The 52,478-nt window shown below is 66.2% G+C and carries 38 protein-coding genes and 1 pseudogene; 23 read left to right on the forward strand and 16 right to left on the reverse strand.

Annotated elements, in window-relative coordinates; translation table 11 throughout:
* From VF649_RS01265 to VF649_RS01290, 6 genes are all read left to right on the forward strand, one after another.
* Positions 1–1,399: TonB-dependent receptor (locus VF649_RS01265; RefSeq protein WP_331010143.1), on the forward strand; the 1,399-nt coding region annotated here is incomplete at its 5' end.
* Between the two features lie 130 nt (positions 1,400–1,529).
* A complete protein-coding gene (locus VF649_RS01270) occupies positions 1,530–2,318 on the forward strand; it encodes an IclR family transcriptional regulator (RefSeq protein ID WP_331010144.1) in 789 nt (262 codons plus the stop codon).
* 104 nt (positions 2,319–2,422) lie between these two features.
* Positions 2,423–3,292, forward strand: a complete 870-nt coding sequence (locus VF649_RS01275; RefSeq protein ID WP_331010145.1) for an SGNH/GDSL hydrolase family protein — start codon at positions 2,423–2,425, stop codon at positions 3,290–3,292.
* Positions 3,293–3,541: 249 nt separating this feature from the next.
* Complete coding sequence (locus VF649_RS01280) at positions 3,542–4,990, forward strand: tryptophan halogenase family protein (protein WP_414713623.1); 1,449 nt, start codon at positions 3,542–3,544, stop codon at positions 4,988–4,990.
* Positions 4,991–5,110: 120 nt separating this feature from the next.
* Positions 5,111–7,633: a TonB-dependent receptor domain-containing protein gene (locus tag VF649_RS01285; protein ID WP_331010147.1), complete on the forward strand. Its 2,523-nt coding sequence runs from the start codon at positions 5,111–5,113 to the stop codon at positions 7,631–7,633.
* Positions 7,634–7,716: 83 nt separating this feature from the next.
* Positions 7,717–8,730, forward strand: a complete 1,014-nt coding sequence (locus tag VF649_RS01290) for a LacI family DNA-binding transcriptional regulator (protein WP_414713624.1) — start codon at positions 7,717–7,719, stop codon at positions 8,728–8,730.
* Positions 8,731–8,837: 107 nt separating this feature from the next.
* Here the strand turns inward: VF649_RS01290 and VF649_RS01295 are convergent, their stop codons facing one another.
* The 5 genes from VF649_RS01295 to purD form a co-directional block, all read right to left on the reverse strand.
* Positions 8,838–9,995 carry a glycoside hydrolase family 68 protein gene (locus tag VF649_RS01295; protein ID WP_331010149.1) on the reverse strand — a complete coding sequence of 386 codons (1,158 nt, stop codon included), beginning with the start codon at positions 9,993–9,995 and terminating at the stop codon, positions 8,838–8,840.
* The gene (locus tag VF649_RS01300; RefSeq protein ID WP_331010150.1) at positions 9,992–12,082 is read right to left on the reverse strand and encodes an alpha-galactosidase; all 2,091 of its coding nucleotides are present in this window, start codon (positions 12,080–12,082) and stop codon (positions 9,992–9,994) included. Before VF649_RS01300 ends, VF649_RS01295 begins: the two co-directional genes overlap by 4 nt.
* 17 nt (positions 12,083–12,099) lie before the next feature.
* The gene (locus VF649_RS01305) at positions 12,100–13,470 is read right to left on the reverse strand and encodes an MFS transporter (RefSeq protein WP_331010151.1); all 1,371 of its coding nucleotides are present in this window, start codon (positions 13,468–13,470) and stop codon (positions 12,100–12,102) included.
* 150 nt (positions 13,471–13,620) lie between these two features.
* Positions 13,621–14,097, reverse strand: a complete 477-nt coding sequence (locus tag VF649_RS01310; RefSeq protein ID WP_331010152.1) for a hypothetical protein — start codon at positions 14,095–14,097, stop codon at positions 13,621–13,623.
* 53 nt (positions 14,098–14,150) lie between these two features.
* Positions 14,151–15,428 carry a phosphoribosylamine--glycine ligase gene (gene purD / locus VF649_RS01315; protein WP_331010153.1) on the reverse strand — a complete coding sequence of 426 codons (1,278 nt, stop codon included), beginning with the start codon at positions 15,426–15,428 and terminating at the stop codon, positions 14,151–14,153.
* On the opposite strand from purD, the gene xseA reads away from it, so the two are divergent.
* The 3 genes from xseA to VF649_RS01330 are packed head-to-tail and all read left to right on the forward strand — an operon-like array spanning position 15,427 to position 17,976.
* Positions 15,427–16,863 carry an exodeoxyribonuclease VII large subunit gene (xseA, locus tag VF649_RS01320; RefSeq protein ID WP_331010154.1) on the forward strand — a complete coding sequence of 479 codons (1,437 nt, stop codon included), beginning with the start codon at positions 15,427–15,429 and terminating at the stop codon, positions 16,861–16,863. The genes purD and xseA overlap by 2 nt on opposite strands.
* 10 nt (positions 16,864–16,873) lie before the next feature.
* Positions 16,874–17,074, forward strand: a complete 201-nt coding sequence (locus VF649_RS01325; protein WP_331010155.1) for a DUF2093 domain-containing protein — start codon at positions 16,874–16,876, stop codon at positions 17,072–17,074.
* The gene (locus tag VF649_RS01330) at positions 17,071–17,976 is read left to right on the forward strand and encodes a M23 family metallopeptidase (protein WP_331010156.1); all 906 of its coding nucleotides are present in this window, start codon (positions 17,071–17,073) and stop codon (positions 17,974–17,976) included. The genes VF649_RS01325 and VF649_RS01330 overlap by 4 nt, the downstream gene beginning before the upstream one ends.
* Positions 17,977–17,979: 3 nt before the next feature.
* Here VF649_RS01330 and VF649_RS01335 read toward each other — a convergent pair whose 3' ends face one another.
* Complete coding sequence (locus tag VF649_RS01335) at positions 17,980–18,528, reverse strand: hypothetical protein (RefSeq protein ID WP_331010157.1); 549 nt, start codon at positions 18,526–18,528, stop codon at positions 17,980–17,982.
* A gap of 204 nt (positions 18,529–18,732) precedes the next feature.
* On the opposite strand from VF649_RS01335, the gene VF649_RS01340 reads away from it, so the two are divergent.
* Positions 18,733–21,771 carry a TonB-dependent receptor domain-containing protein gene (locus VF649_RS01340; RefSeq protein ID WP_331010158.1) on the forward strand — a complete coding sequence of 1,013 codons (3,039 nt, stop codon included), beginning with the start codon at positions 18,733–18,735 and terminating at the stop codon, positions 21,769–21,771.
* Positions 21,772–21,855: 84 nt separating this feature from the next.
* Here VF649_RS01340 and VF649_RS01345 read toward each other — a convergent pair whose 3' ends face one another.
* Positions 21,856–22,950 carry a hypothetical protein gene (locus VF649_RS01345; protein WP_331010159.1) on the reverse strand — a complete coding sequence of 365 codons (1,095 nt, stop codon included), beginning with the start codon at positions 22,948–22,950 and terminating at the stop codon, positions 21,856–21,858.
* A gap of 26 nt (positions 22,951–22,976) precedes the next feature.
* Positions 22,977–25,553, reverse strand: coding sequence for an ATP-dependent chaperone ClpB (gene clpB, locus VF649_RS01350; RefSeq protein ID WP_331010160.1), 2,577 nt, complete (start codon positions 25,551–25,553; stop codon positions 22,977–22,979).
* 165 nt (positions 25,554–25,718) lie between these two features.
* Between clpB and VF649_RS01355 the strand changes: the two genes are divergently transcribed.
* On the forward strand, positions 25,719–26,672 hold the full coding sequence (locus tag VF649_RS01355) for a PEPxxWA-CTERM sorting domain-containing protein (RefSeq protein WP_331010161.1): 954 nt from the start codon (positions 25,719–25,721) through the stop codon (positions 26,670–26,672).
* Positions 26,673–26,769: 97 nt separating this feature from the next.
* On the opposite strand, the gene VF649_RS01360 is transcribed toward VF649_RS01355, so the two are convergent.
* A complete protein-coding gene (locus VF649_RS01360) occupies positions 26,770–27,897 on the reverse strand; it encodes a hypothetical protein (protein WP_331010162.1) in 1,128 nt (375 codons plus the stop codon).
* Positions 27,898–28,260: 363 nt separating this feature from the next.
* Here VF649_RS01360 and VF649_RS01365 point away from each other — a divergent pair, with 363 nt between their 5' ends.
* Positions 28,261–31,074 carry a pitrilysin family protein gene (locus VF649_RS01365; protein ID WP_331010163.1) on the forward strand — a complete coding sequence of 938 codons (2,814 nt, stop codon included), beginning with the start codon at positions 28,261–28,263 and terminating at the stop codon, positions 31,072–31,074.
* A gap of 55 nt (positions 31,075–31,129) precedes the next feature.
* Here VF649_RS01365 and VF649_RS01370 read toward each other — a convergent pair whose 3' ends face one another.
* Positions 31,130–31,696, reverse strand: coding sequence for an HNH endonuclease (locus VF649_RS01370; RefSeq protein WP_331010180.1), 567 nt, complete (start codon positions 31,694–31,696; stop codon positions 31,130–31,132).
* Between the two features lie 396 nt (positions 31,697–32,092).
* Here VF649_RS01370 and gluQRS point away from each other — a divergent pair, with 396 nt between their 5' ends.
* The 5 genes from gluQRS (at position 32,093) to egtD (ending at position 36,085) form a co-directional block, all read left to right on the forward strand.
* Positions 32,093–32,950, forward strand: a complete 858-nt coding sequence (gene gluQRS, locus VF649_RS01375; RefSeq protein ID WP_331010164.1) for a tRNA glutamyl-Q(34) synthetase GluQRS — start codon at positions 32,093–32,095, stop codon at positions 32,948–32,950.
* Positions 32,950–33,177, forward strand: a complete 228-nt coding sequence (locus VF649_RS01380; protein WP_331010165.1) for a twin transmembrane helix small protein — start codon at positions 32,950–32,952, stop codon at positions 33,175–33,177. The genes gluQRS and VF649_RS01380 overlap by 1 nt, the downstream gene beginning before the upstream one ends.
* Positions 33,178–33,180: 3 nt before the next feature.
* Entirely contained in the window at positions 33,181–33,750 is a 570-nt protein-coding gene (locus VF649_RS01385) for a cob(I)yrinic acid a,c-diamide adenosyltransferase (RefSeq protein WP_331010166.1), read from the forward strand.
* An 80-nt stretch (positions 33,751–33,830) separates the two neighbouring features.
* On the forward strand, positions 33,831–35,096 hold the full coding sequence (gene egtB, locus VF649_RS01390) for an ergothioneine biosynthesis protein EgtB (RefSeq protein ID WP_331010167.1): 1,266 nt from the start codon (positions 33,831–33,833) through the stop codon (positions 35,094–35,096).
* On the forward strand, positions 35,096–36,085 hold the full coding sequence (gene egtD / locus VF649_RS01395) for an L-histidine N(alpha)-methyltransferase (RefSeq protein ID WP_331010168.1): 990 nt from the start codon (positions 35,096–35,098) through the stop codon (positions 36,083–36,085). Before egtB ends, egtD begins: the two co-directional genes overlap by 1 nt.
* Before the next feature lie 21 nt (positions 36,086–36,106).
* Here egtD and VF649_RS01400 read toward each other — a convergent pair whose 3' ends face one another.
* The 4 genes from VF649_RS01400 to crtY are packed head-to-tail and all read right to left on the reverse strand — an operon-like array spanning position 36,107 to position 40,379.
* Positions 36,107–37,045, reverse strand: coding sequence for a phytoene/squalene synthase family protein (locus VF649_RS01400; RefSeq protein WP_331010169.1), 939 nt, complete (start codon positions 37,043–37,045; stop codon positions 36,107–36,109).
* A complete protein-coding gene (locus VF649_RS01405; protein ID WP_331010170.1) occupies positions 37,042–37,623 on the reverse strand; it encodes a TIGR00730 family Rossman fold protein in 582 nt (193 codons plus the stop codon). The genes VF649_RS01400 and VF649_RS01405 overlap by 4 nt, the downstream gene beginning before the upstream one ends.
* A gap of 42 nt (positions 37,624–37,665) precedes the next feature.
* Positions 37,666–39,216, reverse strand: a complete 1,551-nt coding sequence (locus VF649_RS01410) for a phytoene desaturase (RefSeq protein WP_331010171.1) — start codon at positions 39,214–39,216, stop codon at positions 37,666–37,668.
* Positions 39,204–40,379 carry a lycopene beta-cyclase CrtY gene (gene crtY / locus VF649_RS01415; protein WP_331010172.1) on the reverse strand — a complete coding sequence of 392 codons (1,176 nt, stop codon included), beginning with the start codon at positions 40,377–40,379 and terminating at the stop codon, positions 39,204–39,206. Before crtY ends, VF649_RS01410 begins: the two co-directional genes overlap by 13 nt.
* Before the next feature lie 160 nt (positions 40,380–40,539).
* On the opposite strand from crtY, the gene VF649_RS01420 reads away from it, so the two are divergent.
* The 4 genes from VF649_RS01420 (at position 40,540) to VF649_RS01435 (ending at position 46,349) form a co-directional block, all read left to right on the forward strand.
* Entirely contained in the window at positions 40,540–42,573 is a 2,034-nt protein-coding gene (locus VF649_RS01420; protein WP_331010173.1) for a hypothetical protein, read from the forward strand.
* 344 nt (positions 42,574–42,917) lie between these two features.
* A complete protein-coding gene (locus tag VF649_RS01425; RefSeq protein ID WP_331010174.1) occupies positions 42,918–43,832 on the forward strand; it encodes a sulfite exporter TauE/SafE family protein in 915 nt (304 codons plus the stop codon).
* Complete coding sequence (locus VF649_RS01430; RefSeq protein WP_331010175.1) at positions 43,829–44,617, forward strand: TIGR02186 family protein; 789 nt, start codon at positions 43,829–43,831, stop codon at positions 44,615–44,617. Before VF649_RS01425 ends, VF649_RS01430 begins: the two co-directional genes overlap by 4 nt.
* A 70-nt stretch (positions 44,618–44,687) precedes the next feature.
* Positions 44,688–46,349 carry an ATP-binding protein gene (locus VF649_RS01435; RefSeq protein ID WP_331010176.1) on the forward strand — a complete coding sequence of 554 codons (1,662 nt, stop codon included), beginning with the start codon at positions 44,688–44,690 and terminating at the stop codon, positions 46,347–46,349.
* A gap of 3 nt (positions 46,350–46,352) precedes the next feature.
* Here VF649_RS01435 and VF649_RS01440 read toward each other — a convergent pair whose 3' ends face one another.
* Positions 46,353–46,835, reverse strand: coding sequence for an MmcB family DNA repair protein (locus VF649_RS01440; RefSeq protein ID WP_331010177.1), 483 nt, complete (start codon positions 46,833–46,835; stop codon positions 46,353–46,355).
* 85 nt (positions 46,836–46,920) lie between these two features.
* Here VF649_RS01440 and ppc point away from each other — a divergent pair, with 85 nt between their 5' ends.
* Entirely contained in the window at positions 46,921–49,596 is a 2,676-nt protein-coding gene (gene ppc, locus VF649_RS01445; protein WP_331010178.1) for a phosphoenolpyruvate carboxylase, read from the forward strand.
* A 48-nt stretch (positions 49,597–49,644) separates the two neighbouring features.
* Here ppc and VF649_RS01450 read toward each other — a convergent pair whose 3' ends face one another.
* Positions 49,645–51,909 carry an NADP-dependent malic enzyme gene (locus VF649_RS01450; protein ID WP_331010179.1) on the reverse strand — a complete coding sequence of 755 codons (2,265 nt, stop codon included), beginning with the start codon at positions 51,907–51,909 and terminating at the stop codon, positions 49,645–49,647.
* 108 nt (positions 51,910–52,017) lie between these two features.
* On the opposite strand from VF649_RS01450, the pseudogene VF649_RS01455 reads away from it, so the two are divergent.
* Positions 52,018–52,478, forward strand: a pseudogene (locus tag VF649_RS01455) (tetratricopeptide repeat protein); the annotation flags it as partial.

The raw sequence follows: 52,478 nt of genomic DNA on the forward strand, positions 1-52,478 counted from the left end.
TCCCACACCGCCGACCGGCGCCTTCAACTCGAACAACAACATTCCGACCCTGCGGTCGCTGGATGGCGGCGGCGTCAGCCTGCGCGCCGATCAGGAATTGGGCGCCGTCAACCTGGTCAGCATCACTGCCTTCCGGAAATCCGTCTTCACGTCGGCGTTCGATCTCGATCGCACCCCGGCCAATGTCGCGCGCATCGACAATGTCCAACGCGATCGGCAGTTCAGCCAGGAAGTGCAACTGTCCTCACGCGATCTCACGCCGCTTCGCTGGATCCTGGGCGGCTATTATTTCCACGCACGCAGTGCCTTCGATCCCAGCCTCGTCTACACGCCGCTCGTGACCCCCAACCGGGTCGGGCCGCCGACCGTCGTTCCATCGGGATTGCTCGCCACCAACGTCGGACGTCAGGTGACGGATTCGCTGGCCGCTTTCGGTCAGACGACCTACGCGCTGACGCCGCTGCTGAATGTCACCGCGGGCCTGCGCTACACCAGCGAGAAGCGCGACATCGATACCGCCACCGTACGGACCCGCGTGGCGACGGGGGCTTTGGTCAGTTCGGACGCGCTGGCGGATACGAAACGCTTCAACAAACTGACCTGGCGCATCGCGCTGGATTATCAGCTGACCCCCGACAGCCTGGCCTATCTGTCCTATAATCGCGGGTTCAAAAGCGGCGGCTACAACATCTCCACCCCGGACGTGAAATCCCCGTATCTGCCGGAAACGCTCGACGCGTATGAAGCGGGGCTCAAGATGCAGCTGCTGGACCGCCGGTTGCGGATCAACCCATCGTTCTTCTATTATGACTACCGGAACATCCAGGTCGGCTTTTTCCCGGGTGCGTTCGGTGGCACGATCGGCATCACGAACGGGCCCAAGGCGACCATCTATGGCGCGGATATCGACCTGGAGGTCGTGCTGGCCCGCGGGCTGAAGCTGTTCGGCGGTGCCAGCCTGATCCACGGCCGGTTCGGCGATTTCCCGAATGCCATCTACAGCGTTCCCCGCGCCGGTGGCGGCAACACGACAGGGACGGCGGCGTCGTTCGGCCTCAACGCCCAGGGCAATCAGCTGCCCTTCACATCGCCGTTCACCGGCAATCTCGGTCTTGATTATGGCGTCGAGGCATTCGGCGGCAAGGTCACCGCCAACACCAACCTGTTCTACAACGACGGCTATTATGCCGAAGTCGACAATCTTCGCCGTGTCGACGACTATGTGACGCTGTCGGCCTCCCTGGGATGGACCGGTCGATCCGGTCTGGGGCTCCGGCTCTGGGGCAAGAACCTGACCAACACCGATGTCGTGACCCAGCTCGGATCGACTGCGGGCGGCACCGGCATCAGCTTCGAACCGCCACGGACCTATGGTGCTACCCTGGAGTTCAAATTCTGACGCGGATCGCGGATCGCGGATCCGGCACGGGGGAAGTGATTGCCCGACGGCGTTCGTACCGTATGGTGGACCGACAGGCTGCCGATCATTCGGCACCGAACACGGACAAGCGGGCAGGAACGACGGACGCATGACAGAAGAGTCGATCGGTGTTGGGGTCATCGTGCGCGCGACGGCGGTCTTGCGGGCCCTGGGCGACGCACCGGAGGGACTCAGTCTCGGCAAGATCGCGCAGCGGGTCGGACTGGCCCGTTCGACCGTCCAGCGGCTGATCAGCGCGCTGGAAGCCGAGCGGCTGGTGGTGCGGGGCACGCAACCCGGCCGCATCGTGCTCGGGCCGGAGGTGTTGCGGCTCGCACGTCTGGCCTTTCCCACGATCATCCATCGGATCCGTCCCCTGATGCAGGCGCTGTCCGACGAACTGGCGGAGACGGTGGATTTCGCCACCATCTCCCGCAATCAGATGGTGTTCCTGGATCAGGTCGCCGGACGCCAGCGATTGATGGCCGTCAGCCATGTCGGCGACGCGTTTCCGCTCCACTGCAGCTCGGTCGGCAAATCCTATCTCGCGACGGCGACCGCGGCGCAGATCGAGAGCCTGATCGGCACGCGCTACGAACAACTGACGTCCAACACCATTACCGACCTTCCCGGCTTGCTCGCCAATCTGGAACCGACCAGGGAGACGGGGATCGGCATCGATGCCGAGGAACATTCGCTTGGAATCTGTGCGGTGGGTTTCTGCTTCAGCGACGAAGCGTATAACTGGTTCGGGCTTTCGGTTCCGGTCCCCACCCAACGCTTCGTCCAGAATCGTGACGAGATCGTTCATCGGCTGATCGCTGCCCGCACGACGCTGCGGGACATGTTTCACGATGGCCGGTCCGGGGGCGCAGGCCGCGGCCTGGCTGCTGGCTGACTGGGGCGCCGGCCGCGACGAACCGGACAGGCCGCCCTGCCGCGCGGCCCATGAACATCGCGGTCGCCGGCGTACATTTGGTTGGGACGCCTTCGGGAGATGGAATGATGATCAGTCTCGGCATCAGGACCGTGGCCGGACGACTGTGTTCGATCGCGCTGTCGGTCATGATCGGCGGGTGCGCGACGCTTCCCGGGCCGGTCGACACTGCACCGCCCGGCAGGACCTATGTCGCCATGGGCAGTTCGTTCGCCGCCGGTCCCGGCATTGCGCCCATGGCCCAGCCCGGCGATCGCTGCGGCCGGTCGACCGGGAATTATGCGCATCAACTCGCCCGGCTTCGTCGGCTCGAACTGATCGACGTCACCTGTAGTGGCGCCACGACGGAGCATATTCTTGGCCCTTGGCAGGACGTGCCGCCCCAGATCAACGCCGTCACGCGCGACACGGCGCTGGTCACGATCACGATCGGTGGCAACGATGTCGGCTATATCGGCGGGCTGTCGTGGGCGGCGTGCAGCCGGCTCCCCGCCGATCGTCGTGATCCCCGTTGCAAGGAGGCTCCCGCTGTCACCGAACAGGCGTGGCAATCGCTGGCGGTTTCCTTGCGGAGGGTCGTTTCGGAAACGCGGGCCCGTGCGCCATCGGCGCGGATCGTTCTCGTGGACTATCTCACCGTCCTTCCGCCCACCGGCACCTGTGCGCGGATCGCCATGCCCGCGGACGCTGCGGTCGCCAGCCGTGCCGTGGCGACGCGTCTTGCCGCTCTGACCGCGAGTGTGGCGCGGGCGGCACAGGTCGATGTGTTGCGGGCATCCCGCCTGTCCGCGGGCCATGGCGCGTGCGCGCCCGATCCCTGGACCAGCGGGTTTCCGTCCCCCGATGGCCCGCCCGTCATGGTGCCGTTCCATCCCAATCTTGCGGGCATGACCGCCGTTGCGCAGGCACTCGACCGGCTGCTGCAAGCCAGATGATCGGATCGGCGGCGGGTTTGCCGGCGCCGTTGGACATATCCGCCGCGGACGGTCGCGGATCGGGCCAACAGCGCCGCGCCGCACCCTCCCCGGCGTCCTTACAATCGATTGCCTTCGCTGATTTCGCTCAGTATCCAGGAGCACAGCGATGAAGCCTCTCGCTGCTATCTTCGAAGGACCAGGGCGTTGAACGGTTCAGACGATGCGATCCGGTCGGTGTTGATCGTCGGTGGTGGTACCGCCGGATGGATGACGGCGGCCGCCTTGGCGCATGCGCTCGGCACGCGATGCACGATCACGCTCATCGAATCGGACGAGATCGGAACGGTCGGCGTGGGGGAGGCGACCATCCCGCCGATCAAGCTGTTCAACGAGACGCTGGGCATCGCCGAAGCCGATTTCCTTCGCGAAACGAAGGGCACGTTCAAGCTGGGGATCGAATTCGTCGATTGGGCAAAGCGGGGCCATCGCTATTTCCACCCGTTCGGGACGTTCGGCAAACCATTTGATCTGGTGGCCGTGCATCAGCATTGGCTGGCGGCGCGGGCGGCGGGATCGCATGTGCCGCTGGACGATCTTTCGATGGCCTGGGGGGCGGCCAGCCGCGGGCGCTTCGCAGCGCCGATGGCCGATCCGCGCAGCGTCGCCTCCACCTTCGACTATGCCTATCATTTCGATGCCGGCCTCTATGCCCGCTACCTGCGCCGCTATGCGGAGGCACGCGGAGTCGTCCGGGTGGAGGGCAAGGTGGGCGATGTATCGCTCCACGGCGATAGCGGCCACGTCGCCGGCGTCACCTTGCTGGACGGGCGGCGGATCGATGCCGACCTGTTCGTCGATTGTTCGGGCTTCCGCGGCTTGCTGATCGAAGGCGCGCTTGCCACGGGCTACGAGGATTGGACCCATTGGCTGCCGTGCGACCGTGCCGTCGCGGTCCCGTGTCGCACCGGCGGAGACGGCATGACGCCGTTCACGCGGTCAACGGCGCGTGGGGCCGGGTGGCAATGGCGCATTCCGCTCCAGCACCGCACCGGCAACGGCTATGTCTATTGCAGCCGTCATATCTCGGATGACGAGGCCGCGGCCACGCTGATGGCCAATCTGGATGGCGAGGCGCTGGCCGAACCGCGCCTGTTGCAGTTCAAGACCGGTCGACGGCTCCAGTTCTGGAACCGCAACGTCGTCGCCGTGGGGTTGGCGAGCGGCTTCATGGAACCACTCGAATCGACCAGCATCCATCTGATCCAGACCGGTATCGCCAAGCTGCTCGCCTTCTTCCCGACGCGCGCCTTCGATCCGCTGGCGATCGCGGAATATAATCGCGTCGCGATCATCGAATATGAACGGATCCGCGATTTCCTGATCCTGCATTACATGCTGACAACGCGGGACGATGCGCCGCTCTGGCGGGAATGCGCGGCGATGCCGATCCCGGACACGCTCGCCCTCAAGATCGCCCATTTCCGCAACGGCGCCCGGCTCATCGCGCGCGACATGGATCTGTTCGGACCGGCAAGCTGGCTGGCGGTTCATATCGGCCAGGGTAACGCGCCGCTGTTCGGCGATCCGCTGCTGGATCGGTCCGCGGGTACCGCCGCCAGCACCGGGTTTGTCGATCGGCTGGCCAGCGCCATCGGCACGATGGCGCAATCAATGCCGTCGCATGCGGACTATCTGAAGCGCATCGGCGCTTGCTGATTCTAAAATCACGATGAAATCCCCCTGCAATCCTTTGCATTATCGCTTGCAAACGATTGTTGCGCTGGTATTAACCAAATCGTAGCCTCCGGAGCGGGGCAAGATCAGGAGAGGGTTGCTATGAAGATCAAGGTTATGCTCGCCTGCACGTCGCCGATCGCGCTATTCGCGGCGGCCCCGGCTTTTGCCCTGCAAGCGGGCCCGGCACAGCCGCAGGCGACCGCCGCGGCCGGCAGCATTCCCGACGCGGGCGCGCAGGGCGAGGACATCGTCGTCACCGCGACCACGGGTGTGCGCTCGCGCTTCCGCAGCTCGATCTCCGTGTCGCAGATCAGCCTGGAAGAGGTCCAGAACTTCACGCCGCGATCCGAAGCGGAGGTGCTGCGCAACATCCCCGGTCTCCAGCCGTCGGACACCGCCGGCCCCGGCGGCAACGCCAACATCGGCGTACGCGGCATTCCGGTATCGACCGGCGGTTCCGAATATGTCGCCTTGCAGGAAGACGGCCTGCCGGTCGTCCTCTTCGGCGACATCAATTTCGGCAACAACGATTACTGGCTGCGATTCGATCAGAACGTCCAGCGAGTCGAGGCCGTCCGCGGCGGCTCCGCCTCGACCTTTTCCAGCCAGGCGCCGGGCGCGGTGGTCAATTACATCAGCAAGACCGGGGATCGGGCCGGCGGCCAGGTCGCCTACAGCAATGGTCTCGGCTATCGCGAACAGCGGGTCGACTTCGATTATGGCGCGCCGATCAACGATACGACGCGCTTCCACGTCGGTGGTTATGCCCGCAAGGGCGGCGGCCTGACCAACGAGAAGTTCAACATCCTGCGCGGCTATCAGGTCAAGGGCAACTTCACGAAGGACTTTGCCGACAACCGCGGTTTCATCCGGTTCAACTTCAAGCGGCTCGATGAACAGGCACCGACCAATACGACGACACCGTCGCTGGCCAAATATAATGGCACGAAGATCACCGGTTTCTCGCCGCTGCCGAACTTCGATGGGCGGGATGGATCGTCCTATTCGATCTACAACCGCAGCTTCCAATATCTCGATTATGATGGTGGCGGCGTCCGCACCGCCGAAGTGCAGGGCATCCACCCGCGCGTCACCGGGATCGGTGCGCAATTTCACTATGATCTCACTGACAATCTGACGATCGACAACAACATCCGCTATCAGTGGATCAGCGGCAATTTCACGACGCAGTTCATCAATGTCGGGACGCGCACCGGCCCTGGTGGCCTGATCGGATCGACGGTGAACGGCGCCACGGTCGGATCGGTGCGCTATGCCGCAGGCCCGAATCTGGGGCAGGAATATACCGGCACCTACGTCAACAACAATCCGAACATCAACACGTTGATGAAGAACATGAACAACTTCGTCAACAACCTGACGCTGAACGGCAAGTTCGAGGTCGGGCCGGGCAAGGCCACCGCCACGGCAGGCGTGTTCCTGATGAAGCAGAACATCGTGCAGGATTGGCACGTCAACCGGCAGTATAGCGAAATCAACGGCGAAAATGCCGCCCCGCTCGATCTCTTCTCCACCACCGGAACGCAACTGACGGCGGCGGGACAGGCGGGCTTCAACGACAATTGGGGAACCTGCTGTGCCCGTCGGGTCGACCTGACCTACACCGACGTCGCGCCGTTCCTGCAGGTCGGCTATGAGGTCGGCGGCCTCAATCTCGACGCCAGCGTCCGCTATGACAGCGTGCACGGCGAAGGTACCGCGCAGGGCGGCGTCACCGGTCCTATCACGCGGGTGACCGACGCGCTCGGATCCGCGCTGATTCCCTCGCTGGTGCTCAGTTCGGTCGTCGAAAATATCGACTACACCGACGATTATGTCAGCTGGTCGTTCGGCGCGCTCTACGCCTTCGACAACCGCACCAGCGTGTTCGCCCGCGCCAGCCGCGGTGGACGCTTCAACGCCGATCGCCGCGTTCTCTCAAATAACTTTAACGCTGATGGCTCGCTCAACGCACAGGGCAAATCGACGTCGATCAACTTCCTCAATCAGCAGGAAATCGGCATCAAGCAGCGCGGCGACGTGTTCGGTGGTTCCTACTCGCTGGAAATCACGGGCTTCCGCTCGACGCTGACCGAAAACAACTATGACTTCACGCGGATCAGCCTGCCGCCGCCCAACAACAATCCGAACATCTCGAACGGATATCGCTCCTACGGCATCGAATTCACCAGCCGGGTGAACGCCGGAAACTTCCACCTTGCCGCCGATGCGACCTATTCCAATTCGAAGATCACGAGCAGCGGGACCGCCGCCCTGGTCGGCAACCGTCCGGGCGGGCTGCCGGAGTTCCTCTATGTCGTCTCGCCCTCCTACGATGCCGGCATCGTCGCGTTCGGTGTCAGCATCAACGGCCAGAGCAGCACCAAGTCGGACGACTTCAATCTCTACACCATCAAGGGGTCGACCTTCGTCAACGGCTTCTTGACGGTACGCCCGATCGACCGGGTCGAACTGGGGCTCAACGTCAACAACCTGTTCGACAAGCTCGGCTTCCGGGGTGGCGGAACCCTGAACCCGATCCTCTCGTCCAGCAGCGCGGTGTTCAGCAACGTCGCCCTGTACGGACGCACCGTGACCGGATCGGTCCGTTACCGCTTCTGAGCCCTGCCCTGCGGAGGAAGCGCACGGTCCGCGCTTCCTCCTTTTGTTCGATCGGCCAACGGAATAGGGTTGCGGGCATGACCATGTCGAACCCGACCAGCATCGTTCGCACGCTTGCCGATCTCGCGCGATTGGCCGGCGTGTCGCCGGGAACGGTGTCGCGCGCGCTGGCGGGCAAGTCGATCGTCAACGATGCCACCCGCCAGCGGATCGAAGCGCTGGCCACGCAGCATAATTTTCAACCGAACCAGATGGCACGCCGGTTGCGGACTCAGCAGACCGGCGTGATCGGCATCGCGCTGCCGCTGGGTCACGAGCGGCGCCAGCATATCTCCGACCCGTTCTTCCTCACCTTGTTCGGGCATCTGGCGGATGCGCTGACCGAACGCAATTATGACGTGATGCTGTCGCGGATCATCCCCGATGCGGAGGACTGGCTCAGCCGCGTGGTACGTTCCGGCATGGTCGACGGCGTGCTGCTGATCGGCCAGTCGGACCAGTTCGACGTGATCGAGGCGGTTGCCCGGGATTACCGACCACTGGTCGTCTGGGGCAGTCACATACCCGGCCAGCATCATTGCGCGATCGGCGTCGACAATTTCACCGGTGGGCGCCTGCTGGGCGAACGGCTGATCGGGCACGGCGCGACGCGCATCGCCTTCATGGGCGAAATCAGGACGCTGGAAATTGCGGAGCGGTATCGCGGCCTGTGCGCGGCGGCGGGCGCGGCGGGGATCGCCACGCCGATCCAGCTCAACACGCATATGGCGTCGGACGTGATGGGCGCCGAAATCACGGCGAACCTCGACCATGTCGCCGGTGCGATCGATGCGATCGCCTGCGCGTCCGACGTCATCGCGCGCCAGACGGTCCGCATCCTGGCCGATCGCGGACTTTCCGTCCCCGGCGATCTGCGCGTGACCGGCTTCGACAATCTGCCGTTCACCGAACAGATGGTGCCGTCGTTGACGACGATCAGCCAGGACCTCGTCACCGGCAGCGCCGCGATGATCGATGCGCTGTTCGCGCGGATGGACGGCGTCGACGCCCCGTCTGTGGAGATGACACCCCGCCTGATCGTGCGCGACAGCGCCTGATCCCGCCCGACCCGGTTGCCGGCCATACACCGGGGGCATCCGGCACCAGGTGGCATGCCGCCGCCCACGGACGGACTGCCCGGGGCCCTGGCCCGGGCGTTCTCGCCTTATCGGTCCATGACCAGCGTCGCGCGGTCGTCCTGCAACGCCAGCCGGAACCAGGGCGCCGCCGTCCCGCCGAAATGCGCCCGTCGGGTCGCGGCATCGGCCGGTGCGACACCCTTCAGGCCCCAGAAATCGACGAAGCTGATGACGTCCAGTTCACCGGTGACCCACCAGCAATAGGCCTGATAGGGTTCTTCCGGCGGGTTGCCGGCCACCAGCCCGGACCCGTTCAGCGGGCGCCATGGGCCATTCATTCCGGGCGCCACCATGCCATACAGGCCGGTGGGTGCGCCGATCCCGTCGACGAACCGCTTTCCCTGCGTCGACCAGAACAGATAATAATGTCCGGCGTGCAGCACGATGTGCGGGCGTTCCAGCTCGCTGTTGACGCTGATCGCGTCCACCAGCGGCGGGGCCAGCGCCCAGGCGTCGTTCGGACCGGCGCGACGTGCGACCCCGACCACGCCGTCATGGATGTCGTCGATCCATCCTGCCGATCCACTGAACAACAGATATTCGGCGCCGTCCGCCGGATCGCGGAAATAGCCCGGATCGCGAAAGCCCTTGATGCGTCCGTCCACCGCATCCGGCTGGTCCGCGCGCAGATACATCGTGCCGTCCGCCGCGATCGACTCGACCGGCACGCTCCAGTCGCCGACGCGACCATCGACGAACCGGCCGCGCGTTTCGAACAGGCGTTGCTCGAAGGATCGCGGGCTGCCCCGCCGCCCCGACGCGGTGAAATACATCGTCAGCGTGCGATCGTCCGCCTCCAGGACGGCGGAGCCGGACCATTCGCGGCTGCCGGGTGCGAGATCCTGAGAAAACGCGTCGCCATGATCGCGCCAGCCATCGGCACCGTAGCTGGTCAGGCGGATGCGCGCCGCGTCATGCCGGTCGTCGGGGTCGGCAAAACGCGGCGTCGCGAGGAAGAACCACCAGCTCCGCCCGTCGATCATCGCGGTTCGGCCATCGGCATAGGCGATCTGCCACATATCCCACAGATCATGGTCGGCGATGATCGCGACGACGTCGGCCGCGGTGATCACGGGCAGCGCCGCGGCCGGCTGGTCGGCCGCCAGTCGGGCCTGTTCGGCGCTCCAATGCACGAGCGGCGCGACGGTGCCGATGTCGGCGGAGGAGGGGGTGGCAGCGGTCATGAGTCTCGTATCTCCATTGCGAAGAGCGCAACGCTCTCCGCCGTCATCGCCGGCATCGGCAGGCCGGCGCTCGCCAGCCAGTCGCCGTCGAATGATACCGCCTGCATGCGCATTGTCGCAAACAGGGGCGCATCGCGGCTGGGATGGTAATCCGCGCCGGCAAGATCGAGCAGGCGAACCCCGATCGGTCCGGCGCCCGCCAGGGGCGGCAACGTCACCGCCGGCGGGTGACGGACGGTCGGGGGATCGGTGCGCGTCACGCTGAGCACCCAGTCGCGCGGCCCGCCGTGCATCTGCCACACCAGGCCGTCGGGTCCCTCGCCCAGCCAGACGTTGCCGCGATGAAGACGGTCGCGCAGCTGCTTGTAGCGCACGATTGCGGCGGCCAGCATGTCGCCATCATGCGCGGGCAGCGTGGCGGGATCCAGCTCGATTCCGAAATGTCCCGGCAGCGCGACCGCGGCGCGAAACGCCATGCCCTGCCGCCGGCCGGTCGCATGTGCGGGACTGGCGCCGACATGGCTCCCCATCATCTCCGGCGGCATGAAATGCAGGAAGCCGCGCTGCATGCGAACCCGGCTGACCGCGTCGATGCAGTCGCTCGTCCAGAACCGGTGCGTGCGCTGCGCGATGCCGGCATCGATGCGGCCACCACCGCCGGCGCAGGCCTCGATTTCCAGCATCGGGTGCGCCGCGCGCAACCGATCGATCAGCGCATAGGCGCCGGCGATCTGGGCATGGTAGCCGGCGCGGCCGTCCGCACCGCCCGCCGGCGCAAGATCGCGGTTGTGATCCCATTTCAGATAGGCGATCGGCACATCGCGCAGCAACGCATCGATCGCCGCGAACAGATGATCGCGCACCGCACCGCGGCCAAGGTCCAGCACCAGCTGATGTCGCGCGGTCAGGTGCGGCACCCCGTCGACCTGCAGGATCCAATCCGGATGGGCGCGGGCCAGATCGCTGTCCGGATTGGCCATTTCGGGCTCGATCCACAATCCGAAGGACATGCCGAGGCCGACGACATGCCGCGCCAACGGACCGAGGCCGTTCGGATATTTGCGGCTGTCCGGCGCCCAGTCCCCCAGCGCGGCGGTATCGTCGTGCCGCCCGCTGAACCAGCCATCATCCAGCACGAAGCGTTCCACGCCCAACGCCGCCGACCGATCGGCCAGCGCCATCACCGCAGCCTCGTCATGGTCGAAGTAAAAGCCTTCCCAGCTGTTCACATGCACCGCACGCGGCGGCATGCCCGTTTCCGGCCAGGACGCACGCCCGCGGATCGCGGCGTGAAACCCCTGGATCGCGCCGTTCAGCCCGGTGCTCGAACAGGTGGCCAGCATCGCCGGGCTCTCGTACCGCTCCCCCGGGGCGAGACGCAGTTCGCCGGGCGCAAGCGCCTCGCCCATCTGCAACGTCCACGCGCCGTCGTCGTCCCGCTCGACGATCAGCCGGCAATTGCCCGACCAGGCGAGCTGCGCGGCATGGACGCGACCGCCATGCCAGCCCGCATCGGGACCCATGACGAACAGACCCGGCGGCCCGGCATGACCGGTCAGCCCGCGCCGGTTCTCGCGGACCCAGGCCTGCGTCGGCATCGGTTCCGCCTGCGGCACGAATTCGGCATTGTGCCGGCCCGTGAAGCTGCGGATCCCCGCGCAGTCGGGTGGCAGCGGCAGCGTGCCGGCCGCCAGCCACGCGATGTCGAGGCCGTCGTCGCCATCGTTCGTCACCGTCGCCGACAGGGTGAGGCCGTCGCCGTCGCGGGCGATCTGTTGGACCAGCGTGATCCGCGCCGCCCGGTCGATCAGCGTGACGATCACCGCATCGCCACGCTCCTCGATTGCCATGGTTTCGAACCAGTGCGCGAACGCGCGTCCGGCGCGGTGTGCCCGCAGCGCAGGCGACCCGAACCGGCCGGTGCCGAACGCCGGCGCGATCGTCAGCGGCTGATCAAGGTCGAGAGAAAATGTTCCCGGCGGCCGGATGGCGGCGATCGGCGGCAGGTCGACGGCATCGACACGCGGCCCCCACCAGCGCCAGGCCGGCGGCGCGCGCCCGCGTCGTTCGAGGATCAGGCTCGTCATAGGCCCGGTCAGGGCGATCATCCGGCGCTGACGCCAAGCGGCAGAGGCTGCGCCTCCCGTTCCCGGACGCTCCACACGGCCGCCGCCGCGGCGAACATCAGGATCCCGCACATGGTGAGCACGTTGCGCGGATCGCCGCCGAGCAGCCGGTCGTAGAACAACCACATCGTGCCCGAAAAGATCAGCATCGGGATCACGATCATCATGTTGAAGATGCCCATATAGACACCCGTCCGTTCGGGCGGGATGGCGCCGGCCAGGATCACATAGGGATTGCCCATGATGCTGGCCCAGCCGATGCCGATACCGGCAGCGGGCAGGAACAGCATCGCCTTGTCCGCGATATGCGGCAGCCACAGCATCCCCATGCCGGCCAGCACCAGGCATCCCGCATGCAGGCTCGCGGCTCCCATCCGCTTGGCCAGCGGGACCATCGCAAAGGCGGATACGAAGGCGATACCGTTGTAAAAGGCCGCCATCTCGCCGTTGGTCAGCACTGCCGAATGAAAACCCGACGATGTCGGCACGGTCGTGCCGTACACCGAACGCCCGACCGAATAGATCACATAGGCCCAATAGGCCGCCATCGCATACCATTGGAACAGGCTCATCAGCGCCAATTTGCGCATCGCCGGCGGCATGTCGCGGATGGCCGATCCGATTTCCCGCAGCATCGCGGCAAAGCCCTTGGGCTCGGCGGCGATCCGCGCCTTTTCGCCGATCGACAGCGGCAGTTCCGGCACGCGGCGGATCGACCACAGGATGGTCGTGAAACTCAGCACCGCGCCGACCATGAACGCGATCCGCGCGGTATAGGGTATGTTGTGCGGATCGACCCAGTCCTGATCCATTCCCGCCCACACCAGCAACGACGGCGTCAGGAACGCCAGCATCTGCGCCAGGCCGGTAAACGCGCTCTGCGTCAGGAATCCGATCTGGTGCTGGTCGGGGTTGAGCCGATCCGAGACATAGGCGCGGTACGGCTCCATCGTGATGTTGTTGCCGGCATCCAGGATCCACAGCATCGACACGGCCATCAGCAGCGACGAACTGAGCGGCATGAAGAACAGCCCGGCCGCACACAACACGGCGCCCACCAGGAAATAGGGCGTCCGCCGGCCCCAGCGGCTGTCGGTCCGGTCGCTCATCGCTCCGATCAGGGGCTGGACCAGCAATCCGGTCATTGGTCCTGCCAGCTGCAACAGCGGCAACGCCGCCTCCGACGCACCGAGATAGCTGTAGATCGGTGTCATATTCCCCTGCTGCAACCCGAACGAGAATTGCAGCCCGAGGAAGCCCAGGTTCATTTCCAGGATACGCGACAAGCTGAGGTGGGGCTTCAAACCGGAGGTCAGGTGCGGCTGCGGGCCGGAAACGGGCATCGACATCTTCGCTATCCGACCTCGCTTTTGGGAGCTCGACGCCGTCATACCATAGTTGGGAACAGGAGCAACAATCGATTGCAAAATGCCGCTGACGGCTGCCTGTCGTCTGGCCGCCACCGTGGCCGCGCTGCCGAACGACATTCCCGAAACGGCTTACCCCAGTTTGCCGAACTGCGTTTCGAAGCCCGCGCGGTCGCCCTGTGCAAGATAGCGGGCCTGATCGACCCAGCGATCCTTGTGGATGCGGCCCTTGAACGTGCCCATGCGATCGTCGATCGCGGCCTGCTGCGCCGCGTCGAGGCTGGCCAGCTGGTCGAAGCGGGTGATCCCGAGCAGGTTCAGCTGCGCCGCGGCCTTCGGGCCCAGTCCCTTCAGCGTGGTGAGGACATCCGGATCGCCGACCGCCTCGGGCAGGGGCGGGGGCACGTCCGGGTGCGCATCGACACCCAGCAGTTCGCCGATCGCGTCCTCGATGGCGGCCGCCGCGCCGTCCGCGACCCCATCCCCTTCCTGCCCTTGCGCCCGGCCCTTCCGCTTCGTCCCCAGCAGCAGCTTCAGCAGGATCAGGAGGACGATGGCGGCACCGACCACGATGCCGATGCTGTTGATGTCGAGGGTATGGCTGAACATGAGCGTGCCTTATGCGATCGGTGCGAAGGAGGGGATGTGCGGGGCGCCAGGGATCATCCGGTTTCGCGCGCCGCTTCGCGCCAACCGATGTCCCGGCGACAGAAGCCGGTGGAGAAACCGACCGCGTCGACCGCGGCATAGGCCATGGCGCGCGCGGCGGTGACGCTGGCGCCGGTCGCGGTGACCGCCAGCACCCGCCCACCCGCGGCGATCAGCTGCCCGTCGGCCTCCGCAGTGCCGGCCTGGAAGATCAGGGCGCCGGTCGCGGCCGCGACATCCAGCCCGGTGATCGCGCCGCCCCGCGCCGGAACGCCGGGATAGCCGTCGGCCGCCAGCACCACCGTCAACGCGACATCGTCCACCAGCCGCGGCGGATGCACATCGGCCAGTGTCCCGGTGGCGGTCGCCAGCAGCAGCGGCAGCAGGTCGCCTTCGATCCGCGGCATCAGCACCTGCGTTTCGGGATCGCCGAAGCGCGCATTATATTCGATCAGCTGCGGCCCGCTCTCGGTCAGCATCAACCCGGCATAGAGCACCCCCGAATAGGGCGTCCCCGCATCGGCCATCGCGCGCACGGTCGGCAGGATGATCTCCGCCATCGCGCGTGCCTCCAGCGCGGGGGTCAACACGCGCGCCGGGCTATATGCGCCCATGCCGCCGGTATTGGGACCGGTATCACCCTCCCCCACCCGCTTGTGATCCTGCGCCGATCCGATCGCGACCGTGGTCACGCCGTCGGTCAGCGCGAACAGGCTGGCTTCCTCCCCGGTCAGGAACGCCTCGATCACCACCGCCGCGCCCGCCGCGCCGAACCCGCCGTCGAACATCATGTCCAGCGCCGCCGCGGCCTCGGTCGCGCTGGTCGCGATGACCACGCCCTTGCCCGCGGCCAGCCCGTCCGCCTTGATGACCACGGGCAACGCGAACCCGGCCAGCGCCGCGTCCGCCGCCGCGCGGTCGGTGCAGCGGACATAGCCGGCGGTCGGGATGCCCGCCCGCGCGCACAGGTCCTTGGTGAATCCCTTCGATCCTTCCAGTTGGGCGGCGGCGCGCGACGGACCGAACACAGGAATGCCGGCGGCGCGCAGGGTATCGCCCAGCCCGTCGACCAGCGGCGCCTCCGGCCCGATCACGACCAGTCCGATCGCCTGGTCGGCGCAGAATGCCACCACTGCGGCGTGATCGGTCGCATCCAGCGCATGGCAGGTCGCATGGTCCGCGATGCCGGGGTTGCCAGGCGCCGCATGCAGCCTATCCAGCAGCGGCGATTGCGCCAGCTTCCACGCCAGCGCATGTTCCCGACCACCGGATCCCAGTAACAGGACGTTCATGGCTTCCCCCTTCGATCCAGCCGGGCTCCTAGCGGAGCCTGCCCCCGGCGACAACGCGCCTGCGCTGTCCGTGTCCGAACTGTCGGGCGCGCTCAAGCGCAGCGTGGAGGATGCGTTCGGCCATGTCCGCGTACGTGGGGAGATTTCGGGCTGGAAGCGGCACGGTTCCGGCCATTGCTATCTGACGCTGAAGGACGATCGCGCCTGCATCGACGGCGTCGTCTGGAAGGGGCAGGCGGCGACGATGCGCTTCCGACCGGAAGACGGGATGGAGGTGATCGCGACCGGCCGCCTCACCACCTATCCCGGCCGTTCCAAATATCAGATCGTGATCGACCGGATGGAGATTGCCGGCGCCGGCGCGCTGATGGCGCTCCTGGATCAACGCCGGCGCATGCTGGCGGCGGAAGGGCTGTTCGCGGAGGAGCGCAAGCGCGCCCTGCCGTTCCTGCCGCGCGTGATCGGGGTGGTGACGTCGCCTACCGGTGCGGTGATCCGCGATATCCTCCACCGGCTGCGTGATCGCTGCCCGACGCATGTGCTGGTCTGGCCGGTCGCGGTCCAGGGGGAGGCCGCAGCCGGTCAGGTCGCGCGCGCGGTCGCCGGCTTCGACGGCATCGCACCGGGCGGCGCGGTCCCGCGCCCCGATCTGCTGATCGTCGCGCGCGGCGGCGGGTCGATCGAGGATCTGTGGGCGTTCAACGAGGAAATCGTCGTCCGCGCGATCGCCGATTGCCGCATCCCCGTCATCTCCGCCGTCGGGCATGAGACGGACACCACGCTGGCGGATTTCGCCGCCGACCGCCGCGCGCCGACGCCGACCGCCGCGGCCGAAATCGCGGTGCCGGTTCGCGCCGAACTGGTGCAGGCGGTGCAGGATCTGTCGGCGCGCACCGGCCGCTGCGTCCGCCGGTATCGTGAACGCGCGGACGAACGGCTGGCCGCTACGGCGCGCCGCTTGCCCAGCCCCGATATGCTGCTCGCGCCGCAACGGCAGCGGCTGGACGATCTTGGCGATCGCCTGCCGCGCGCGCTCGGTAGACGGCTGGCGGTGGCGCGCGGCGATCTGGCGCATGCCGCCGGCGCGCTCCGCCCGTCCCTGCTTCGCCAGCGGGTGGACCGCGCGGGGGAACGGCTGCGCGCCGTGCGCTTCTCCGACGCGCTGGTGCGGCGCCCGATCGCGGATCGTACCACCCATGTCGGGCAGGTGGCACGCTTGCTGGAACAGCTCGATCCCAACCGCCCGCTGGCCAGGGGCTATGTCAAGGTCGAACGGCGGCCCGGTGGCGCGGTGCTGACCAGCGCGGAATCGGCGCGTGCCGCCGGGTTGCTGACACTGCATTTCGCCGATGGCGCGGTGGACGCGCGGGTTGAGAAAGCCGGGGGCGCTCCCTATCCCAAGACCCGGGCCAGCCAGCCCACCTTGTTCGAGTGAGACCGCAACGATGCTGATGACTCCCGGCGGTCGCCCCGCCAAGCTGCACTATATGGCCAATAATTTCCGCGTGCTGGTGCGCGGCGATCATGTCGTGTGCGGCGTCACGGGCGCGGCGATCCCGCTCGACCGCCTGAAATATTGGAGCGTCGATCGCCAGGAACCCTATGCCACCGCGCAGGCCGCGACCCAGGCGATGGCGCAGGGGTGACCGGCCTTGGCGGTGGCGCGTTTGCGATCCTGACGCTGCTTGCCGCGCCCGCCGCGACTACGCCGGGCCCGTTATCGCTGCCGCCCGCGATCCTGCGCGCCGCTGTCGCCGAAACCGGCGAAACCGGTGCGCAGCGTGACGGCTTCGCCCTGACCGGCCCGATCCGGCAGGGTGGATTGGTGCAGGGTGTCGCTCCGGCCGGCACGCGCGCGCTTGCGCTTGACGGGCAACCGGTCGCGATGGCGGCGGACCGGCATTTCCTGATCGGGTTCGATCGCGATGCGGGGCCGGCGGCGGACCTGGCGGCGACATTGAACGACGGTCGGGTGATCCTGCGCGCACTGACCGTCACGCCGCGCACCTGGTCGATCCAGTCGCTGCCGACCCTGCCCAAGGCGACGCCGAAGACGCCGGCCGACATCGCGCGCCGAACCGCGGAGGTCGCGCGGATCCAGGCGGCGCGCGCCCGGACCGTCGCCAGCGACGGCTGGCGGCAGGCGCCGCTCTGGCCCGCCATCGGCCGGATCAGCGGCGTGTTCGGGTCACAACGCATCTATGCCGGCGAACCCGGCGCCTATCATGCCGGGGTCGACATCGCCCGCCCGACCGGCACCCCGATCGTCGCGCCGCTCGACGGGGTCGTGGTCCTTGCCGCTGCGACCGATCCGTTCAGCCTGGAAGGGCATCTGCTGATGATCGATCACGGCTTCGGCCTGGTCAGCGCCTTCCTGCATCTGTCCCGCATCGACGTCGCCTCTGGCGACCGCGTCACCCGCGGGCAACCCGTCGGGGCGATCGGCATGACCGGCCGCGCCACCGGCCCGCATCTGCACTGGGCCATGACCTGGGCCGGCCGGCGCATCGACCCACAACCGCTGGCGGGCGCGATGGTGAACCCATAGGCGTCAGCCGACGCGCATCCCGCGGACGGCGCGTCCCCCTTCGACCTTCAGGAAATAGCTGCCCAACGTCGCGCGCCGGATCAGGATCTTGGCGCCTTTTGCCGGAAGCCGGGCGCCGGCCCACGCTTCCGTGGACTGCCAGGTGCCACCCTCGGTCAGAACCAGCTGATATTGCCCATTTCCCAGTTCCCGAACGCGATTGATGGTCGTCTGCAATTCGGTGATGTCCTCGCGCTTGATGTTTTCCTCGGCCTTGGTCCCACCGCCGCCGCCGAACAAAGCGATCCTTGGCAGCGAGAACCCGAACAGCGACCGCCGCGTCTCCTGAATGGCGGCACGATCCAGCACGACCACCTCGCGATTTTCCGTCGCGGTCGCCAACCGGGCCGCGGCGGCATCGTAACAGGCGAGCCGTTTCGCCGCGTCACTCTCCGTCCGGCACGCGGTCAACGCCGTCACGATCGCCGCCGGGCGGGGCGCGGGCTGCGCAGATACGGGCGACATCATGCCGATCAGCAGCAAGGCGACGATGCGGGAAAGCGGTAGATTCACGGGCAGTCCTTCAAAAATTGCGATCGGGCGGGTGCAGTGGGTGTGTCTCTAATGTTACATTCCGAAGGCAATGACGCGGCGCAGCGACAGGCGCGTTGCAGAGCATTCCCCACCATGCATACACCACGACATGTCGGATCTTTCAAAAAGTTCCGTCGAATCATGGCGAGTGTGAAAAACACCGTCAGTAAGGGGCAATATTCTATGAAGCTCGACATCCGAAACCGCCTTCTGGCGTCCACCTTGCTCGCTGGCGCCGCACTGGTCGCGCAGCCGGCGTTTGCGCAGGCAACTGACTCTGCTGTTCCGGCTGGCGTCCAGACGTCCGAATCCGCTGCGCAACAGGCGCCAGCCTCCGCAGCGACCGACGATACAGGCAACGAGATCGTCGTCACCGGCTCGCTGATCCGCAACCCGAACCTGGTCGCATCCGCGCCGGTGCAGGCTGTTGGCGAAAACGAGATCCAGTTGCGCCAGGTCAACGTGGCCGAAGATATTCTCCGCACCTTGCCTGGTGTGGTTCCCAGCATTGGTTCGGCTGTCAACAACGGCAATGGCGGCTCCAGCTACACGGATCTGCGCAACCTGGGCTTCAATCGCAATTTGGTGCTGCTGGATGGCCAGCGGCTGACCCCGGCGGGCCTGGCTGGCGTGGTCGATTTGAATAACATTCCGGTCGCGCTTGTGGAACGGGTTGATGTGCTCACAGGTGGTGCCGCAACCACTTACGGTGCCGACGCTGTGGCGGGCGTCGTCAACTTCATCACCAAGCGCAACTTCGCTGGTGTTGAAATTAGCGCCTCCAACCAGATCACCGAGCGCGGCGATGGCAACGTCTTCCGTACCGACGTCACGATCGGCGCGAATTTCGATGATGGCCGCGGAAATGCGGTGTTCTCGATCGGTTATCAGCAGGCTGATCCCGTATTCCAGGGTGACCGCCCATACTCCATCAGCAACATCGACTCATTTGGTGGCGGGGCATCGGGATCCGGCACCTCGGTACCATCGCGCTTCACGCGCCCTGGTTCGCCCACGCAGCAGATCGATCCTGCAACCGGAGCGCTGCGGACCACCTTCGCCCTGTTCAACTTCAATCCCTACAATATCTTCCAGACTCCGTTCGAACGCTTCAACATGTTCGGTCAGGCACACTATGAACTGAGTGATACGGTTGAGGTCTACACCCGCGGTCTGTTTTCCAAGAACACGGTCAACACGATTCTCGCACCCGGTGGGGCCTTCGGTGCACCGATCACCATCAACTACAGCAATCCTTACCTGCCCGCTGCAGCGCGGACGCAATTCTGCAACGCGAACGGATTGAGCGCGGCGCAGTGCGCGGCCGCGGCCGCGGCGACCAGCCCGACACTAGCCAACGGCTCGACCAACCCTAACTACCGCACCTTCAACACCACGGTTTCGCGGCGGACGACCGAACTCGGGCCTCGCCTGACCAGCTACACTACGCAGGTGTTCGATTACCGTGCTGGCGTGAAGCTGAATCTGACTGACAGCATTGGCCTCGACATTGGCGGGGCCTATGGCGAAAGCGAGAACAACTCGCGCGGCACCGGCAATCTCCGGGTTTCGCGTCTCCGCCAGGCAGCGTTGGCCAGCAGCACCACCGATTGCATCGGCGCGGCGGACTCGGGCTGCGTTCCGGTCAATCTGTTCGGTCCTGAAGGCAGCATCACAGCCGAGCAGGGCGCGTTTTTGACCGGCGAAACCAGCGTCGCCATCCGGACCAGCCTTGCCCAGTTCCGGGCTCTGTTGTCCGGCGACATTGGCGTATCCTCGCCGTTCGCCAGCGATCCGATCGGGTTTGCAGCGGGCGCCGAGTATCGGAAATATGGCGCGTCGCAGAACTCGGACATCCTGTCGCAGACGCCGGGCGAAATCAGCGGCAGCGGCGGAGCCGCACCGAACATCAACGGCGGCTACGACGTGTATGAAGCTTATGGCGAGTTGATTGCACCGCTGGTGTCGGACAAGCCGTTCTTCCACAGCCTGACCTTGGAAACCGGTGTTCGCTACTCGCGGTACAAGGTCGATACTGCCGGCTCGCCGACATTCACAGCAACGACCTACAAGGCAGGCGGCAGCTGGGAACCCGTCGACGGGATTAAGCTCCGTGGCAACTACCAGCGGGCCGTACGCGCGCCTAACATCGATGAACTCTTCTCGCCGATCCAGACCGCTCTCACCAACCTGGGCAACGATCCGTGCGCCACGCTTGATGCAAATGGTGTGCGCGTCGCCCCGGCGCCCACCGGCGAACTCCGCGCCGTCTGCTTGGCGCAGGGCGCAACCACGGCGACGGTGGACATCATCACGTCCGATCCGGGTGGCCAGGTCAACTACACCGGTGGCGGCAACCTTAATCTGAAGCCTGAGAAGTCCGACTCCTACACGCTGGGCGTCGTCCTGCAGCCAAACCAGTTCGTGCCGGGTCTGTCGATCACCGTCGATTACTTCAATATCAAGGTGAAGGACGCGATCTCCAGCCCGACCCCAGGCGATGCAATCGCGGCCTGTTTCGGTTCAGGCAACACGCCTGCAACCGGCGCTTCGGCAACCGACGCTTGTACGGTTATCCGTCGTGATCCGGTGACCGGTGCCCTGTTCGGCGATGCGGCGACTGTCCCCGGGCTGTTCCTTGCCTCATCCAATCTGGGCAAGCTCTCGACCGACGGTATCGATGTCGGCGTGAATTATCGCCGGGACATCGGGCCAGCCGTGCTGAACTTCGCCTTCACCGGCACCTGGACGCATTCGACCAAATTCCAGGCGACCTCGGTTTCACTCAATCGCGAATGCGTCGGGTACTTCTCGGTCAACTGCGGGTCGCTGCAGCCGGAATACTCCTGGAACGTCCGCACCACCGCGACTTTTGGTGCGGTCGATCTTTCGCTGCTCTGGCGGCACCTCAGCAAGTTCCAGCAGGAGCCGGACGACATCATCAACGGCAATGGTCCCGCTTTCCAGGGAACATCGACTGCGCTGAACAAGGAAGTGGATTTCCAGAAGATCGGTGCTTCGGACTATTTCGATCTGGCAGGCCGCTTTGGTGTCAGCGACAATCTGGATATCACGCTGACGGTCCGCAACTTGTTGGACAGGAAGCCTCCGATCGTCGGAACCAACGTGGGTTCGACCAGCTACAATAGCGGGAATACCTATCCATCAACGTTCGACGCGCTCGGTCGCACCTACGCCGTAAGTGCGCGGGTCAAATTCTAGACCGACCCACCACTCGAGCAGAAAAGGCGGGCCTCGTGCCCGCCTTTTTTGTGTCTGCGTCGCCGGATCTTGAAAGGATTGTCGTCAGCCGAGCAGAGGTGCTCCCAAGCGCATGGGAACACCTGCCTGCACGGCAACCGCTTCCGCCCACAACGCGACCTTGTCGATCTCCTCGGCGTGCGCTGCGCCGGCATCGCGATACTCGCCCGATCGCGCGCGACTGTTGAACGTTGTTCCGAATTTGGAATGTCGGTTAAAAGCCGGGCCAGCAACGATCTTCTCCACGCCTTCGGCATCGACCGTCATACCGAACAGCGTAATGAGCTGTTTCATCACCGCTGTTGGCGCAGCCATCAGCGCATCGCTGTCCAAGCTGCGGACCCGATCTCCGCCGTAAGTGGCAATCAGCCGCGCGAACAGTGCCTGCTGTGCCAGCCACCCCACCGCCGCCACTTGCAAATCGGTTTGACGGAAATACGCGTCACCATCAAATCCCAAGTCGACCATGCCGTCGCGTAGTTGCCCGGCCAGCAACTCCCGGACCCAAAGCCGCCCCCACATTCCCTTCTTGGCTACGGATGTCAGGAAGATGCGGAGCGGTGCATGAAGCAGCAATGCACGAGCCTCGGCGCGCATCGCCAACATTGCCGGCGCCAGGCAGTTCACAATGTTTGATGGCTTCACCACAACCGCCTCACCTACATTGAAGGGGCGTGCAAGCAGGGTCAACGCGCCGTCCAACGCACGCGCCACGGCACGCGGATCGCCGCCACGCCGTTTCCAACCTACCAGATCATTCAGGATGACCGGCTCCTTCAACCCCATCGCTGCACCCTCTACGTCCACCGCGCGGGCAAGCAGCGTTGAGCAGCAGAAGGCGGAGTGCAGGATGAAGTTCAGGGATGCAACCGAACCGGCTCCGGCCAGCGCGGTCGTGCGGGGCACGGGTACGATCCGGCCGACGGGAAGATATTCGTCGGTCAGGAATGTCGCCGCGCGATGTGCGTCGCGCGAGACATGCCGAAAATGCACCACATCCTGATCAGTATCGTACCGATCCGCCAACCACGCCGGATCGCGTACGATCGCGACAAGGTCGCTTGGTTCGACCGGCGAGCGGGGTGAGTTTGGTTGATCCATCAGCCGGCTATAGGCGGGGCAGCTCGCATGACGAAGCATGATCCTGTTTGGATAACGGATCCCGCTCACACCCCGATCACCAACGCCCCATCCCCCTCATCCACGCGCACCGTCGACCCATCCGGCACCGCGCCGCGCAGGATCGCGTCGGCCAGGGGGTCCTGCAGATGGCGTTGCACCGCGCGGCGCAGCGGTCGCGCGCCATAGACCGGGTCATACCCCACCCGGCCCAGCCATGCGCGCGCGGCGTCGGTCAGGGTCAGCGTTACCTTGCGATCGGCCAGCAGACGCTGGACATGCGCGACCTGGATATCGACGATCGGCGCCATATGCGCCTGCCCCAGCCGGTGGAACAGGATGATCTCGTCCAGCCGGTTCAGGAATTCCGGCCGAAAATGCCCGCGGACGATCTCCATCACCTGCGGCTCCACGCTCTCCACGGTCTGATCGTCGGTCAGATGCGCCAGATATTGGCTGCCGAGATTCGATGTCAGCACGATCAGCGTGTTGGAAAAATCGACCGTCCGCCCCTGCCCGTCGGTCAGCCGGCCGTCGTCCAGCACCTGCAACAGGATGTTGAACACGTCCGGATGCGCCTTCTCGACCTCATCGAACAGCACGACCTGATAGGGCCGCCGCCGCACCGCCTCGGTCAGAACGCCGCCCTCGTCATAGCCGACATAGCCGGGCGGGGCACCCACCAGCCGCGCGACCGCGTGCTTCTCCATATATTCGGACATGTCGATCCGCACCATCGCGGCATCGTCGTCGAACAGGAATCCGGCGAGTGCCTTGGTGAGTTCGGTCTTGCCGACGCCGGTCGGCCCCAGGAACAGGAACGAACCGAGCGGCCGCCCCGGGTCCTGCAACCCCGCGCGCGCGCGGCGGACGGCGCGCGACACCGCCTTCACCGCCTGATCCTGACCGATCACGCGCTTGCCGATGATCGATTCCATCGCGATCAGCTTGTCGCGCTCACCCTGCAGCATCCGATCGACCGGAATCCCGGTCCAGCGTGAAACCACGCCGGCGATATCGTCGGCGACCACCTCCTCGCGCAGCATCGCGCCCTCGGACGCCGCCTGCGCCTCCGCCACTTGCCGTTCCAGGCCCGGAATGACGCCATAGGACAGTTCACCCGCCCGGCCGAGATCGCCCTTGCGCTGCGCCTGGTCCAGTTCGATCCGCGCGGCGTCCAGCTGGCCTTTCAGCGTCGCTTCCGCATTGATCTTGTCCTTCTCGCCCAGCCAGCGGGTGGTAAGCGCGGCCGATTGCTCTTCCAGATCCGCCAGATCGGACTCCAGCGTCTCCAGCCGGTCGCGCGATGCGGCATCGGTTTCGCGGCGTAACGCCTCCCGCTCGATCTTCAACCGGATGATGCGGCGATCGAGCGCCTCGATCTCCTCCGGCTTCGATTCCACCTCCATGCGCAACCGCGACGCCGCCTCGTCCATCAGGTCGATCGCCTTGTCGGGCAGGAAACGGTCGGTGATATAGCGGTGCGACAGCGTCGCCGCCGCCACCAGCGCGCCGTCGGCGATCCGCACGCCGTGGTGCAGCTCATATTTCTCCTTCAACCCGCGCAGGATCGACACCGTGTCCTCCACGGTGGGCTCGCCGACGAACACCGGCTGGAACCGGCGCTGGAGCGCGGCGTCCTTCTCGACATATTTGCGATATTCGTCGAGCGTGGTCGCGCCGATGCAGTGCAGTTCCCCGCGGGCGAGCGCGGGTTTCAGCAGATTGCCGGCGTCCATCGCGCCCTCGGACTTGCCCGCGCCGATCAGCGTGTGCATCTCGTCGATGAACAGCACGACCTCGCCCTCGGCCTGCCGCACCTCGTCCAGCACGCCTTTCAACCGCTCCTCGAATTCGCCGCGATATTTCGCGCCGGCGATCAGCGACCCCATGTCGAGCGCCATCAGCCGGCGGTCCTTCAACCCGTCGGGTACGTCGCCATTGACGATCCGCAACGCCAGCCCTTCGGCGATCGCGGTCTTGCCGACCCCGGGTTCGCCGATCAGGACCGGGTTGTTCTTGGTCCGCCGCGCCAGGATCTGGATCGTGCGGCGGATCTCCTCGTCGCGGCCGATCACGGGGTCCAGCTTGCCATCGCGCGCCGCCTGCGTCAGGTCGCGCGCGAATTTCTTCAGCGCATCATACCGGTCCTCCGCGCCGGCGGTGTCGGCGGTGCGGCCCTTGCGCAGGGCGTTGATCGCGCCGTTCAGCGCATCCGCCTTCACCCCCGCCGCCGCCAGTGCCTTGCCCGCCACGGTCGCCGGGCTGAGCACCAGCGCCAGCAACAGCCGTTCGACCGTGACGAAACTGTCGCCGGCCTTGGTCGCCACCTGTTCGGCGGTGTCGAGCGCGCGGACCAGATCATTGTCGATCCCCGGTGACTGCTGCGCCCCGCCGCCCGACACCGCCGGAATCTTCGCCAGCGCCGCGTCGACGTCGCGCACCGCGACCTTCGCATCGCCACCCGCCGCCGCGATCAGCCCGGACGCCATGCCCTCCTGATCTTCCAGCAGCGCCTTCAACATATGTTCGGTGCCGATCCGCTGATGGCTGTTCCGGATCGCAACCGTCTGCGCAGACTGGAGAAAGCCCTTCGCGCGGTCGGTAAATCTGTCGAGGTTCATGAAAACTCCCCTGATGATGCCGGGAATATGGTGTGGCTGTTTTGCAACACAAGGGTCACAGCCTGCGAGAACCCGGCGACCATCAAAATCCGTCCCGTCATCCAAATGACGTATGCGCGTGATCGTGGGACGCCCTAAAAATGCAGAGAGGCAAAGGGGGTCGGGATGATCAGACAACGACGAATGCGCTTACAAGCCGCGATGTTGGCCGGATTCATGGTTTTTTGGTCCGGTGCGAGCGCGGCACAGATCGCTGGAACGCAGGCAAGCGCCACGGCTGGAGCGCTATGCTGCACGGTACAGGCGAGCGCGGACGTTCAGGGCAGCCCACACCCTACCACCGGGCCGACATTCAGTGCCGCCGCATCCTTCGCTAGCCAGGGCGTCGGTATCGCGCATCCGGTGCTCGCCAATGCCAGCGCCTACGCGGACCTCACCACTGGCGAGATCGGTGCGGCCGGTTTTTCGACCGATTATGGGTACACCTTGGCGTCGGCTGGTTTTCGCGACGTCTTGAGTTTCTTCGTGCCTGGTGCGACGGCAACTACTGTGACGCCCATCACGATCAACCTACTTTATCACGGAACGATCGAGCCGGGTTATGGAGGCGTCAACACCCAGTTCATTTTCTCGACTTTGCAATTTCTTTTCAATGGCGGCTCCAATCAAACTGCTATCGTCGTCAACCGTGACAAAGGAACCGGCAACGACCAGCAGAACTTCTATTCAAGGGTTCAAGACAGCGGGTGGCTGGAATTCTCCGCAACGCCCAACGCAGCGGCCGATACATACGCGATCAAGGCCGTGTTGGGAGCTTATGGTGCGAACCCGGTTGTCAGCATCAATCAATCGCTTGGTTTGACAACCAGCCAAGCCGCCAACGCTGATTTCTCGCATACCGCATCGCTCCGCTTGGATATGCCTAGCGGCGTCACCTACACCTCGGCGTCCGGGCTGTTCCTGAGCCAGATGGCCGCGGTCCCGGAAACCACCACCTGGATGATGATGATCGTCGGTTTCGGAGCGATCGGAGCAGCCGCGCGTCGATCGAAACCGCGCGATCGGGAAGCCTTGGCATCAGCGCGCATCTTGCGTTACGCGTCGTCAGGCTCGCGCTGATCCGAAGCGAAATCCTGCCGCACGCTTGGTCCGTCCCAGGACCGACGGGTCCCCCGCCCTCGGAGGTCGGGACATCACGGGGAATGACCGGATAGCGTCACACCATCGCAATGCGTTCGACGATCGCCGGCGCGGGGCAGAGCGTGGCGAGGAGCCAGCATCCGATGCGGGCCAGCAGCCGCACGAGCTGCATCTGACTGGCGACCCCGGCCTTGTCGAACAGGCTGGCGACCTGGCTGCGCGCCGTGTGATAGGTGATGCCAAGGGCGTCAGCGGTCTGGCGAAGATTGCCGTCGCCCGCCATCAGCGTAGCCGCCAGGCGGGATTCCGCGGGCGTGAACCCGAACAGCGCCCGCCAGTCGGCGCGCGGCGCGGGTGGCGGCGTCGCCGGATCGATCAGGCGGATCATGGCCGCCGGCCGCAAAGTCCCCAGCGGCGCGGCCGACGCCGGCAGCGGGAGTATGGTGGCCAGCAATGGCGGCCCCCCATGCCGCCGGAGCGCGGCCGAACCGCCATGCGTTCCCGCGACGAACGCCACTATGGCGGCACGGACGGCGGCGTCCAGCGCGCGCGCGGAGTGACGATCGGTCGCGCGCGGGCGGCCGTCCACGATCGCGATCCCCTCCCGCCGCGTGAGCAGTCGTTCCGCGGGTTCGTTTGCCAGCACGACATGCCCCGCCTGGTTCAGCAGGATCACGGGATCGCCATCGTCCAGCGCGGGCGGCTTGGACGCCAGCCGCACGGCGGCGTTCATGTGGCTGAACAACAGCTCCAGCAATCGCGCCTGTTCACCGTCCAGCGGCCCGTCTTCCGCCGTGCGATGCAGCGACAGGCCGAGTTGCACGCCGTGGCCCTCCGCCTGGTGGAACCGCCAGAATGCCGAGCCGAACCGGTCCTGGTTCCAGCGGACATAATCGTCGGTCAGATAGACGCCCGGATCGGCGATCGCGCGCGAATCGAACACGCCGCCGGCCGCGCGATTCGTGGCGAAGGCATTGACCGGATCGACACGGTAGAAATCCGCGGCATATTCCTCGACACCCATCGCGAACCGGCTGTCGGACGCCAGATAATAGCAGGAACCGGTTGGCGCCCGCCGTTCCCAATCGAATGCGGCGACCATCAGCCAGCTGGCGTCGAGCCGGGCACCGACCGCCTCCATCGTCCGGTCCCACATCGGCGCGTCATGCGCGCCCGCATAGATGTCGGCGATCAGCCGCGACACAGTCTCGTCCAGCCCCATCCTGACATCGCCCCCGCTCGATCCACACTACCCACGAAAGATCATGGCGACGAACGATGACTTCCGTGTCATCGTCATCTCCTGCGGCGATATTGCTACAGCATGAACTGCGGACGTCCAGCGATCAAAATATGGCGCACAGTCGCCGATGCCGATTGTCCGGGCCATCGAAAGTCCCGCGAACAATCAATCAGCCCCCCGGCTACGGCTCGGCCGTCCAGACCGCATTTTCATGACGGCGATCGGCCCGTTGGTCGAAAAGCATCGGCGCGGGCGGCGCGGCTCTTGGCAGCAGTGCGTGCGTCGGCATAGTGCGCGCCACCGTGTCCCTTTGAAGGAACCCGCATGCGCCGCTGGCTGTCTTCGTCTCTCCTCGCTCCGTTGCTGCTGTCGGCGGCGCCCGCCGCGTTGCTGGCGCAGGCGACGCCCGCCGCGCCGATCGCCAAGCCCGCGGATCTGGTGGCGCAGGTGCGGATCCCGCACGATCGCTTCACGCTACCCAACGGCCTGCGCGTCATCGTGCATACGGATCGCAAGGCGCCGGTGGTGGCGGTGTCCGTATGGTATCATGTCGGGTCGAAGAACGAACCGAAGGGCAAGACCGGGTTCGCGCATCTGTTCGAACATCTGATGTTCAACGGATCGGAAAATGCCCCGGGCGATTTCTTCGAGCCGCTGGAGCAGGTGGGCGCAACCGACTATAACGGCACCACTTATTATGATCGCACCAACTATTTCGAAACGGTGCCGACGCCGGCGCTGGCGCGCGCGCTGTGGCTGGAAAGCGACCGCATGGGCCATCTGCTGGGCGCGGTGACGCAGAAGAACCTGACCAACCAGATCGGCGTGGTGCAGAACGAGAAACGGTCGGGGGACAATCAGCCTTATGGCCTGGTCGACTACCGGATCGGGGAAACGCTGTACCCGGTCGGCCATCCCTATCATCACAACACGATCGGTTCGATGGCGGACCTGTCCGCCGCCAGCCTGGACGATGTGAAGAACTGGTTCCGCCAGAATTACGGCCCCAACAACGCGGTGCTGGTGCTGGCCGGCGACGTCGATGTCGCGACCGCGAAGCAGCTGGTGACCCGCTATTTCGGCGACATCCCGCGCGGCCCCACCCCGCCGGCGGTGGTGGCCCCGGTCCCGACGCTGCCCGCCCGCAAGGACGAGGTGATGCACGACCGTGTCGCAACCGCGCGCCTGCTGCGCAGCTGGGCGGTTCCGGGCATCCTCGATCCCGACGCCGCGGCGTTGCAGGTCGCCGGCGGCGTGCTCGGCGGGCTTGCCAGTTCGCGGCTCGACAACATCCTGGTGCGCGGCGAACGCCTGGCGGTGTCGGCATCGGCCAGCTATGACGGGCTGGAAAAGGCCGGGCAGTTTTCGGTCCAGGTCAACGTGCGGCCGGGGGTCGATCCCGTGGCTGCGGGCCGGCGGCTGGATGCGATCATCGCGGACTATATCCGCACCGGCCCGACCGCGGACGAAGTGTCGCGCTATGTGACCAGCACCGCGGCGGCGCAGATCAACGGCCTGGAATCCGTCGGCGGCTTCGGCGGCAAGGCCGTCGCGCTGGCCGAGGGGGAGGTCTATGCCGGCGACAGCGATTTCTATGCCAAGCAACTGCGTGCGCTGGCCGCAGTGACGCCGGATCAGGCGCGCGCTGCCGCCACGAAATGGCTGTCGCGCCCGGTCTATGCACTGGCGGTGATGCCCGGCCCGCGTGAAGCCTATGCCGAGGCACCGGCGGCACCGGTCAAGCCCGTGGCCGATGATCCGACGCCCGCCGGACCCGTCGGCCGTGGCGGGTTGCCGGCGGTCGGCACCGTCGCCGAACTCGCCTTCCCCGCGATCGAGCGGACGACCCTGTCGAACGGCGTGGCGGTGATCTATGCCCGGCGCCAGGCGGTGCCGGTCACGCGCGTCGCGGTCAGCTTCGATGCGGGCAACGCCGCCGATCCCAAGGCGCGGCTGGGGACGCAGTCGCTGATGCTGGCCTTGCTGGACGAAGGCACGAAGACCCGCGGTTCGATTGCGATCGCGGAGGCGCAGGAGCGGCTGGGCGCATCGATCGGCGCGGGCGCGTCGATGGACCGGACGACGGTGACGCTGGACGCACTGACCGCCAATCTCGCACCATCGCTGGACCTGCTGCAGGATATCGTCCGCAATCCCGCCTTCGCCCCGGCGGAGGTCGATCGCCTGCGCAACACGCAACTGGCGCGGATCGCATCGGAACTGACGCAACCGCGGGGAATCGCGCTCCGCGCCTTGCCCGCGCGGCTCTACGGCGCGGCGCATCCCTACGGCGTGCCGTTCACCGGCACCGGCGATCCCGATGTCGTGAAGACGCTCGCTCCGGCCGAACTGTCGGCGTTCCACGCGCGCTGGATCCGCCCCGATGCGGCCCGCATCTTCGTCGTCTCCTCCGCACCCCTGGCGGAAGTGAAGCCGCTGCTGGAAGCCAGTTTCGGGACATGGCGCGCGCCGGCATCGCCGAAGGGGGCCAAGGATCTCGCCGCGCCCACGCCGGCGCCGCGGTCACGGATCGTCCTGATCGATCGCCCGCAATCGCCGCAGTCGCAGATCCTGGGCGGCGTCGTGCTGCCCTATCGCGGAACCGACGATCTCGCGCCGCTGGAGGTGGCGAACGATGTCCTGGGTGGCTCGTTCCTGTCGCGGCTCAACACCGACCTGCGCGAAACCAAGGGCTGGTCCTACGGCGTCAGCGGCAGCGTCAGCCGCTTGCTGGGCGCGGTCCCCTATCTGGTGTCCGCGCCGGTGCAGACCGATCGCACCGGTGCATCGATCGTCGCGCTGAAAGCCGACATGGCGGCGTTCCTGGGGCCGAACGGGATCACGCCGGCCGAACTGGAACGGACCGTCAACGGCCGTGTTCGCGAACTGGCCGGCACGTTCGAGGAATCGAGCGCGGTGCTCGGCGGCCTGCAACAGATCGAGACGTTCGGCTGGGAAGACGATCACTACCAGAAACTGGCCGCCCGCTACCGCGGATTGACCGCGGCGCAGCTGGATGCCGAGGCCCGGAAGGCGATCGATCCGACGAAGATCCTGTGGATCGTGGTCGGCGATGCCGCGGCGGTGCAGCCGCAGCTGGCGGAAACCGGATTACCGGTGGAGGTGGTGAAACCATAGGCCGCACGCCGATCCCCGGCCCGCCGGCGCTGGCGGGGATCGGCCCGCCCGCGGTTCACGCCTCCAGCTCGATGTCCCAATAGAGCCAGTCGAGCCAGCTCTGGTGCAGATAGTTGGGCGGAAAGCTCCGGCCATGTTCCTGCAGCTGCCACGTCGTCGGGCGGATCGGCTGGACATACAGCGCCATCTTGGCCTGTTGCGGCGTCCGCCCGCCCTTGCGCAGGTTGCACGGCGCGCAGGCGGTGGCGACATTCTCCCAGGTCGTGCGTCCGCCCTGCGCGCGCGGAATGACATGATCGAACGTCAGATCGCTCTGCACCCCGCAATATTGGCACGCGAACCGATCGCGCAGGAACAGGTTGAACCGCGTGAATGCCGGATGCTGCGACGGCCGCACATATTGGCGCAGCGCGATCACCGACGGCAGCTTCATGACATGGTTCGGGCTGTGCACCTCGCGCTCATAATGATCGACGATGTCGACGCGCTCCAGGAACACCGCCTTGATCGCGGTCTGCCACGGCCACAGGCTGAGCGGATAATAGCTGAGCGGGGTATAATCGGCGTTCAGCACCAGCGCCGGGCAACTGTCCGGATGGCGCAACAGATCGGGATGCCGCAGGAGATCGGGATGGTACATCTGACGACGAATGCCTTCCACCAGGGGTAGAGACATGGATCCCACCGGTTCACCGGTCCCGTCGCACGCGGGGCGCAGTTGGCCATGGGCCCCACCGTCTCCGTCATCACGACCCTGACGATGGGCCGTGACAGACACATGACACACCGAATGCGATTCGACGTCAACCCTTCTTTGTTAACCTTTCCCGCCTTCTTCCAAACCCTCTCCCCCCGGGAGAGGGAGGGGCCCACGCGCCCTCGCGCGTGGGAGGGTGAGGCCAAGGACCTTAACCACAAACACCGCGCGAGAGAAAATCTCCATCCTAACCTTCCCTCTGCCCAGGCGCGCGCACGGGCCTCCCGCTCCCGAAAGGAGAAGGGTAAGAAGGGAAACGCCATGCCCATGACCACCCGCTTCGCCCCAAGCCCAACCGGCCGCCTCCACCTCGGCCATGCCGCATCCGCCATCCGCGCCCATGATGTCGCCCGCGCGGCCGGTGGCGCCTTCCTGGTCCGGATCGAGGATATCGATCCCGGCCGCAGCCGGCCCGAGCATGTCGACACCATCCTCGCCGACCTGCGCTGGCTTGGGCTCGACTGGGATGGTCCTGTCCTGCACCAATCGACCCGCCTGTCCGTCTATGCCGCCGCGCTCGATCGCCTCCGCGCCGCCGACCTCGTCTATCCCTGCACCTGCACCCGCGCGGAAATTGCCGCCGAAATCGCCGCCAGCGCCACCGCGCCGCATGGCATCGCCCCCATCTATCCCGGCACCTGCCGCATCCGCGCGCCCGATCCCGCCCGCGCCGCGGCGTGGCGGCTGCGCATGGACCGGGCGATCGCCGTCGCCGGGCCGCTCGATTGGCACGATATCACCGCTGGCCGCGTGATCGCCGCTCCCGGTCCGCAGGGCGACGTCGTGCTCGCCCGCCGCGATGCGCCGGCGTCGTATCACCTCGCCGTCACCATCGACGATGCGGATCAGGGCGTGACCGACGTCATCCGCGGCGTCGACCTGTTCGATGCCACGCATGTCCACCGCCTGCTCCAGGCGCTGCTCGGGTTGCCGACGCCGCGCTACCATCACCATCCGCTGCTGACCGGACCGGACGGCCGCCGCCTTGCCAAGCGCGACGGCGCGCCTGCGCTGGCCGACCTGCGGCTGGCGGGGGCCGACGGCACCGCGCTAGCGGCTGATCTACGTGCGACATTATGTCCATTGGCAGCACCCGGCGGAACGCCTAGCTTGCCCTGATGCAGACCTTCCTCATCATCCTGATCGTGGTCGCTGCGATCGCCGCGCTCGTCTCGCTGATCCGCGGCATCGTCATCTTCCTGAAGACCAGTCAGGCCGACCTCACCGGCTCCGGCCCCAACCTGTCGGGCCTGCGCCAGAACAAGATGATGTGGCGCCGGGTCCAGTTTCAGGCGCTGGCCGTCGTCCTGATCGTCCTGCTCCTGCTGCTCAACCGCCCGGACTGATCCATGGTACGGCTGACCAGGATCTACACCCGCACCGGCGACGGCGGGGAAACCGGGCTGGTCGACGGCTCGCGCATTCCGAAATCGGATGCCCGGCTGGAAGCGATGGGCGATGTCGACGAAGCGAACAGCGCGATCGGCGTTGCGTTGACGCATGCGCTAGGCGAAACCGAACGCGCCATGCTCGGCCGCATCCAGAACGAGCTATTCGATCTGGGCGCCGATCTGGCCACGCCGGGGCAGGATTTCGCACCCTCCGATACCACGCTGCGCATCATCCCGGACCAGGTCGCGCGGCTGGAACAGGAAATCGACACGATGAACCTGCGGCTGGAATCGCTGCGCAGCTTCATCCTGCCGGGGGGGCACCCCGCCGCCGCCGCGATCCATCTCGCGCGGGCGATCACGCGGCGGGCCGAACGCGCGTGCGTCGTCGCGGACGGCACGGTCGGGCTCAACCCGGTGGCGCTCGCCTACATCAACCGGCTTTCGGATCATCTCTTCGTGCTGGCGCGGCTCGTCAACGGCGCTGCCGGCGGCGACGTCCTGTGGGCACCGGGTGCAACGCGCTGACCACAATCTCCTTGATCCATGTTGGCAACCAATTCGCCTTTAGTCGGTTCTGCGGGGTGAGGTTGGCGGGGTAGAAGATCATGGCAGCACGCGTCGATCGCCTCGTTTCCGAACCGTTGCGGGACTCCTTTGCGCAATGCCGCGCGTTATCGGTCGCGCTGACGGCGCCGCTCTCCGACGCCGACGCCACCGTTCAGTCGATGGCCGACGCATCGCCCGCCAAATGGCATCTCGCCCATACCACCTGGTTCCTCGAAACCTTCATCCTGCGCGATCATGTCGCGGGCTATGCGGCGTTCGACCCCGCCTTCGCCTTTCTGTTCAACAGCTATTATGAAGCCGAAGGGGCCCGCCACAGCCGCACCGCGCGGGGCCTGATCTCCCGCCCGTCGCTTGACCGGATCCTCGCCTGGCGCGCTTATGTCGATGCCGCGATCCTGGATGCGCTCCCCGACCTGGACGGCGCAGGCCGCACGCTGGTCGCGCTCGGCATCCAGCATGAACAGCAGCATCAGGAACTGCTGCAGACCGACATCCTGCATCTGTTCGCCCAGAATCCGACCTTTCCCGCGCTATGGGCTCATCCGCGTACCAAGCCCGCGGCCATGCCCGGTCCGCTGCACTGGATCCCCGGCCGCACCGGCATCACCCACATCGGTCATGACGGCGACGGGTTCGCTTTCGATTGCGAAGGCCCGCGCCACGCCGTTCTGCTCGAGCCGCACGCGCTGGCGGATCGCACCATCACCAACGGCGAATGGCTGACCTTCATCGACGACGGCGGCTATGCGCGGCCGGATCACTGGCTGTCGGATGGCTGGGCCTGGGTGCAGTCGGAACGGATCGTCGCCCCGCTTCACTGGCATCAGGTCGACGGGCGCTGGCACGGTTTCGCGCTCGATGGCCTGCATCCGCTCCACCCCGCCGCTCCGGTCACGCATATCAGCCATTATGAAGCCGACGCCTATGCCCGCTGGGCCGGTGCCCGCCTGCCGACCGAACCCGAATGGGAGGCAGCGGCGGAGGCATTCGACCCCACCGGCGGCAATCAGCTCGACCGCGCCGGCCCGGTTCGGCCCCGCGCCACGTTGCCGGGAACCGGGCTGCGCGCGATGTTCGGCGATGTCTGGGAATGGACCAGTTCGGCCTATCTTCCCTATCCCGGTTTCCGCACCGCGCCCGGTGCGGTCGGCGAATATAATGGCAAGTTCATGTCGGGCCAGGCGGTGCTGAAAGGCGGCAGCTGTGCCACCCCGCGCGGGCATGTGCGCGCCTCCTATCGCAACTTCTTCTACCCCCACCAGCGGTGGCAGTTCACCGGCCTGCGCCTGGCGAAGGATCTCTGATGACCGACCTGGCCGAACCGATCGCCGCGACCCTTCATGACCGGGGGCAGGCGGATCCCGCCTTCCGTGCGGACGTGCTGGCTGGCCTCAACGCGCGCCCACGCGCCATTCCGGCCCGCTGGTTCTACGATCATGCCGGGTCGGAGCTGTTCGAACGCATCACCGAACTGCCTGAATATTACCCGACTCGGGTCGAAACCGCGTTGCTCAGCCGCCATGCCAACGACATCGCGAAGCTGGTGGGACCAGGCCGCGCCGTGGTCGAATTCGGCTCTGGCTCCTCAACCAAGACGCCCTATATCCTCGCCGCCGTCGAACCCGCCGCCTATGTTCCGATCGACATATCGGGCGATTTCCTGCGCGAATCCTCCGCCGCGCTGGCGCAGGATTTTCCGAAACTGCCGATCGTGCCGGTCGAGGCCGATTTCATGCATCCGATCGCAACCCCGCCGCGCATCGCCGGGCTGCCGCGCATGGGCTTCTTTCCCGGTTCGACCATCGGCAACATGGTCGCACGCACCGCGGTCAACCTGTTGCGCGCGATGGTCGAAACGCTGGGCGAAGGCGCGGTACTGCTGATCGGGATGGACCGGGTGAAATCACCCGATGTACTGGTCCCCGCCTATGACGACGCGCAAGGCGTGACGGCCGCGTTCAACCTCAACCTGCTCCACCGCATCAACCGCGATCTCGATGCCGACGTTCCGGTCGATGCGTTCCGGCACCGCGCAATCTGGAACGACGCCCATGCGCGGATCGAAATGCATCTGGAAGCGACACGCGACGTCACCTTCACGATCGTGGGCGAGACATTCATGATGGCCGCGGGCGAAACCATCCACACCGAGAACAGCCACAAATACGGCCCCCGAGACGCCCGCGTCCTCCTCCGCGCCGGCGCATGGGAACCCATCGCCGAATGGACCGACCCGCAGGACCAGTTCGCCCTCATCCTGGCCGAGGCACGCCCTGCAGGGGTGGCGCCGTAGGAGCGATCGCAACCGAAATGGTCAGTAGCGCGGCCGCTGCCACAAGCCCATTCTGGAGCCGGCTCCGTTCCAACGCCCGCGCCCCAGCGCCTGCACCCCCGCCTTCGCGACCCAGCCGAGCTTGTCCGCCTTGGTCGTGAACACCCGCACGTCCCATGCGGTCTCGCCCCGCCGCGCCACTTCGCGCGCGATGTCGCCATAGATGCCTGCCGCCGCCAACACCGCCCAGGCCGATCGCAGCGACAATGCCGGCGTCCCTGCCCGCGCGCTCGCCTCATAGGCCTGCGCCCGCTCCGCCAGACGGCGCCCCAGTACCGCGATCCGCGGGCGATAGACCGGCCGCATCGTCTCGCCCGGCGGCACGTCCATCTCGCCCAGCCAGTCCTGCGGCAGATAACAGCGCCCGGCGGCATCGTCCTCGCCGATGTCGCGCGCGATATTGGCCAGCTGGAACGCCAGCCCCAGGTCGCATGCGCGGTCCAGCGTCGCCCGGTCGTCGGGCGACACCCCCATCACCACCGCCATCATGCACCCGACCACGCCCGCGACATGATAACAATAGCGCAGCAGGTCGTCCTCGGTCCGCGGACTGAACCCGTCCGCGTCCAGGGCAAAGCCGGCGATCAGATCGTCGACGAACGCCCGCGGCAACGCGACCTCGGCCGCGACCATGCCCAGCGCGTCGAACGCCGGATCGCCGGTCGCCTCCCCCGCCAGCGCGCGCGCCGACAGGTCGCGGATCATCGCCAGCCGCGCCTGCGGATCGTCCACCACCGTGATCGCCGACCCCAGATCCTGCCCGTCCGCCAGATCGTCGCACCGCCGGCACCAGGCATAGAGCAGCCACGCCCGCTCCCGCGTCGGGCGATCGAACAGGCGCGACGCCGCCGCGAACGACTTCGATCCCTTCGCGATGCTGTCTCGCGCCTGCCGAACCAGCGCGGCGCGATCGGCGCTCACAGTTCGGCGCTGCGCATGCCGAAGATCGTGCGGTGCGGGACATAGGCCGCCATCCGGTCGACCAGCGCGTCGATCGCGGTATCGACGATCAGGATCGACCGGTGTTCGGCGCGCAGGAAGCCGACCTCGCCCATCTTCTCCACAAAGCCGATCAGCAGGTCATAATAGCCCGCCACGTTCAACAGCCCGACCGGCTTGCCATGATAGCCGAGCTGAGCCCAGCTCATCGCTTCCCACAGTTCGTCCATGGTCCCGGTCCCGCCCGGTATGGTGACGAACCCGTCCGACAGGTCGGTGAACAGCTGCTTGCGTTCGTGCATCGTGCTGACGGTATGCAGTTCGGTGCAGCCGAGATGCGCGACCTCTGCCGTTACCAGCGCTTCCGGGATCACGCCGATCACCTCGCCACCGGCGGCCAGCGCGCTATCGGCCACCGCTCCCATCAGGCCCAGCCGCCCCCCGCCATAGACCACCCCGATCCCGCGTTCCGCCAGCCGCCGCCCGATCGCGCGCGCGCTTTCGATATAGACCGGATCTGCCGGGGTGGCGGACCCGCAATAAATCGCCAGACGCTTCATGCTCGCTCCGTAAGCCCGTTACTCGTTACGCTGGCGGCGGACCTATGCGCGCAGCCCTTCCAGCATCAGCGCGGCGGTCGCCTTCGCACTCCCCACCACGCCGGGAATGCCCGCGCCGGGATGCGTGCCCGCGCCCACGAAATACAGGTTCGGGATCGCATCGTCGCGATTGTGTGTCCGGAACCAGGCCGATTGCGTCAACACCGGTTCCAGCGAGAAGGCGCTGCCCAGATGCGCGTTCAGGTCACGCCCGAAATCCTGCGGCGTATAATGGAATTGCGTCACGATCCGCCCGCGCAGGTCGGGGATCAGCCGCTTTTCGATCTCGTCCAGGATGCGCTCGGCATATTTCGGTCCTTCGACCGCCCAGTCGATCGGCAGCTTGCCCTGATGCGGCACCGGTGCCAGCGCGTAGAAGGTCGAACAGCCCTCCGGCGCCATCTCCGGATCGCTGACGGTCGGATGGTGCAGATAGAGCGAGAAATCCTCCGCCAGCACGCCATGATCATAGATGTCGGTCAGCAGCCCGCGATAGCGCGGACCGAACAGGATCATGTGGTGCGGGATGCCCGGCCACGTCCCCTTGATTCCGAAATGCACCACGAACAGCGACGGCGAGAAGCTCTTGCGCTTCAGCTTCGCGGTCGCGCGCTGCCCGCGCACCGAATGACCGAGCAGGTCGCGATAGGTGTGGACGATGTCGCCGTTGGACGCCACCGCATCCGCTGTGATCACCTCCCCGCCCGCCAGCCGCACACCCGTCACCCGGTCGCCCAGCGTCTCGATCCGGTCGACTGCCACGCCCAGCCGCATCGTGCCGCCCGCGCGTTCGAACTGCGTCACCATCGCCGCGATCAGCTTGTTGGTCCCACCCTTGGCGAACCAGACGCCGCCGTCCTTCTCCAGCTTGTGGATCAGGGCGTAGATCGCGCTGGTCGTCATCGGGTTGCCACCGACCAGCAGGGTATGGAACGACAGCGCCTCGCGCAGCTTCTCGTTCTTCACGAACCCAGACACGATCGAATAGACCGATCGCCACGCCTGATATTTGGCCAGCGCCGGCGCTGCCTTCAGCATCGATGCGAAATCCAGGAACGCGACATGGCCAAGCTTCAGATAGCCTTCGCGGTACACGCCGGCGGCATACTCCAGGAACCTGGCATAACCGGCGATGTCGTCGGGATCGAGCTTGCCGATCTCGGCCATCAACGACTGGTCGTCGTTGGAATAATCGAAATTGGTCCCGTCGGGCCAGTTCAGGCGATAGAAGGGCGTCACCGGCAGCAGTTCGATGTCGTCCGCCATCTGTCGCCCGGTCAGGCCCCACAATTCCTGCAAGCATGCGGGATCGGTGATCACGGTCGGCCCCGCGTCGAACGTGAAGCCTTCCTTTTCCCACACATAGGCCCGCCCGCCGGCCTTGTCGCGCGCCTCGACCAGCGTGGTGCGCACGCCCGCCGATTGCAGGCGGATGGCCAGCGCAAGCCCGCCGAAGCCGGCGCCGATCACGACCGCGGTCTGCGGCGCGGCGCCCGGCACCCCGGTGTCGGTCCGGCTCGCGGGCGCTGCGCCATGGGCTGTTATCGTCGCCATGATTGTCGTCTCTCCCCAAGGGCCGCGATCGCACGGCCGACCGGAACCGGCGGCTTGCCCGCCAATATCCGGAACTTGTCCATTCTCGTCGATTGCGCGGCGTAGAAGCGCCGCACCAGCGCCGCGTCCAGCGTATAGAAGCGTTCCAGGACGCGGTAGCGTTCCGCCGGCGTCGCCGCCTTGAACAGCATCCGGTCCAGCATGCGGTAAAATCCGCGCGCACGCCAGGCCGCGGACGCATGGGCGTAGAGCCGGTCGTGCAGCGCCGGACCCGACAGGTCGGTCATCCCGGCGATCAGCATCGCGGTGCGCACCGCATCGGGCAACGAATAACCGGTGGTGGGATGGTAGAGCGCGGCACGCGCGCCGATCTTGGCCACGCCGCCGCCGCCCGACTGCCAATAGGCATCGAAATCGCCGCCCATCACCACCGGCAACACGCCCGATTCCCGCCGCGCAATCTCCTGCACCTGCCAGCCCTGCGCCTCGGCATAGCGCGCGATCCGCGCCGCAATGCTGTCGACATGCAGATGCGCGAAATCGCTGTAATAGGTATCCTCGACAAACACGCGGTCCGGCGCGAACGGCAGGCAATAGACGAAGCGATACCCGTCATGCTGATCGACGGTCGCGTCCATCACGATCGGCCGATCCAGCCCGTGCGGCGCCGCCAGCACCAGTTCATGCCCGACGAACTTCTGCCACCCGCAATCCAGGTGGCGCAAGGTCGCGGCCCCCCGCGCATCGATCACGCCACCCGCGTCGATCCGTGTCCCGTCGTCCAGCACCGCCGCCTTCGGCGACGCCGCCAGCACGCGCCGCCCGGTCAGGATGCGTTCGGCCGGCATCGCGGCGCGCACGGTGGCGTCCAGCCGTTCCGACGCGATGGAATAATAAGGCGTGCCCAGCGTCCGGGCATGCGCCGGAAACCGCACGTCATGGCCGCGCCAGCCATGCACGATCAGCGGCGCGACCAGCGCGCGATCGTCGGCATCCAGATCACTGTCGAAAAAGGACCAGATATGGTTGCCGCCCAGGACATCCGTTTCCTCGACCAGCAACACGCAGAGTTCCGGCCGCCGCGCCGCAAGTGCCAGCGCGACGAGCCCCCCGGCCAGCCCCCCGCCCAGCACCGCTACGTCACATTTCAAACTGGCTGCCATTGCCCCGGTCTTAGAAGAAGGTTGGGCATGTGGATAGGGGACGTTCTGTCCCACCCGGCGCTCCCGATCGCGCCGAACGGCGGTGATCGGCCGGCACGCTTTATGGGTCGTTAACCATAGCGCGCTAGGTCTCCGGCCTGTCGGATAGGAGCCAGGATCGATGAAGATGGACGTACTCGTGGCGGGCGATGCCCTGCCGGCCGATGCGGATCGTATCGATCTGGCACGTCAGGCGCTTGCACATCATGATCCGATCGCATTTAACGCGCTATTGGCCGAAATTCGGGTCGGGCGTGAATTCTGGTCGGCCGAAGTCGGTCAGACGCTGGTGCTCGCCTTGCTGGAAACGGTTCTTGACGCCCTCGGCAACGGCAACGCGCCGCTGGCGATTAATCTCGTTGACGCTTGCACCCCGGCGCTTGCGGAGGAAAGCCACGGCCTGCTGCTGCTCGCGGTCTTCCCGGACGGGCATGTCGGCAATCTCGCGAAATTAGGCGACGCCGCCCTGCTGTGCCTGACGCTGCTGACCCACAAAATGGGCCACCGGACGCGCGCCGCCGAGCTTCTGGAAAAGATGTTCGATCGCGCTCCCGCCGTCGACATGCACGTCGACATGCACAGCGCCGCGCGGGACCTTGCCGATCATTTTGCCGCCAGCGCGGACACCCGCATGAAGGCGAAGCTGGTCATTTGGGGCTTGGACGATACGTTCCGGACCGGCGCTCTTGCCGATGGCGGTGATCGGAGCCTGCATATGGGCCGCGCGACCCTGGTCCGGGCGCTCAATCGGCACGGCATCGTCTCCGCTTTGTGCGGACCGGGCGACGCGGACGCCGCCCGACGAATCCTTGACCAACACGGGCTATGGGACGAATTCGTCTTCCCGCGTATCTCGCCGGACCCGATCGGCAAAGCAGTATGCCGGCTGATCGAAGACATGCTGCTTCAACCGGCCAATGTGCTGTTCATCGACGGCGACACGAGCCGCCTGGCGGAGGTTGCGGCCGCTGCACCGGGAATTCATGCCGTCGCGGCCGACGCATGTGACGCGCTGTTGCAGGGCATTCTCGACACTAGCCCCACAATCGGAAACCGCGTGGCGGAGTATCGCATACTGGAGGCCCGCGTCACCGACCGCCAATCCCTGAGCGACGCCGACTTTCTCCTGCAAAGCGGGATCCAGGCGACCTACACGCACCGGATGGACAATCTGGCCTTCGTGGGCCGCATCGAAGAGCTTATCAACCGCGCCGATCCCCTCAACTACACCGAAACCCGCGTCGTGCCGGGCACGTTGCGCGATGTCGTTATGAACGTGTCCGACTATGACGTGTTCAGTGCGTTCATCTGGGACAAATATGGTCATCACGGTCTGGATGGGCTGGTCGGGACGGTCGTGTATCACCGGCCGAGCCGTCGCCCCATACACCTCGCCTTCTCCTGTCGAATCATGCACATGGGCGTCGAAGATTTCCTGATGTCCGCTCTGGCCGAACGCTATGGGCAGATCGATCTCAGCGCCCTGGCAAAACCGCTGCCCAGCCAGTCCGCTGCCGCGATCACCTATGTACCGTTCGAACAGGTACGAGACCAGGTCCTCGCGACGCATGCGCCCCGGGACGGAGCGAACATCCGCATCCGCGTCATGTCGGATTGCATGTCCGGCGGCTTCCATCATTACAGCCGATTCAAGGACGAGATGGATTTCGACAATATCCCGCGCGTCTTCAGCCTTCCGGCCATGCTCACCGGCGCCTATCGGGAACAGATATTTCCCGAATTTCTGGTCTACAATCCGGCGATCGACTATATGGAACCGCGTTGGACGTCGGTGATGGATGTGATCGATCCCGCCATCTACGAAGCGGCGCATAGGGCGTTCTGCGGCATGGTGATCGACAGCGATCGAAAGCTGCTGCTGTTGCTGTCACCGGAAAACGCGTCGGATCGTTTCTACGCCATCCTGCCGCACATGACCGGCGCCGCGTTGAAGGCACGGGACACACGCTTCAACCAGCTGTGGCGCGACGCCGCGGCGCGCAATCCCGATCGGATCAGCGTCGTGGAACTGTCCGACTTCGTGACCGAGGCGGACATGCTGACGCACGCCTATCATTATTCTCCTTCGATCCTGAAACACATGACCGAGATCGTGGACGGTTGGTTCATGGCGGGCGGCCGTCTGCCGGCGTGAGGTCCGGCCGCCCAATCAAAGCACCTGCAACGGGTCGGGCAGATCACGACCGGCATCGAAGATCGGTTCGGTACAACACGGGACAGGACCTGTACGGCCCGGCATCCGCCGGCGTCCAACGGGGAATCTGACGATGTCGATGGACGCCCTGCCACCCTCCCCGCATTTTTAACGATACAAAAACAAGCACCTATGCATGTTCCATGTGGAACATAAGGCGGTTACCGGATCCAACTCTCCTGCTTTTTCCGTGACTTGTCTGTCCTGTCACCCCGCCGATACACCGCCGCCGCCCGCAATCCCGCTTTCACGGTCCCGCCAAACCCGCTAGCCCGTTGCCTGCCATGGATATCTATCTCCCGATCGCCGGTCTGTCGGTCAACGCGCTGGTCATCGTGGCGCTGGGGGGGCTGGTCGGAATCCTGTCGGGCATGTTCGGGGTGGGCGGCGGGTTCCTGACGACGCCGCTCCTGATCTTCTACGGCATTCCACCCGCGGTCGCGGTCGCCTCCTCCGCGACGCAGATCACGGGGGCCAGCGTATCGGGCGTGTTCGCGCACATGGGCCGCAAGGGTGTCGATTTCCACATGGGCGCCGTGCTGGTCGCGGGCGGCGCGGCCGGGTCGGTCGCGGGCGGTTTCCTGTTCCGTGCGCTTCAGCGATCCGGGCAGATCGATACCGTCGTCGCCCTGCTCTACGTCTTCCTCCTGGGCGGAATCGGGCTTCTGATGGCGAAGGAAGCGATCGGCAGCGTGGTTGCCAGCCGCACCGGCGGCGCACGTCCGGCCGGGCCGCGCCGTCATCATCCGCTGGTCGCCAGCCTGCCGGGCCGCTGGCGCTTCTACCGTTCCGGGCTCTACATCTCGCCGATGGCGCCACTGGTGCTCGGCTTCTTCACCGGCCTGCTCACCGTCCTGCTCGGCGTCGGCGGCGGCTTCGTGCTGGTGCCGGCGATGATCTACCTGCTGGGCATGTCGACCAAGGTCGTCGTCGGTACCTCGCTGTTCCAGATCCTGTTCGTCACCGCCGCCACCACCATGGTTCATGCGCTCACCACTCACGCCGTCGACATCGTGCTGGCGGTCCTGCTGCTGATCGGCAGCGTGTCGGGTGCGCAGGTCGGCGCGCGCTTCGCCAACCGGGTCAAGCCCGAATATCTGCGGCTGTTCCTGGCGTTCATCGTGCTTACGGTCGCGATCCGCGTCGGCCTCGGCCTCACCTGGCGCCCCGACGACATCTATACGGTGCAGGCGCTGTGAGCCGGGGGGCAAGCCGGAAATCGATCCGGATCAAGGGCGTCTTGCTGGCCCTGCTCGCCCCGCTTCTGCTTGCACAGGCCGCACCGCGACTGATTCCGGATGTCTCGCAACGCCGGATCGACATCATCTACAGCTTCACCGGGGCCGAACTGCTGCTGTTCGGGGCGATCCTCTATCCCGGTGGCCGGCTTCCGACCCGCGACGCCGATATCGCCATCGTCATCAAGGGGCCGGCCGAACCGATCGTGCTGCGGGAAAAGCAGAAGATGGCCGGCATGTGGGTCAATGCCGACAGCGCGCGCTTCCGATCGGTGCCCAGCTTCTATGCGGTCGCCGCGTCGCGCCCGCTGAAGACATTGGTCGATCGCCGCACCGCCGCCATCTACGAACTGGGGGTGGACAATATCCAGCTTTCGCCCGCCAGCGGCAAGGCGCCCGACGAACAACGCCGGTTGGAGGACGGCCTCGTCAACCTCAAACGCCGCGCCGGCCTCTATGTCGAGGAACAGGACGCGGTCGAGATCAGCGAAGGCGTACTCTACCGCGCGCGCATCCATCTGCCCGCGCGCGTGCCGGTCGGCACCTACACCGCCGAAACCTTCCTGCTGCAAAACGGCCGGGTGGTCGCTGGTGCCACGCGGGAAATCGCGATCGAAAAGACCGGGTTCGAACGCTATGTCGCCGCCGCGGCGCAGGATCGCGGTTTTCTCTACGGTCTGTTCGCGGTGCTCTTGTCGCTGGTGCTTGGCTGGGCCGGTGCGATCGCCTTCCGCCGGCTGCGCTGAAGAACACGCTTTTTTCCGAATCTTAACCGCCGCCGCCCTACACGCGTCGAAGGATAAGGGTCAGGGTGTCATGTCGATCGAGCAACGGCACGCGGAAAGTTTCGTGGGCGTCGCCTGCGCTGATCCGATCGGACTGCTGGAAATCGGCATTCTGCTGGAAGTCGCCGGCGCCGCGACCCGGATCGCGCTCGATCGCGTTCTGCTCGCCGATCTTGCGACCGCGTCCGATCCCGCCATCGCCGCGGCGGGTCAGGTCGGAAGCCTGGTCAAGCTCCGCGTCGCCGATCGCTGGCTGATCGCCTGCGTCCGATCGATGCGCCTGTCCGATACCCATGACGGACGGATCCTGGCCGATGTCGATTTTGTCGGCGAAGGCGACGCGGATCGTGAAACCGGCCGCATCCGCGGGTTCCGCCGCGGCATCACCCGCTATCCGGTACCCGGTGCGGTCGTCGTTCCGCTCTCCGCTGTCGATATGCAGCAGGTATTCGCGACCGACGAGCGCGCGCACATCGATATCGGCACGGTCCATCCCACCACAGACATTCGCGGTGCCCTGTTCATCGACGCGCTGCTCGGCAAGCATTTCGCGATTCTCGGATCGACCGGCACCGGCAAATCCACCGCCACCGCGCTGATCCTCCACCGGATCTGCGAACGCGCGCCGGAGGGTCATATTCTGATGATCGACCCGCACGGGGAATATGGCGCCGCCTTCCGGTCGACGGGCGAGATACTGGACGTCGGCAATCTGGCGATGCCCTACTGGCTGATGAATTTCGAAGAACATGCCGAGGTGTTCGTCACCGCGTCCGGTCCGGACCGGCAGGTCGATCTGGACATCCTCGCCAAATGCCTGCTTGCCGCCAGGGCGAAGAACCGGGTGGGCGAAACCGTCGCCAAGCTGACCGTCGACAGCCCGGTGCCCTATCTGCTCTCCGACCTTGCCAACCTGCTGCAGGCCGACATGGGCCGCATCGACAAGGCCAGCAGCATCGCACCCTATCTGCGCCTGAAATCGAAGATCGACGAGATCAAGGCCGATCCCCGCTACGCCTTCATGTTTTCCGGCATGCTGGTCGGCGATACCATGGCGACTTTCCTGGCCAAGCTGTTCCGCTTGCCCGGCGGCGGCCGACCCATCTCGATCATCGACGTCTCGGGTGTTCCTTCGGAAATCACCAGTGTCGTCGTCGCGGTGCTCAGCCGGATGGTGTTCGACTATGCGATCTGGTCGCGGGGCGAAGCACAACGCCCGCTGCTGCTGGTGTGCGAGGAAGCGCATCGCTACGTCCCGGCGGATCGCACGGGGGGTGGCCAGGCGGTGCGCAAGGTGCTGGAACGCATTGCGAAGGAGGGTCGCAAATATGGCGTCTCGCTGGGTCTTGTCACGCAACGACCGTCCGATCTGGCCGAAGGCGTGCTGTCGCAATGCGGCACGATCATCGCAATGCGGCTCAACAATGATCGTGATCAGGCCTATGTAAAGGCGGCGATGCCCGAAGGTGCGCGCGGTTTCCTGGATGCGATCCCGGCGCTTCGCAATCGTGAGGCGATCGTCTGCGGCGAAGGTGTCGCGATCCCCATCAGGGTTCAGTTCGATACGCTGGAACCCGGCAAATGCCCCGCCTCGGGCGATCCGGTCTTTTCCGTGCTGTGGCACCAATCGGGTGGCGAAACCGCGACGATCGACCGCGTCATCCGCCGCTGGCGCAACCAGGGCCGCGGCTGAGCGTCAGTCGAGCCCGCCCAGTCCAGGATCGAGCCCGCCCAGCAGGCGCCGTGCCGCGCGCCGGGCGAAACGCAGCGTCTCCACCTTCCGCCGTGGTGCGGCGATCGGCCGCACCGCCGCCTCGCGCATGATCTCGGCATCGTAACGGTCGGCGACGATCAGCCCGGCAAGCTCCGGCCGGAACCCTGCCTCGTCGAACGGCGCCAGATCGAACCCGCCTGGCACCGCCCAATAATATCGGTCGCAATAGTCCAGATATTCGGGCCATTTCGCATCGCCGCGCAGGTCCGCCTTGGATACCTTGATCTCGACGATCACGATCTGGCCCTTGGCGTCGATCGCCATCAGGTCCGCGCGCCGGCCATTGCCCAGCGGCACCTCGCACAGCGCCATCGCATCCTGCCGGAACAGCAGGCGCGCCACACCGCGCGCGACATCGCGCGCCACCAGGGGACTGTCATCGAAACAGGCGGCGACGATCGTCATCGCCCGGACGATAGAACAGGAGTGGAACGTCGGCAACCATGACGGAAGTCGTTGACCGCCACCGCACCGCATTGCAGCATGGGCCATGGCCACATCCCTCCCGATCACGCAAAATCCCGACATCCGCTTTCTCGGTCGCATCCTCGGCGATGTCATCCGCGCCTATGGCGGCGATGCGCTGTTCCGCCGGATCGAACATATCCGATCGGTGTCCGTCGATCGCGCGCGCGGTGTTGCGGGCGCCGACGCCATCGATCCGGGGCTCAGCACGCTGGGGCTGGACGATACGCTCGCCTTCGTGCGCGGGTTCATGCTGTTCTCGATGCTCGCCAATCTGGCCGAAGATCGCCAGGGTGTCGCGGCCGAACCCGGCGCAGACCTGGGCGCGGCGCTCGATCGCCTGGCGGCGGAGGGCGTGTCGCGGGCCGATGCCGCCGCCTTTCTCGATCAGGCGCTGATCGCGCCGGTCCTGACCGCGCATCCCACCGAGGTCCGCCGCAAGAGCATGATCGACCACCGCAATCGCATCGCTGCACTGATGGCGCTGCGGGATGCGGGCGAAACCGAGACTGCCGACGGCGACGTGATCGAAGCCGCGATCGCGCGCCAGATCGCGCTGCTGTGGCAGACCCGCCCGCTCCGGCGCGAACGGCTGTATGTCGCGGACGAGGTCGAGACCGCGCTAGCCTATCTGCGCGACGTGTTCCTGCCGGTGCTGCCCGTGCTCTACGCCCGCTGGGAACGCGCGCTGGGGCAACGTCCCAAAAGCTTCCTGCGCCCCGGCAGCTGGATCGGGGGGGACCGGGACGGCAATCCGAACGTCAACGCCGAAACGCTCGACGCGGCGCTGGGCCGCGCCTGCTCGGTCGTGCTTAGCGACTATCTCGATCGGCTGCACGCGCTTGGCGCGGAACTCTCGATCTCGACCGAGCTGGCGGAAACCACCCCGGCGGTCGCGGCACTCGCGGATCGCAGCCAGGACACCGCCCTCGCCCGCCGGGATGAACCCTATCGCCGTGCCGTGACGGGCATCTACGCACGGCTTGCCGCCACCCACCGCGCGATCCTGGGCCGTGATCCGGCGCGCGCCGCGACGGTGGTGGGGGAGCCTTATCCGGATCCGCAGACGTTTCGCGCCGATCTGGTCGAACTGGCGCGCGCGCTGGCCGCTTCGGGCGAAGGGTTGCTCGGCACCGGCGGTGCGCTCAGCCGGCTGATCCGCGCGGTCGAAACCTTCGGCTTCCACCTCGCCACGCTCGACCTGCGTCAGAATGCCGATGTCCATGAACGCGTCGTCGCCGAACTGCTGGCCAGGGCCGCGGTCGAACCCGACTATCTGGCGCTGGACGAAGCCGCGCGCGTCACCCTGCTCCGCCGCGAACTGGCCGGTGCACGGCTGCTCGCCTCTCCCTTTGCCGCCTATTCCGACGAAACCACGTCCGAACTCGCGATCGTGCACGCGGCCGCCACGGCGCACCGGCGCTACGGTATCCGCGCGATCACCACCTACATCATCTCCAAGGCGGCCACGGTTTCCGACCTGCTCGAAGTCTGCATCCTGCTGAAGGAAGCCGGCCTCTACCGCGCCGGCGACCCGCCATCATCCGACCTGATGGTGGTCCCGTTGTTCGAGACGATCGAGGATCTGGAGGCGGGCCCCGCGGTGATGCGCGACTGGTTCGCGCTTCCGGAAATCGCCGCGATCACCCGGGGCCGGGGGCATCAGGAGGTGATGGTCGGCTATTCCGATTCGAACAAGGATGGCGGATATCTGACCTCGGTCTGGAGCCTCAATCGCGCCAGTCGCGCGCTCGCCACCGTTTTCGCGGAGGCGGGCACGCGGATGCAGTTGTTCCATGGTCGCGGCGGCGCCGTCGGGCGTGGCGGCGGCTCCTCCTTCGCCGCAATCCGCGCGCAGGCGCCGGGCACCGTCCAGGGCCGCATCCGCATCACCGAACAGGGGGAGGTGATCGCCGCCAAGTTCGGAACCCGCGAAAGCGCGATCGCCAATCTTGAGGCGACGACCGCCGCCACGCTGCTCGCCTCGCTGGAAACGCCGTCGATCGACGCGCAGGACAGCGCACGGTTCGCGGCCGCGATGGACAGCCTGTCGGACAGCGCATTCCGCAGCTATCGGGATCTGGTCTACGGGACCGACGGGTTCCGCACCTTCTTCCGGCAATTCACCCCGATCGCGGAGATCGCCGATCTCAAGATCGGTTCACGCCCCGCCAGCCGCACCAAATCCGACCGGATCGAGGATCTGCGCGCCATCCCCTGGGTCTTCAGCTGGGCGCAGGCGCGCGTGATGCTGCCCGGCTGGTACGGCGTCGGCGCGGCGCTCGATGCCTTCACGGACAAGGGCCTGTTGCGCGACATGGTCGCCGGCTGGCCCTTTTTCCAGGCGACATTGGCCAATCTCGAAATGGTGCTCGCCAAATCCGACATGGCGGTGGCCGAACGCTACACCGTGCTGGTGGAGGATCGCACGCTGGCGGACACCATCTTCGGCCGCATCCGCGGCGCGTGGGAACAGACGCAGGCCGGGCTGCTCGGCATCACGCGTCAGACGCGCCTGCTGGAACGCAGTCCGACCCTCGATGCTTCGATACGGCTGCGCCTGCCCTATATCGAACCGCTCAACCTGCTCCAGATCGAATTGCTCAAGCGGCACCGCGCGGGCGAAACCGATCCCCGCGTCCGCGAAGGCATCCAGCTTTCGATCAACGCCATCGCCACCGCCCTGCGCAACAGCGGCTGATCTCCCTTCTTCTCTCCCTCTCCCTTCGGTAGAGGGAGAGAATGATCGTCAGCGCGTAATCCCGCCGGCCGCCAGCACCGCCAGCGTCACCAGTTCGCTCGCGGTCGCCGACATGGTCGCGATCTGCACCGGGTGCTTCAGCCCCACCAGCATCGGCCCGATCACCGAATCGCCGCCCAGTTCGCGCAGCAGCTTGGCCGAGATATTGGCGGACTGCAGCCCTGGCATCACCAGCACATTGGCCGGGCCGGACAGACGGCTGAACGGGTAATTCTTCATCACCGTCGGGTTCAGCGCCACGTCGGGCGCCATTTCACCTTCATATTCGAACCCCACCGCACGCCCGTCCAGGATCCTGACGGCATCGCGGATATTGTCGATCCACTTGCCGTCCGGATTGCCGAAGGTGGAATAGCTGAGGAATGCGACGCGCGGCTCCTGCCCCATGCGTCGCGCCACCTCCGCCGTCTGTTCCGCGATATCCGCCAGCGCCGGTCCATCCGGACGTTCGGTCACGGTGGTATCCGCCATGAACACGGTATGGCTGCGCCCGACCAGGACATGGATGCCGAACGGCCGCCGCCCCGAAACCGGATCGATCACGCGCATCACCTGGCGCAGCGTCTGTGCATAGGTGCGCGTCACGCCGGTGATCATCGCATCGGCTTCTCCCAGTTCCAGCAGCAGCGCACCGAAGATGTTGCGGTCCTGATTGACCATCGCCTCGACTTCGCGGCGCAGATAGCCCCGCCGCTGCAACCGCGCGTACAGCGTATCCACCATCCGCTCGATCAGCGGCGAATGGCGGCTGTTGTGCAGTTCGAACGTCGATGGATCATCAACCCCCAGGGCGCGCAACTTGTCCGGCACCTCGTCACGTCCCACCAGCACCGGAGTCCCCAGTCCGGCTTCGCGGAACGCGATGGCCGCGCGCAGCACCGTTTCCTCTTCCGCCTCCGCGAACACCACGCGCTTGGGCTGCTTGCGGGCGCCCTCATAGGCAAGCTGCAGGATGGATGTCGTGGGGTTCAACCGCGCCTTCAACGCATCGCGATACGCATCCATGTCCAGAATCGGCTGGCGCGCGACACCGGAGTCCATCGCCGCCTGCGCCACGGCGACCGGTACGATCTCCATCAGCCGCGGATCGAACGGCGCGGGAATGATATAGTCCCGCCCGAACCGCGGCACGATGCCGCCATAGGCGACCGCCACCTCCTCCGGCACCTGTTGCCGCGCCAGTTCGGCCAGCGCGCGCGCCGCCGCGATCTTCATCTCGTCGTTCACGCAGGTCGCCCGCACATCCAGCGCACCGCGGAAGATGAACGGGAAACCCAGCACATTATTGACCTGGTTCGGATAGTCCGAGCGTCCGGTCGCTATGATCACGTCGCCGCGCGCCGCCTTGGCTTCGGTCGGCAGGATTTCGGGATCGGGGTTCGCCATCGCAAAGATGATCGGGTCGGCCGCCATCGACCGCACCATGTCCGGCGTCAGCGCACCCTTCACCGACAGGCCCAGGAACACATCCGCGCCCACCATCGCCTCGGCCAGCGTCCGTGCCGCCGTGGGTGCGGCATGCGCCGACTTCCACTGGTTCATGCCCTCGGTCCGCCCTTGGTAGATCACACCCTTGCTGTCGCACATCAGGACATTTTCGCCGCGGATACCCATGGCCTTGATCAGTTCGGTGCAGGCGATCGACGCCGCGCCCGCGCCGTTGACGACCACTTTGACATCGCGCAGCGCCCGCCCCGTCAGGTGGCAGGCGTTGATCAGCCCCGCCGCCGCGATGATCGCCGTACCATGCTGATCGTCGTGAAAGACCGGGATGTTCATCCGCTCCTTCAGCGTCTGTTCGATCACGAAGCATTCCGGTGCCTTGATGTCTTCCAGGTTGATGCCGCCGAAACTGGGCTCCATCAATTCTACCGCCGCGATGAACCGGTCGACATCCTCGGTCGCCAGTTCGATGTCGATCGAATCGACATCGGCGAAGCGCTTGAACAGCACCGCCTTGCCTTCCATCACCGGCTTGGACGCGAGCGCGCCCAGATTGCCGAGCCCCAGGATCGCCGTCCCGTTGGAGATGACCGCGACCAGATTGCCCTTGGCGGTGTAGTCATAGACGCAGGCCGGGTCTGCAGCGATCGCCAGCACCGGCACCGCGACGCCGGGCGAATAGGCCAGCGACAGATCGCGCTGCGTCGCCATCGGCTTGGATGCGATGATCTCGATCTTCCCCGGCCGCCCCTGGCTATGGAACAGCAGCGCCTCGCGCTCGGAAAACTGGATATTGGTTTCTTCGGACATGCGGAGGCCTTATGATCGATCATCAGACATTAGACGTTGGCATGGCATACGTCACCCCTGGCCGCGGCGCGCGCGGCCGCAGGTGGGCACCTGGTGGCGAGGTAAGTGGTGGCGCAAGATGTCGACCGAGTGGACGGGTGGAAGGCGATCGGCGCACATTTCGGGCGCGATCGTACGACGGCGATTCGCTGGGCGCGTGACCGCGGCCTGCCGATCCGCAGCCTGCCGGGCGGCAAGACCCGCACCGTCTATGCGCTCCGCTCCGAACTCGACGCATGGGCGCGCCTGCATGACACGGCGCCCGCACAGGGGCCGCCGGTCCCGCCAGCCGCCGCGCAGCCCGTCCCGCCGCGCGCGAAGCGGTCGCCCCGCGGCTGGTGGGGGGCCGCGGCGCTAGGCCTGGCGGGCGCCGCCGCGATCGGCCTGCTGATACAGCCGTCGGACGCGCCGGCGAAGCACGATCTCGCGGTGCCGGCGGATCCGGCCAGCGCAGCGCTCTATGTTCAGGGCCGCGACGAGGCCCACCGGCGGGACGCGGACAGCATGACCGCGGCCGTTGCCCATCTGCG

This window comes from Sphingomonas sp. (assembly GCF_036387535.1).
Classification (GTDB): domain Bacteria; phylum Pseudomonadota; class Alphaproteobacteria; order Sphingomonadales; family Sphingomonadaceae; genus Sphingomonas_R.

What these genes read in the sequence shown, in the direction of transcription:
- VF649_RS01270 (WP_331010144.1), top strand. Translation starts at nt 1,530, where the DNA reads ATGACAGAAGAGTCGATCGGTGTTGGGGTCATCGTGCGCGCGACGGCG.
- VF649_RS01275 (WP_331010145.1), top strand. Translation starts at nt 2,423, where the DNA reads ATGATGATCAGTCTCGGCATCAGGACCGTGGCCGGACGACTGTGTTCG.
- VF649_RS01280 (WP_414713623.1), top strand. Translation starts at nt 3,542, where the DNA reads ATGACGGCGGCCGCCTTGGCGCATGCGCTCGGCACGCGATGCACGATC.
- VF649_RS01285 (WP_331010147.1), top strand. Translation starts at nt 5,111, where the DNA reads ATGAAGATCAAGGTTATGCTCGCCTGCACGTCGCCGATCGCGCTATTC.
- VF649_RS01290 (WP_414713624.1), top strand. Translation starts at nt 7,717, where the DNA reads ATGTCGAACCCGACCAGCATCGTTCGCACGCTTGCCGATCTCGCGCGA.
- VF649_RS01295 (WP_331010149.1), bottom strand. Translation starts at nt 9,995, where the DNA reads ATGACCGCTGCCACCCCCTCCTCCGCCGACATCGGCACCGTCGCGCCG.
- VF649_RS01300 (WP_331010150.1), bottom strand. Translation starts at nt 12,082, where the DNA reads ATGACGAGCCTGATCCTCGAACGACGCGGGCGCGCGCCGCCGGCCTGG.
- VF649_RS01305 (WP_331010151.1), bottom strand. Translation starts at nt 13,470, where the DNA reads ATGTCGATGCCCGTTTCCGGCCCGCAGCCGCACCTGACCTCCGGTTTG.
- VF649_RS01310 (WP_331010152.1), bottom strand. Translation starts at nt 14,097, where the DNA reads ATGTTCAGCCATACCCTCGACATCAACAGCATCGGCATCGTGGTCGGT.
- xseA (WP_331010154.1), top strand. Translation starts at nt 15,427, where the DNA reads ATGGCTTCCCCCTTCGATCCAGCCGGGCTCCTAGCGGAGCCTGCCCCC.
- purD (WP_331010153.1), bottom strand. Translation starts at nt 15,428, where the DNA reads ATGAACGTCCTGTTACTGGGATCCGGTGGTCGGGAACATGCGCTGGCG.
- VF649_RS01325 (WP_331010155.1), top strand. Translation starts at nt 16,874, where the DNA reads ATGCTGATGACTCCCGGCGGTCGCCCCGCCAAGCTGCACTATATGGCC.
- VF649_RS01340 (WP_331010158.1), top strand. Translation starts at nt 18,733, where the DNA reads ATGAAGCTCGACATCCGAAACCGCCTTCTGGCGTCCACCTTGCTCGCT.
- VF649_RS01345 (WP_331010159.1), bottom strand. Translation starts at nt 22,950, where the DNA reads ATGCTTCGTCATGCGAGCTGCCCCGCCTATAGCCGGCTGATGGATCAA.
- clpB (WP_331010160.1), bottom strand. Translation starts at nt 25,553, where the DNA reads ATGAACCTCGACAGATTTACCGACCGCGCGAAGGGCTTTCTCCAGTCT.
- VF649_RS01355 (WP_331010161.1), top strand. Translation starts at nt 25,719, where the DNA reads ATGATCAGACAACGACGAATGCGCTTACAAGCCGCGATGTTGGCCGGA.
- VF649_RS01365 (WP_331010163.1), top strand. Translation starts at nt 28,261, where the DNA reads ATGCGCCGCTGGCTGTCTTCGTCTCTCCTCGCTCCGTTGCTGCTGTCG.
- gluQRS (WP_331010164.1), top strand. Translation starts at nt 32,093, where the DNA reads ATGCCCATGACCACCCGCTTCGCCCCAAGCCCAACCGGCCGCCTCCAC.
- VF649_RS01380 (WP_331010165.1), top strand. Translation starts at nt 32,950, where the DNA reads ATGCAGACCTTCCTCATCATCCTGATCGTGGTCGCTGCGATCGCCGCG.
- VF649_RS01385 (WP_331010166.1), top strand. Translation starts at nt 33,181, where the DNA reads ATGGTACGGCTGACCAGGATCTACACCCGCACCGGCGACGGCGGGGAA.
- egtB (WP_331010167.1), top strand. Translation starts at nt 33,831, where the DNA reads ATGGCAGCACGCGTCGATCGCCTCGTTTCCGAACCGTTGCGGGACTCC.
- egtD (WP_331010168.1), top strand. Translation starts at nt 35,096, where the DNA reads ATGACCGACCTGGCCGAACCGATCGCCGCGACCCTTCATGACCGGGGG.
- VF649_RS01405 (WP_331010170.1), bottom strand. Translation starts at nt 37,623, where the DNA reads ATGAAGCGTCTGGCGATTTATTGCGGGTCCGCCACCCCGGCAGATCCG.
- VF649_RS01410 (WP_331010171.1), bottom strand. Translation starts at nt 39,216, where the DNA reads ATGGCGACGATAACAGCCCATGGCGCAGCGCCCGCGAGCCGGACCGAC.
- crtY (WP_331010172.1), bottom strand. Translation starts at nt 40,379, where the DNA reads ATGGCAGCCAGTTTGAAATGTGACGTAGCGGTGCTGGGCGGGGGGCTG.
- VF649_RS01420 (WP_331010173.1), top strand. Translation starts at nt 40,540, where the DNA reads ATGAAGATGGACGTACTCGTGGCGGGCGATGCCCTGCCGGCCGATGCG.
- VF649_RS01425 (WP_331010174.1), top strand. Translation starts at nt 42,918, where the DNA reads ATGGATATCTATCTCCCGATCGCCGGTCTGTCGGTCAACGCGCTGGTC.
- VF649_RS01435 (WP_331010176.1), top strand. Translation starts at nt 44,688, where the DNA reads ATGTCGATCGAGCAACGGCACGCGGAAAGTTTCGTGGGCGTCGCCTGC.
- VF649_RS01440 (WP_331010177.1), bottom strand. Translation starts at nt 46,835, where the DNA reads ATGACGATCGTCGCCGCCTGTTTCGATGACAGTCCCCTGGTGGCGCGC.
- ppc (WP_331010178.1), top strand. Translation starts at nt 46,921, where the DNA reads ATGGCCACATCCCTCCCGATCACGCAAAATCCCGACATCCGCTTTCTC.
- VF649_RS01450 (WP_331010179.1), bottom strand. Translation starts at nt 51,909, where the DNA reads ATGTCCGAAGAAACCAATATCCAGTTTTCCGAGCGCGAGGCGCTGCTG.